The organism is Pseudomonas sp. B40(2017) (assembly GCF_002112855.1).
GTDB classification, from domain to species: Bacteria; Pseudomonadota; Gammaproteobacteria; order Pseudomonadales; family Pseudomonadaceae; genus Aquipseudomonas; species Aquipseudomonas pharyngis.
Window position 1 is genome coordinate 680,167 of record NZ_NEIT01000004.1, and the last position, 47,596, is coordinate 727,762.

Genomic DNA, 47,596 nt, shown 5'->3' on the forward strand with positions numbered 1-47,596 from the left:
GCAATACACGTCCGGCTCCACCGCGCTGCCCAAAGGCGTGCAGGTCAGCCACGGCAATCTGGTGGCCAACGAACTGCTGATCCGCCACGGTTTCGGTATCGACGTAAACCCCGATGACGTGATCGTCAGCTGGCTGCCGCTGTACCACGACATGGGCCTGATCGGCGGTCTGCTGCAACCGATCTTCAGTGGCGTGCCGTGCATCCTGATGTCGCCGGCGTATTTCCTCGGCCGGCCGTTGCGCTGGCTTGAAGCGATCAGCCAGTACGGCGGCACCATCAGCGGCGGGCCTGACTTCGCCTACCGTTTGTGCAGCGAACGAGTCAGTGAATCGGCGCTGGAGCGTCTCGACCTGAGCCGTTGGCGCGTGGCCTATTCCGGCTCCGAGCCGATCCGTCTCGACACCCTCGAACGCTTCGCCGAGAAATTCACCGCGTGCGGTTTTTGCGAAGACAGCTTCATGGCCTCCTACGGTCTGGCCGAAGCGACCCTGTTCGTCGCCGGCACACCGCGTGGCAAAGGGATTCCTGCACTGCGCGTCGACGATCAAGCCCTCGCACAGAACCGCGCCGAAGCGGGCGAGGGCAGCCCGATCATGAGCTGCGGCATCAGTCAGCCGGAACATGCGGTGCTGATCGTCGAACCTAACACCCTCGAAGAACTGGCCGACAACGCCGTGGGTGAAGTCTGGGCCGCCGGCCCGAGCATCGCCCTCGGCTACTGGCGCAACCCCGAGGCCAGCGCCAAGACCTTCGTCCAGCATGCCGGCCAGACCTGGCTGCGCACCGGTGACCTGGGCTTTATTCGCGAAGGTGAACTGTTCATCACCGGTCGCTTGAAAGACATGCTGATCGTGCGCGGTCACAACCTCTATCCGCAGGACCTCGAGAAGACGGTCGAAAACGAAGTGGAGGTGGTGCGCAAGGGCCGCGTCGCGGCGTTTGCGGTCAATCAGAATGGCGAGGAGGGCATCGGCATCGCGGCGGAAATCAGCCGCAGCGTGCAGAAAATCCTGCCGCCCGAAGCGCTGATCAAAGCCATTCGCCAAGCGGTGGCCGAGGCGTATCAGGAAGCACCGAGCGTGGTGGTGCTGCTCAACCCGGGCGCGCTGCCGAAAACTTCCAGCGGCAAGCTGCAACGTTCGGCCTGCCGCAATCGCCTGGCCGACGGCAGCCTCGACAGCTATGCGGTGTTCCCGTCGGCCACTGCGGAAATCGCTCTGGACTCGACGGCATCCGCCTCCGAACTGGAAGCGCTGATCGGCAAAGTCTGGGCCGAGCAACTCAACGTCAAACAGGTCAACGCCGACGATCATTTCTTCCTGCTCGGCGGCAACTCGATCGCCGCCGCCCAGGTGATCGCCAAGGTCCGCGAAGAACTGAGCCTGGAGCTGAACCTGCGCCTGCTGTTCGAAGCACCGACCCTGTCCGCATTCGCCGCTGCCGTGGCGCAACAGCAACAGGACGGCGGCAGCGCCCAAGGCGAAATCACCGCACTGTCGCGCAACGAAGCCTTGCCGCAATCCCTGGCGCAAAACCGACTGTGGATCACCTGGCAGCTCGATCCGCAGAGTAGCGCCTACAACATCCCCGGTGCCCTGCGCCTGCGCGGCGAACTGGACGAAGACGCCCTGCGCGCCAGTTTCCAGCGACTGATCGAGCGCCACGAATCCCTGCGCACGCGCTTCTTCGAACGCGACGGCGCGGCCCTGCAACAGATCGAAGCGGCGGGCGAGTTCAACCTGCAACTGATCGACATCAGCGACCTGCCGGCCAGCGAACGTGAAGCCCGCGCACTACAGATCCGCGAGGACGAAGCCCGCACCCGGTTCGATCTGGAGAAAGGCCCGCTGCTGTGGGTGACGCTGGTTCGCCTCGACGATGAAGATCACCAGTTGCTGGTGACCCTGCACCACATCATCGCCGACGGCTGGTCGCTGAACGTGCTGATCGACGAGTTCTCGCGCCTGTACGCCGCCGCGTCCCAAGGCCAGCGCGCGGAACTTGCGCCGCTGCCAACCCAATACGCCGACTACGGCAGTTGGCAGCGCCAATGGCTGGCGCAAGGTGAGGGCGAGCGGCAACTGGCGTACTGGAAAGCGCAGTTGGGGGACGAGCATCCGACCCTGGAACTGGCGACCGACCATCCGCGTTCTGCCAAACAAATTCACAGCGCCGCACGCCACAGCGTTCGTCTGGGGATCAGCCTCAGCGACGCCATTCGCCAGACGGCCCAGGCCTATCAATCCACACCGTTCATGCTGCTGCTCTCGGCCTTCCAGAGCCTGCTGCATCGCTACAGCGGCCAGCGCGACATCCGCATCGGTGTGCCCAACGCCAACCGTCCGCGTCTGGAAACCCAGGGCCTGATCGGCTTCTTCATCAACACCCAGGTGCTGCGTGCCGACGTCGATTCACGACTGCCGTTCACCGAACTGCTGGCGCAAACCCGTCAGGCGGTACTCGGCGCTCAGGCGAATCAGGACCTGCCGTTCGAACAACTGCTCGAAGCCTTCCCGCAGGCCCGCGAACAAGGCCTGTTCCAGGTCATGTTCAACCACCAGCAACGCGACCTGAGTGCGCTCAAACGTCTACCGGGCCTGCTCGCCGAAGAACTGTCGTGGCACAGCCGCGAGGCCAAGTTCGATCTGCAACTGCACAGTGAAGAAGACCGCAACGGTCGCCTGACGCTGTCCTTCGACTACGCCGATGAGCTGTTCGACGCGGCAACCATCGAGCGCCTCGCCGAGCATTTCAGCAACCTGCTGCGTGCTGTCTGCGAAGGTCCGGACCAAGCCATCGGCGACCTGCCACTGCTGACCGCCACTGAATACACTCAGCAAAACGCGTGGAGCATTGCCCCGTGCACCCCGGCGCAACAATGGCTGCCGGAACTGCTGAATGAACAGGCCCGTCAGACCCCGGATCGCACCGCGCTGGCGTGGGACGGCGGCAGCCTGGACTTCGCCGAACTGCACGCGCAGGCCAACCGTCTCGCCCATTACCTGCGCGACAAGGGCGTCGGCCCGGACGTGTGCGTGGCCATCGCCGCCGAGCGTTCGCCGCAACTGCTGATCGGCCTGCTGGCGATCATCAAGGCCGGTGGCGCCTACGTGCCGCTGGACCCGGATTACCCGGCCGATCGTCTGGCCTACATGCTCAACGACAGCGGCGTCGAACTGCTGCTGACCCAGACGGCATTGCTCGACCGCTTGCCGGCCAGCGAAGGCGTCAGCGTGATCGCCATGGACACCCTGCACCTGGAGAACTGGCCGAGCCAGGCACCGGGCCTGCACCTGCACGGCGACAATCTCGCCTACGTGATTTACACCTCCGGTTCCACCGGCCAGCCGAAAGGTGTGGGCAACACGCATGCGGCGTTGGCCGAGCGTCTGCAATGGATGCAGAACACTTATCGCCTGAATGAAACCGATGTGCTGATGCAAAAGGCGCCGATCAGTTTCGACGTGTCGGTGTGGGAGTGCTTTTGGCCGCTGATTACCGGCGCGCGCCTGCTGATCGCCGGCCCCGGTGAACACCGCGATCCGCATCGCATCGCGCAGCTGGTTCAGCAATACGGCGTGACCACGCTGCACTTCGTGCCGCCGCTGCTTTCTCTGTTTATCGATGAACCACTGAGCGGCGAACGCACCAGCCTGCGCCGGGTTTTCTCCGGCGGTGAAGCGCTGCCGGCGGAACTGCGCAACCGCGTGTTGGCGCAACTGCCGGCGGTGCAGCTGCACAACCGTTACGGCCCGACCGAAACCGCGATCAACGTCACCCACTGGCATTGCAGCGTGGCGGATGGCGAGCGTTCGCCGATTGGTCGTCCGCTGGGCAACGTGGTCTGCCGGGTGCTCGATAGCGATCTCAATCCTGTGCCGGCCGGTGTGCCGGGTGAACTGTGCATCAGCGGCATCGGCCTGGCCCGGGGTTACCTCGGCCGTCCGGCGCTGACCGCCGAGCGTTTTGTGGTCGATCCGCTGGGCGAGCAGGGCGCGCGTCTGTACCGCACCGGTGACCGCGCACGCTGGACGAACGATGGCGTGATCGAATACCTCGGCCGCCTCGATCAGCAGGTCAAACTGCGTGGTTTCCGCGTCGAACCGGAAGAAATCGAAGCCCGTTTGCTCACTCAGGATGGCGTCGCTCAGGCCGCCGTGCTGGTGCGCGAAACCGTCGCCGGCCCGCAACTGATCGGCTACTTCACCGCCACCGACGCCAGTGAAGATCAGGACGGGCGAATCGCTCGCCTGAAAACCGCACTGTCCGCCGAGCTGCCGGAATACATGGTCCCGGCGCAACTGATGCGCCTGGACGCCATGCCCCTGAGCCCGAGCGGCAAACTCGACCGCCGCGCCTTGCCCGAACCGCAATGGCAGGTGCGCGAACACGTCGAGCCGGTCACCGAGCTGGAGCAGCAGATCGCCGCGATCTGGCGCGAAGTGCTGGGCCTGAAACAGGTCGGCCTGCGCGACGACTTCTTCGCCCTCGGCGGTCACTCGCTGCTGGCCACGCAAATCATTTCCCGCACCCGTCAGGCCTGTGACGTCGAGCTGCCGTTGCGTGCCTTGTTCGAACACAGCGAACTGGGTGATTTCGCCGAGCAGATCCTTCAGATCCAGGCCAGCGGCCGCACCAACAAGCAGCCGCCGATCGACAAGGTTGATCGCAGCAAACCGGTGCCGCTGTCCTATTCGCAGCAGCGCATGTGGTTCCTCTGGCAGATGGAGCCGGACAGCCCGGCGTACAACGTCGGCGGTATGGCGCGCCTGCGTGGCGTGCTGGATGTCGGGCGTTTCGAGGCCGCGCTGCACGCGCTGATCCTGCGTCACGAAACCCTGCGTACCACGTTCCCGAGCGTCGACGGCGTGGCACGTCAGCAGGTGCATGCCGAGACCGGCGTGCGTATGGACTGGAAGGATTTCTCGAAATTCGCCGCCGATGTGCGCGAGCAGAAGGTCCAGCAACTGGCCGACGATGAAGCGCACCTGCCGTTCGATCTCGAGACCGGCCCGCTGCTGCGCGCCTGCCTGGTCAAGACCGCCGAGCAGGAGCATTACTTCGTCCTGACCCTGCACCACATCGTCACCGAAGGCTGGGCGATGGACATCTTCGCCCGGGAACTCAGCGCGCTTTATGAAGCGTTCGTCGACGACCGCGAATCGCCGCTGGAGCCGCTGCCGGTGCAATACCTCGACTACAGCGTGTGGCAGCGCAACTGGCTGGAGTCCGGCGAGCGTCAGCGTCAGCTCGACTACTGGACCGCGCAGCTAGGTCGCGAACATCCACTGCTGGAACTGCCGGGCGACCGCCCGCGTCCGCCGGTGCAAAGTCATCAGGGCGAGCTGTTCCGTTTCGACCTGAGTGACGATCTCGCCGCCCGTGTCCGGGCGTTCAATGCGCAGAACGGTCTGACCCTGTTCATGACCATGACTGCTGCACTCGCGACCTTGCTTTACCGCTACAGCGGCCAGACCGATCTGCGTATCGGCGCGCCGGTGGCCAACCGGATCCGCCCGGAAAGCGAAGGCCTGATCGGTGCGTTCCTCAACACCCAGGTGCTGCGTTGCCAGCTCGACGGCCAGATGTCGGTCGGCGAATTGTTCGAGCAGGTGCGCCACACCGTGATCGAAGGTCAGTCCCATCAGGACCTGCCGTTCGACCATCTGGTGGAGGCGTTGCAGCCTCCGCGCAGCGCCGCCTACAACCCGCTGTTCCAGGTGATGTGCAACGTGCAGCGCTGGGAATTCCAGCAGAGCCGCATGCTCGCCGGCATGACCGTCGAGTACCTGGCCAACGATGCGCGGGCGACCAAGTTCGACCTCAACCTGGAGGTGACCGACCTCGACCATCGCCTCGGTTGCTGCCTGACCTACAGCACTGATCTGTTCGACGAGCCGACCATCGCTCGCATGGCTAGGCACTGGCGCAACCTGCTGGAAGCGTTGATCGCCAACCCGCAACGGCGTCTCAGCGAATTGCCGTTGCTCGATGCGCCTGAACAACAGCAATTGCTCGACAGCCTCGGTGTCGAGCCGGGCGAGCGTCGTCTCGATCAGTGCATTCATCACCTGTTCGCCGAGCAGGCGCTGGCGCGTAAAGATGCGCCGGCCCTGACCTTCGCCGGGCAGACCCTGAGCTACGCCGAACTCGACGCCCGCGCCAATCGTCTGGCCTGGGCCCTGCGTGAGCGCGGTGTCGGTCCGCAAGTGCGGGTCGGTCTGGCGCTGGAGCGCTCGCTGGAAATGGTCGTCGGCCTGCTGGCGATCCTCAAGGCCGGTGGCGCCTATGTGCCGCTGGACCCGGAATACCCGCTCGACCGCCTGCATTACATGATCGAAGACAGCGGCGTCGGCCTGCTGCTCAGCGACCGGGCGATGTTCAAGGCCCTCGGCGAACTGCCGCCGAACGTGGCGCGCTGGTGCCTGGAGGATGACAGCGCGGCGCTGGCCGATTACCCGGCCACTGAGCTGCCATTCATCAGCCTGCCGCAGCATCAGGCGTACCTGATTTACACCTCGGGTTCCACCGGCAAGCCGAAAGGCGTGGTGGTGTCCCACGGTGAAATCGCCATGCACTGCCAAGCTGTGATCGAGCGCTTCGGCATGCGCCCGGACGACTGCGAACTGCACTTCTATTCGATCAACTTCGACGCCGCCACCGAGCGTCTGCTGGTGCCGCTGCTCAGCGGTGCGCAGGTGGTGCTGCGTGCGCAAGGCCAGTGGGACGCGGAACAAATCTGCGGGCTGATCCGTGAACACCGGATCAATATTCTCGGTTTCACCCCGAGCTACGGCAGCCAGTTGGCGCAGTTCCTCGCGACGCAAAACGAGGTTTTGCCGGTCCGGATGATCATCACCGGCGGCGAAGCACTGACCGGCGAACACCTGCAACGGATTCGCGCGGCGTTCAAGCCGAGTCTGTTCTTCAACGCTTACGGCCCCACCGAAACCGTGGTCATGCCGCTGGCCAGCCTTGCGCCGGAAGTGCTGGAAGAGGGCGCCGGCAGCGTGCCGATCGGCAGTGTGATCGGTGATCGCGTAGCCTACATTCTCGACGCCGATCTGGCGCTGGTGCCGCAAGGCGCGACCGGTGAATTGTTCGTCGGCGGCGCCGGTCTGGCGGTGGGGTATCACGAGCGTGCGGGCATCACGGCCGAACGTTTCGTCGCCGACCCGTTTGCCGCCGCTGGCGGGCGCATGTACCGCACCGGCGACCTGGTGCGCCAGCGCGCCGACGGTCTGGTGGAATACCTGGGGCGGATCGACCATCAGGTGAAAATCCGTGGTTTCCGGATCGAACTGGGCGAGATCGAAACCCGCCTGCTCGATCACGACTCGATCCGCGAAGCCGTGGTGCTGGCGCTGGATGCGCCGAGCGGCAAGCAACTGGTCGGCTATCTCGTGACCGAGGTCGCTTCGAGAAGCGAAGCCGAGCAGACCGAACTGCGCGACGCCCTCAAGGCGCACCTGAAGACGCAACTGCCGGACTACATGGTGCCGACGCATCTGATTCTGCTGGCGAGCATGCCGCTGACCGCCAACGGCAAGCTCGACCGCCGCGCCTTGCCGGCGCCGGATCCGGAGCTCAATCGTCAGGATTACGTGGCGCCAAGCAACGAGCTTGAGCAAACCCTGGCGCAGATCTGGTGCGAAGTGCTCAACGTCGAGCAGGTCGGCCTCAACGACAACTTCTTCGAACTGGGCGGCGACTCGATCCTGTCGATTCAAGTGGTCAGCCGCGCGCGCCAGCAGGGCATTCACTTCAGCCCGCGCGACCTGTTCCAGCATCAGACCGTGCAGACTCTGGCCGCTGTTGCCAGCCGCAGTGAAACCGTGACCGCTGAGCAAGGTCTGGTAACGGGTGAATCGCGTCTGACGCCGATCCAGCACTGGTTCTTCGACACCGAGATTCCCGAGCGTCAGCACTGGAACCAGGCGTTGCTGCTGGAGCCGACTATGGCGCTGGAACCGCATCGTCTGGAGCAAGCACTGTTGGCGGTGATCGAGCAGCATGACGCCTTGCGTCTGCGCTTCATCGAGGTCAACGGCGCATGGCAGGCAACCCATCAAACGGTCACCGATGCCGCCGTGCTATGGCAGGTTCGCGTGCCGTCGATGGACAAGTGCACCGAGCTGTTCGCCGATGCTCAGCGCAGTCTCGACCTCACCCAGGGTCCGCTTTTGCGCGCAGTGCTGGTCGATGGGCCGGACGCTCAACAACGACTGTTCATCGCGATCCATCACCTGGTGGTTGACGGTGTGTCGTGGCGCGTTCTGCTCGACGATCTGCAAACCGTGTATCGCCAGCTCGATGCCGATCAGTCGGTGAAACTGCCGGCGAAAACCAGCGCCTTCAAGGACTGGGCGGCACGCTTGCAGGCTTACGCCGGCAGCGAATCCCTGCGTGAAGAATTGAGCTGGTGGCAGGCGCACCTGGCCGGCCCGAATGCCGACTTGCCGTGCGAACACCCTGAGGGCGGTCGCGAGAATCGCCATGCGCAAACCGTCAGCGTGCGTCTGGATGGCGAGCGCACCAGGCAACTGCTGCAACAGGCACCGAGCGCCTACCGCACGCAGGTCAACGACCTGTTGCTGACCGCGCTGGCCCGCGTGCTGTGCCGCTGGAGCGGGCAGCCGTCAGCGCTGATTCAACTGGAAGGCCACGGCCGCGAAACCCTGTTCGACGAGATCGACCTGACCCGCACCGTCGGCTGGTTTACCAGCGCCTATCCGCTGCGCCTGACCCCGCACAATATCGAAGAGGCTGCGGGGCAGGGCGCTTCGATCAAGGCGATCAAGGAGCAACTGCGCGCCGTGCCGCACAAGGGGCTGGGCTATGGCGTGCTGCGTTATCTGGCCGATGACGCCAGCCGTCAGAGCATGGCGACGTTGCCGAGTGCGCCGATCACCTTCAACTACCTCGGCCAGTTCGACCAGAGTTTCGGCAGCGACGCGCTGTTCCGTCCGCTGGATGAGTCGGTCGGCGCCGCCCACGATCCGCACGCACCGTTGCCGAACGAGTTGAGTGTCGACAGTCAGGTGTATGGCGGGGAACTGCTGCTGCGCTGGACCTTCAGCGCCGAACGCTACGACGCGCAGACCATCAACGACTTGGCCGATGCCTACGTCGGCGAGTTGCAGAGCCTGATCGAACATTGCCTGCAGGACGAGGCCGGTGGCCTGACGCCGTCGGACTTCCCGCTGGCAAAACTGACCCAGGCGCAGCTCGACGCACTGCCGGTGCCGGCGTCGCACATTGAAGACGTGTACCCGCTGACGCCGATGCAGGAAGGCATGCTGCTGCACACCTTGCTCGAACCGGGCACCGGTCTGTACTACATGCAGGATCGCTACCGCATCAACAGCGAACTCGATCCCGAGCGTTTCGCCCAGGCGTGGCAAGCGGTGGTCGCCCGTCACGAAGCGCTGCGTGCCTCGTTCTGCTGGAACGTCGGCGAAGACATGCTGCAAGTGATTCATACGCCGGGGCGCACGCCGATCGAGTACCTGGACTGGAGCGCCATCGCCGACGCCGAGCAGGAGCCGAAACTGCAAGCGCTGCTCAAGACCGAACGCGAGGCCGGGTTCGATCTGCTCAATCAGGCACCGTTTCACCTGCGCCTGATCAAGGTCGGCGCGGCGCGTTACTGGTTCATGATGAGCAACCACCACATCCTCATCGATGCCTGGTGCCGCTCGCTGCTGATGAACGATTTCTTCGAGATCTACACCGCCCTCGGCGAAGGTCGCGAAGCACAATTGGCGGTGCCGCCGCGTTATCGCGATTACATCGGCTGGCTGCAACGCCAGAGCCTGGCCGAAGCGCGTCAGTGGTGGCAGCAGAACCTGCAGGGGTTCGAGCGCACCACGCCGATCCCGAGTGACCGTCCGTTCCTGCGTGAGCACGCCGGCGAAAGCGGCGGCATGATCGTCGGCGATCGCTACACCCGACTGAATGTCGAGGACGGCGCCCGTCTGCGTGAGCTGGCCCAGGCCCATCAGCTGACCATCAACACCTTCGCCCAGGCGGCGTGGGCGCTGGTGCTGCGCCGCATGAGCGGAGATCGCGACGTGCTGTTCGGCGTGACCGTGGCCGGTCGCCCGGTGGAAATGCCGGAGATGCAACGCACCGTCGGCCTGTTCATCAACAGCATCGCGCTGCGGGTGCAGATCCCGGCGGACGATCAGCGTGTCAGCGTGCGCCAGTGGTTGAGCGGTCTGCTCGACAGCAACATGCAACTGCGCGAGTACGAATACCTGCCACTGGTGAACATTCAGGAGCAGAGCGAACTGCCGAAAGGCCAACCACTGTTCGACAGCCTGTTCGTGTTCGAAAACGCCCCGGTGGAAGTGTCGGTACTGGACCGTGCGCAGAGCCTCAATGCGACCTCGGACTCGGGCCGTACCCACACCAACTTCCCGCTGACCGCCGTTTGCTATCCGGGTGACGACCTCGGTCTGCATCTGTCCTACGACCAGCGTTACTTCGACGAGTCGACCATCGAGCGCATGCTCGGCGAGTTCAAGCGTCTGTTGCTGGCGCTGGTCGAGGGTTTCCATGGCGACATGGCCGACCTGCCGCTGCTGGGCCAAGAGGAACAGGACTTCCTGCTCCACGGCTGCAACCAGAGTGAGCACGACTATCCGCTGGAGCAGAGCTACGTCGAACTGTTCGAAGCGCAGGTCGCGCAACATCCGCAACGCATCGCCGCCAGTTGCCTCGATCAGCAACTGAGCTATGCCGAGCTGAACCAGAACGCCAACTGTCTCGGTCATGCACTGGTCGCGGCCGAAGTGCAGATGGATCAACCGGTGGCGTTGCTGGGTGAACGGAATCTGGATCTACTGGGCATGATCATCGGCAGCTTCAAGGCCGGTGCCGGTTACCTGCCGCTGGATCCGGGCCTGCCGAGCCAGCGTCTGCAGCGGATCATCGAGCTCAGCCGCACGCCGGTGCTGGTGTGCACCGAGGCTTGCCGTGAACAGGCGACGACCTTGCTGGATGAGTTCAGCTGCGCCAACCGCCCACGCTTGCTGGTGTGGGAGGAGGTTCAGGTCGGCGCGGTATCGTCGGCGAATCCGGGCATCTTCAGCGGCCCGGACAATCTGGCCTACGTGATCTACACCTCGGGCTCCACCGGATTGCCGAAAGGCGTGATGGTCGAGCAGCGCGGCATGCTCAACAACCAGTTGAGCAAGGTGCCGTACCTGAACCTGAGCGACGCCGATGTGATCGCCCAGACCGCTTCGCAAAGTTTCGACATTTCGGTCTGGCAATTCCTCGCCGCGCCGCTGTTCGGGGCGCGGGTGGACATCGTGCCGAACACCATCGCCCACGATCCGCAAGGTCTGCTGGTGCATGTGCAGCAGCAGGGCATCACCGTGCTGGAAAGCGTGCCGTCGTTGATTCAGGGCATGCTCGCTTCGGATCGCCTGAGCCTCGACGGGCTGCGCTGGATGTTGCCGACCGGTGAAGCAATGCCGCCGGAACTGGCGCATCAATGGCTGCTGCGTTATCCGGAGATCGGTCTGGTCAACGCCTATGGCCCGGCGGAATGCTCGGACGACGTGGCGTTCTTCCGCGTCGACCTCGCCTCGACTCGCGGCAGTTACCTGCCGATCGGTACGCCGACCGACAACAATTTGCTGTACCTGCTCGACGGCGCGCTGGATCTGGTGCCGCTAGGTGCGGTGGGCGAGTTGTGCGTGGCGGGCACCGGGGTCGGTCGTGGTTATGTCAGCGATCCGCTGCGCACCGCGCCGGTGTTTGTGCCGAATCCGTTCGGCGCGCCGGGTGAGCGTCTGTATCGCACCGGTGACCTGGCGCGCCGTCGCAGTGACGGGGTGCTGGAGTACGTCGGTCGGGTCGACCATCAAGTGAAGATCCGCGGTTACCGGATCGAACTGGGTGAAATCGAGGCGCGTCTGCACGAGCAACCGGAAGTCCGTGACGGCGCGGTCGGCGTGCAGGAAGGCGTCAATGGCAAGCATCTGGTCGGCTATCTGGTCGCCTCCGATTCTGCACTGAACCAAAGCGAACGGCTGGAGCGAATCAAGCAGCGCCTGCGCGCCGAACTGCCGGAATACATGGTGCCGCTGCACTGGTTGTGGCTCGACCGCTTGCCGCTCAACGCCAACGGCAAACTCGACCGCAAGGCCTTGCCGGCGCTGGAGATCGGCCAGCTGCAGAGCCAGGATTACCTGGCGCCGCGCAGCGAACTGGAACAGACCCTGGCCGATGTCTGGGCCGAGGTGCTGAAGGTCGAGAAGGTCGGGGTACGCGACAACTTCTTCGAACTCGGCGGCCATTCGCTGCTCGCCACGCAAATCGCCTCGCGGGTGCAGAAAGCCCTGCAACGGGACGTGCCGCTGCGAGCGATGTTCGAATGCAGCACGGTGGAGGAACTGGCCGGGTACATCGAAGGGCTGGCGGCCAGCGACATTACCGAGGAAAAGGTTGATCGCCTGAATGATCTGATGGCGGAGCTGGAGGGGCTGTAAAGCACAGCCCGCGGCAATGGCTACCGAAACATGAGTTTCGCTGTGGCCGTTGTCGCAAATCGGGCTTTGTAATCCTTTCATATCATTGACGGCCGAGGCGCGCCCGCTCAGTCTTCGTGCTCCAGTTTCTTTGCCACGGGGGTTATCCATGCCTTTTTTCACGGTTGACGGACAGGCGCTTCACTACATTGATCAAGGCACGGGCCCGGCGGTGTTGTTGGCCGGCAGCTACCTGTGGGACCAGGCCATGTGGGCCCCGCAAATCGCAGCGCTGTCGGCGAACTACCGGGTGATTGCCCTGGATCTGTGGGGCCATGGCGAATCCGGGCGCTTGCCTGAAGGCACTGCTTCGCTGGATGACATCGCCCGTCAGGCGCTGACCTTGCTCGATCATCTGGACATCGACCGGGTCACGCTGGTCGGGTTGTCGGTCGGCGGCATGTGGGGCGTGCGTCTGGCGTTGTCGGCGCCGCAGCGGCTCAACGGTCTGGTGCTGATGGACACTTACGTCGGCGTCGAGCCGGAGCCGACCCGCCAGTACTATTTCTCGCTGTTCAAGCAGATCGAGGAAAGCGGCGGGATCTCCGAGCAACTGCTGGATATCGTGGTGCCAATCTTCTTCCGCCCGGGCATCGATCGAGAGTCGGCGCTGTATCAGGATTTCCGCGCAAAACTCGCCGGCTATCCGGCCGAACGCCTGCGCGAGAGCATCGTGCCGATGGGGCGCATCACCTTTGGCCGTGATGACCTGTTGTCGCGTCTGGGCGAGCTGAATTCGGCGACCACGCTGGTGGTCTGCGGCGATCAGGACAAACCACGCCCGCCGTCGGAAGCACGGGAAATGGCCGAGTTGATTGGCTGCCCGTGTGTGCTGGTGCCGGAGGCCGGGCATATCTCCAATCTGGAGAATCCCGGGTTTGTGACTGAGGTGTTGTTTACCTTTTTGTCTGAACAGAACCCTTCCGTCGACTGAATCACCTTTCTGCGTCCCGCGCTACTGTCAACTCTGACAGTAGCGCGCTCTTCTTGAGCAGGCATTAAATGGTCTCGCCCAGCGTGGGCTGAATCGTGTGATCGCCGACAGGAGAGTCGTCATGTCCAGCCAATCAGCAAATGTTCCTGAGCTTCCGGTTCCATTGGTACCTGATGCTCCGCACTCAACATTACAACCTACCGACTTTTTGGGCGGTACAACTGTTCAAATCGATTTTCCAGGGCTCAGTACGGCACATAGTGTCCAGCTCTTCTGGGCGAGGCCCGGCCATATCGAGGAATTTACCACTCAGTCGAAGGACGCTTCGCTTCCCGCTGAGGTTTTCATCCCTGCGTCGGTCATCGGTGAGTCGGTCGGTAAAACCGTGCAAATCTGGTACAAAGCAAGCTTGAATGAAGAAGTGAAGCTTTCCCATACACGTCATCTGACGGTAGAACACATTCCTCCCGCCAAGTTGCCGGAACCGCAGTTACCCGATGTCGTCAAGATCGAAGGTACCGTATTTCTGGACTTGCGCAGGTTTTCGGGCAACGCGCGCGTTCTGCTTTCACCTTGGGTGTTCATCGCGCCTGGGCAGCGCATCTGGATCAGCGTTGTCGGACAGCGCAATTATCCAACCCACGAAACGCTTGATTTGGTCAAGGCGCTGGAAGTGACATCCGAGCAGGTGAGCAACGGTCTGGAATTGACTATTGATCGAAGCTTTTTGACTCGGCTTGACGATAAATCGGCGCTGACGCTAGAGGTGTTTGTCGCGTTCGACAAAAGTCCGAATATTGACACCGCGCATGAATTGCCGCGCTGGACAGAACTTCTGCTGAAATCCGACACCGATTTACCGGCACCGATTGTTGAACAGACACTGTACGACGTGCTGAATCCGGCGCTGGTCCCGGACGAAGCGATGATCGTCATCAAGTACAAGGACATGCGTCCTACCGACAGGATCATGCCGTTGTGGCTTGGCACTGCGGGCGAGGGGACACCTGAACTGAAAACGATTGATGGCGATTCATCAGGCGAGGTTAAAGTCGCCGTGAGTGCGTCGGCAGTGGCTGCCAATGAAGGTGAAACGGTTGACGTGAGCTACAGGGTCTTGCGGGACGAAATCGTGCGGCCGTCACCCATCACTCGAGTAACGGTGCAGAAGCAACGTTATGTTCATGTGGAAAATTTTGATGGTCATGAAGTAAAAATTGTCAGCGCCGCTGACGAATACACTTTCACCTTGCCCACCATGTCGATCACGCTGCTGGAGGGGGCAGGATCGGCAGGCATCATGCGTTTTGGCTCCACCATTGTGGGGTTCTTGGAAGGACTCTCTTTCGGCATGTGCATCAACTCGAGCGTTATAACGCCGCCTCAACACATCCAGTTTGAATTTCAGGCGGACTACGATCGAATTTCTTTCACTTGGACTTACCTGCATCTTAAAGGCGTCGTCGAATACTTCGATGCCAATGGTGCATCCTTGGGGAGGAAGGAATACCACGGCCATAGCGAGGGTGGAGCACTGCATCAATTGATTGACTTCGTGGCGCCACCGCAAACACGCATCAAGTCCATGAAAGTGATATGCGAGGACTATAGCTTCCTCGACTTTTTCACAATGTGTGGTTGATTTTTCGAGCCACAATCAAAGCCCACTCCTGAGAGCGGGCTTTTGTCATTAATTCGGGCCGAGAATCTTCGCCAGTTTGTCCGGCGTCGGCGCGCCTTGCTGTTGTTGCAGTTCGCCCTTGTCGTCCATGTAGAAGATCGCCGGGGTGGCCTGTAACTCCAGGTCTTCCATCAACTGCATGTTCGCCGCGAGTTTGGTCTGCACGGCGACCGGAATGTCCTTCAAGGCCTTGAGGGTGCTGGCCTTGCCGGCCTTCTCGTGATCTTCCAGGGCTTTGCTCGGGTCCTTGGCGGCGAGAAGGGCAGCGGCTTTGGCCGGGCTGTCTTCGCGGATGATGCCGACCATGATGTGTCGCAGCTGCACCTTGCCGGCCTTGACCCATGGACGGGCCTGTTCCCAGAACATGTTGCAATACGGGCAGTTCGGGTCGCTGAACAGGTACACAGTGCGTGGTGCATCCTTGTTGCCGTCCTGAATCCAGTTGCTGGCCTCGAACTTGGCCCAGACTTCCTTGGCCATCGGCGCGTAGACCAGTTTTTGCAGCGGTGCGCTGCTCAGGTCGTTGCCGTCGGCGTCGTACAGGTTGCCCAGCAGCACGTGCTTGCCGTCCGGCGTCAGGTACAGCGCCATGCCGCGGTTCTGGTATTGCGCGGCGTAACCGCGCAAGCCGTCCGGCGCGTCGAACTGACCGACGATCTTGGCGCCCTTGGCTTCAATTTTCTTGATCGCTTCAGGCAGTTCTTCAGCGGCCTGGACCGACGGCAAGTGCAGCAGGGCGGCGCCCAGGGTCAGCGTCAGCAGGTGGCGGAGGCGGGGCATGGCAGTTTCCTTGAAGAAGAGGTGGCCGGATTCGGGCTGGAGGCCGGGGTGTCGAAGCTTTCCAGGGCACGGGCCAGGCTGGCGTTGGACAATTCGCCCAAATGGCTGCCCAGCAGGCGACCGTCCGGGCTATAGAACAGGGTAGTCGGCAGGGCCATGGAGCCCACGGCCTGGCCGAGGCGTCCGCTGCGGTCGAACAGCACGTTGTTCAGGCTCAAACCCTGGGTTTCGAGAAACGTGGCGACGCTTTGCATGCTTTCGGCCTGGTTGACGAACAGGAACGTCAGGTCCGGGCGTTGTTGCTGAGCGTTTTCCAGCACCGGCATTTCCCGGCGGCACGGCGGACACCAGGTCGCCCACAGGTTGATCACCAGCGGCCCGCCCTGATAGTCGGTGAGTTTCACGGTTTCCCCGGCGGCGTTGCGCAGAGTGATGTCCGGCAGGCGCGTGCCTTGCTCGTAGATGTTCAGCGACAGGGTCGCCATCACCCAGAACACCACACCGCTGACCACACCGAAACCCAGCGATCGACGCAGACCCGGCCGGCGCCAGCCGCGATACAGCGCCGCGAGCAACAGCACGATCACCCCCGGCCAGGCGAGAAAACCGCCGTCGCGCAGGTCGATGATCTGCCACAGGTCGTTGCGATAGTGCCCCCAATACACGGCGACGAACGCAATGCGCGCCGCCAGCATGCCGAGCAGAAACAGGCTGAACAGCGCCGACTCGGGATTGTCACCGCCGCGCTTGGCCACCCGCCAGCCGACGAAGGTCGCCAGTGCCAGCGCGCTGATCAGCAACAAGTGATTGAGTGCGATGGCAAAGGTGCCGAGGGTGAAGGTCAGCATTAACGGGCGTCTCGGATGGTGGTCCAGCGTTGCAGGAAAGTATCGGCATCGACCTCGCCGGTGATGCGCTGGCTGCGGCGCTCTTCACCGTCGGCGCCGATCCACACGAAACTCGGTGGCCCAGGCACTTTATAACGACCGAGCAGTTCGCGGCTGGCGGCATTGTCGGCGGTGACGTCGATTTGCAGCAAGCGCACATCACTCAGGGCCTGCATCACCCGCGCCTGGCCGAACACCTGTTTCTCCATGACTTTGCACGACACGCACCAATCGGCGTAGTAATCGAGCAGCACCCACTGGCCTTGGGCTTTGGCGGCGTCTAACTCGCGTTGCAGGGCGGCGGGATCCTTGATCGTCGTGAAGGCTTCGTGGCCGCTGGGCGCCGCGGATCCGACGCGTCCGGCGCTGTATACCTGCAACGGCTGATATGGATCGTCACTGCCACCCGCCGCCCCGACCACCAGCAGACTGCCCCACAGGCCCAGCAACAGCGAACCGGCACCGAACAGCTGCGCCACGCGACCAAAGCCATCGGACTGTTTCCAGGCGCTGTAAGCGGCGATCAACAGCAGCGCGCCGCACAGGCCCAACCACAGCGACGGCTGCAGCACCGGGCGCAGCATCAGCAGCGCGGTGGCGAGGAACAGGAAGCCGAACACGCCTTTGAGCAGATTCATCCACGCGCCGGGCTTGGGCAGGAAGCGATTGCCGACCGTTACCAGCAACAGCAGCGGGACGCCGATGCCGATGCCCAGAGCAAACAGGATCAGGCCGCCGTGCAGCGCGTTGCCGCTTTGCGCGATGTAGAGCAGGGCGCCGGCCAGCGGCGCGGTCATGCACGGGCCGACCAGCAGACCGGACAGCGCGCCCAATACGCCGGCGCCGATCAGGCTGCCGCCGCGTTGGCTGCGCGAGGCGTGTTCCAGTCGATCCCGCAGGGCCACCGGCAATTGCAGTTCGAAGAAGCCGAACATCGGCAACGCCAGAACCACAAATACGGCCGCGAACGTTCCGAGCAGCCACGGGTTCTGCAACCACGCCTGCAGGTTGGCCCCCAGCAGCGCGGCAATAACGCCCATCGCCGCATACACCAGGGCCATGCAAACCACATAACTGCCGGCCAGCGCGAAACCGCGACGCGGCGTAGCACCGCTGCCCACCACCATGCCCGCCAGAATCGGCAGCATCGGCAGCGAGCACGGCGCAAACGCCAGCAGCAGACCCAGGCCGAAGAACACCAGCAGACTCCAGCCCAGCGAGTGCTGTTGCAGGCCGCTGGCCAGTGCCTGATCCGGCGCTTCATCTGTCGCCGCAGCGGCAGCTTTGCCGCCGAGGTCGATCACTCGCGTCTGCGGGGGATAGCAAAGACCGGCATCGGCACAGCCCTGATAACTGACCTTGATCTGGCCCGTGGCGGCCGCCGGAATCTTCAGTTCCAGACCCTGGCGATAAACCGGTTGTTCGCCGAAGTACTCGTCGCTGTGGGACTCGCCTTCGGGCAGGGCCGGGATGTTTTGTGTCGTCAGCCCGTCGAACTTCAGACGCTTCTGATACAGGTAATAGCCATCGGCGATTTGCCAGAACAACTGGGTCTCACCGGAATCCAGACGTTGCGAGGTCAGCACGAATGCCTTGTCGACCGGCAAGAACTCCGGTTTTGACGCAAATGGATCATTCCCCGCCTGGGCCAGACTCGAAATCAGCAGTGCAAAAAACAGAAAAAAATGACGCATGGAGGAGCCTTGTCCCTGTGCAATTGAGGGGCACAATGGGCGGCGGCGATTAACCGATGATTAACCGCGACGCCCTTGTCACGGTGGCGTTCGGGGCATAATGTCGGCTTAATCGGCCAGCGGCCTAATCAGCACTTTTCCACGGGACTCACCATGCACGTACTGGTTTGCGAAGACGATGAGTTGATCGCCAGCGGGATCGTCGCCGGGCTGACGGCGCAGGGCCTGACCGTCGAGCACGTCAACACCGCCTCCAAGGCGCGGGCGATTCTCAAGGTTGCCGAATTCGACGTGATGGTGCTCGATCTCGGCCTGCCGGACGAAGATGGCCTCAAGTTGCTGCAACAACTGCGTCAGCAAGGCCTGGAGATTCCGGTCCTGATCCTGACTGCGCGGGATTCGGTCACCGACCGTGTCGACGGTCTGCAGTCCGGTGCCGACGACTACCTGCTCAAGCCATTCGACCTGCGCGAGTTGTTCGCCCGCCTGCAAACCCTGCTGCGCCGGGTGGCCGGACGCAGCGTCAATCTGATCGAACACGGCGCGCTGACTTACGATCCGTGCAGTCGCGAAACCACCCTGGCGGGGCGTCCGGTGGATCTGTCGCGGCGCGAGCAGTCGTTGTTGCAAGCCTTGCTGCACAACCGTGGCCGGGTGCTGTCCACCGAGCAGTTGAAGGACAGCGTCTACGGTTTCAACGATGAACTGGAAAGCAACGCGCTCAACGTGCACATCCATCACCTGCGCAGCAAACTCGGCAAAGGCATCGTCGAAACCGTGCGCGGTCTTGGTTATCGCCTGGGCCCGGCCGATGGCGGAGAACCCGACAAGTGATGAGCCTGCGCCTGCGCCTGAGCCTGACCCTCGGCGCCGCGTTCGCGCTGATCTGGGCATTGGCGGCCGCCTGGATGCTCAGCGACCTGCGCAACCAGATGATGTTTTCCCTCGACCAGCGCCTGGTGGCGTCGGCGCGGATGGTCGCCGGGTTGCTGGAACAATTGCCGGCTGTCCCGAGCAAAGGCGAGGGCACTCATTTCAGCGCCGAGCAGTTGAACATTCCCGGCGGCATGGCCTGTCAGGTCAGCTCGCTGCGCGGGGAAATCCTCGCTCGCAGCCACAACAATCCGGAACAGGCGCTGGAAGCCCAGAAGATGGGCTTCCACGATCAAATGATCGACGGTGCCCCATGGCGCAGCTTCACCCTGGCCCGGGGCGATGTGCGTATTACCACCGCCGACCGGGTGATCGAGCGCGAAGCCCTGAACATGTCGATCCTGCTGGCGGCCTCGGTGCCGGTCGGCGTGGCGCTGCTTGGCTGCCTGTGCCTGTTGTGGCTGGGGATCGGCCAGGGGTTGGCGCCGCTCAACCGCTTGCGTGAAGCCTTGATGCGTCGCAACGCGGATTCGCTTGAGCCGTTGCAGTTGCAGTCATTCCCCAGCGAACTGAAACCGCTGCTCGAAACCCAGAACCAATTGTTTCAGCGCATCGGCAAGACCATCGAGCGCGAGCGTCGCCTGACCGGCGATGCCGCCCACGAACTGCGCAGCCCGCTGACGGCGATCAAGACCCACCTGCAAGTGGCGCGCATGACCGATGGCAGTGCCCGCGATCAGTCTCTGGCCCGAGCCGAGGAGGGTGCCGACCGCCTGCATCGGACCCTTGAGCAGTTACTGTTGCTGGCGCGGGTCGAAGGCAGTCTGTCGTTCGACGACGGTGTGCAGTGCAGCGCCGAGCAGGTAGCGAAACTGGCGATTCAGGACTCGGCCAGCGACCAGCGTCAGCGCATCAGGCTGCATCTGCCTGAACACTTGTCCGCTGCGCCGCTGCAAATGCCGGCGGTGCTGTCGATCGCGGCCCTGCGCAACCTGTTGGACAACGCTCTGCGTCACACGCCGACGGACGGCGCGGTGGACCTGAGCCTGGAAACCAGCGCCAATCGCGTGCGTTTTGTGGTGCGCGACCATGGGCCGGGAATCGCCCCTGACGATCTGCAACACCTGACCCAGCGCTTCTGGCGCAACGGCCAGAGCACCGGCTGCGGACTGGGGCTGGCGATTGTCCAGGCGATCGTTCAGCGCTGCGCCTGCACCCTGCATTTCGACAGCCGTCCGGATGGTTTGCGGGTCGAGCTGACCATGCCGCTGCAACCGGTCTGACAGTTTGCCGGGCACATCAAATGTAACCTCTCTCCATTAGTCATCCGCCGGCCGTGACGGTATTGTCGCCCCAGCCTTTGACTCAATGGATTGAGGGAAACAGCGCCATGGAAGCACCCGTCTATATCTGTCCCGCCACCCCCGCCGACGCCGGCATCATCAGCAGGATCCTTGAGCGTTCGATCCGCGTCGGTTGCGCGCTCGATCATCGCAACGACCCACAACTGGTCGACCGCTGGGTCCGCCGACAATCGGCGGAGCACGTCAGCGCCTGGCTCGCCGATCCCCATCACTATCTGAACATCGCGCTGCTGCAGGACAAACCCGTCGGCGTCGGCATGGCCGCAGCCCACGGCGAGGTCATGTTCTGTCACGTGCAGCCGGAGTGGTTTCGCCGAGGTGCGGGCCGTGCGCTGATGGGCGATCTCGAGGGTTGGCTGAGGATTCGTGGCAGGCCATGCATCACGCTTGCAAGCACGCGAACCGGCGCGGCGTTCTACCGGCGCCTGGGGTATCGCGAAACGGCGTCTCCCTTCATGCAACACGGCGTTTTGACCCTGCCGATGCACAAGCCGCTGGCATTGTCGGCCTGACATTCGATCAAGGGTGTAAATCCTCGACACGCTGGTGCGTTTCCAGAACAGGAAAACCTGCATGTGCGCCCCGCGACCGGAACGCGCACCTGCCCGGTGTGCAGTTTTGGTCACTATCCATAGCGTATTGAGGGGTCGAGAGATGTCAGTCGCCACCAGCCTTATCGAAGAGTCGTCGGCCCGGATCGCCTCCGCGCCGGCGGAAACGCTGTATCAGTTCAATGAATCGCCGTTGCTGGCCCGTCAGAGCCGGCAGGAATCCAATGCCCGCAGCTACCCGCGTCGTATTCCCCTGGCGCTCAAGCGCGCCAAGGGCCTGTACGTCGAGGACGTTGAAGGCCGCAGCTTCATCGATTGCCTGGCCGGTGCCGGCACCCTCGCGCTGGGGCATAACCATCCGGTAGTGATCGAGGCCATTCAGCAGGTACTGTCCGACGAATTGCCGCTGCACACCCTGGACCTGACCACGCCGGTGAAAGATCAATTCGTTCAGGACCTGTTCGGCCTGCTGCCTCCGGCATTGGCCAAGGAAGCGAAAATCCAGTTCTGCGGCCCGACCGGCACCGACGCGGTGGAAGCCGCGCTGAAACTGGTGCGCACCGCCACCGGGCGCAGCACCGTGCTGTCGTTCTCCGGCGGTTACCACGGCATGAGCCAAGGCGCCTTGAGCCTGATGGGCAGCCTGGGGCCGAAAAAACCACTGGGCGCGTTGCTCAGCAACGGCGTGCAATTCATGCCTTTCCCGTACGACTACCGTTGCCCGTTCGGCCTCGGTGGCGCGGCGGGTGTGAAGGCCAATCTGAGCTACCTGGAAAACCTGCTCAATGATCCCGAGGCCGGCGTGCAATTGCCGGCCGCCGTCATCGTCGAAGCGGTGCAGGGCGAGGGCGGTGTGATCCCGGCGGACATCGAGTGGCTGCGCGGTCTGCGCCGCATCACCGAAAAGGCCGGCGTGGCGCTGATCATCGATGAGATCCAGAGCGGTTTCGCCCGCACCGGCAAGATGTTTGCCTTCGAACACGCCGGCATCACCCCGGACGTGGTGGTGCTGTCCAAAGCCATCGGCGGCAGCCTGCCGCTGGCCGTGGTGGTTTATCGCGACTGGCTCGACACCTGGCAGCCGGGCGCCCACGCCGGTACGTTCCGTGGCAACCAGATGGCGATGGCCGCCGGCTCCGCGGTGATGCGTTACCTGGTCGAGCACAAGGTCTGCGAACACGCTGCCGCCATGGGCGAACGCCTGAGCGAACACTTGCGCGTTCTGCAGCGCGATTTCCCGCAACTGGGCGACATTCGTGGTCGTGGCCTGATGCTCGGTGTCGAGCTGGTCGATCCGAACGGCGCACCGGATGCGCTGGGGCATCCACCGGCCTTCGCACGTCTGGCGCCGCTGATTCAGCGCGAATGTCTCAAGCGCGGGCTGATTCTGGAGCTGGGCGGGCGTCACGGTGCGGTGGTGCGGTTCCTGCCGCCGCTGGTGATCACCGCCGCGGAAATCGACCGCGTCGCCGAGATCTTCGGCCGTGCGTTGAGCGCTGCGACCGCCGGCCTGTAAATTTTTCGCCGCGTCGAACGTTCTTTCTACATACCCGGCTGCACCGTCGTGCAGCCCACCCTTACAGCGATGGAGACACAGCATGACGTCAGTATTCGACCGCGAGGACATCCTCTTTCAAGTCGTGGTCAACCACGAAGAGCAGTACTCGATCTGGCCGGACTACAAGGCCGTGCCGGAAGGTTGGCGCACTGTGGGCAAGAGCGGTCTGAAAAAGGAATGCCTGGCCTACATCGAAGAAGTCTGGACCGACATGCGCCCGCTGAGCCTGCGCCAGAAGATGGAAGCGCAAGCGGCTGCCCAGTAAGTTATCAGCCAAAAGAAACCCGCTGGACTGGAATCAGTCAGCGGGTTTTTTCATGTCCGGCATTCGATCGTTCCCACGCTCTGCGTGGGAATGCAGCCCGGGACGCTCCGCGTCCCTTCCGAAGCGGACGCGGAGCGTCCAATGAGGCATTCCCACGCAGAGCGTGGGAACGATCACTGAACCTCAGGCGCCGCTCAAGCCCTTGAGCAGCACATCCACATTGCCTTCCAGCTCAGCCACCGGATCTGCCGCATCGGTGCTGAGCACCAGCAGATGACTGCCCGATTCGGCAATCGCCGCTTTTACCGCGTCCGACGGCTGCCGATGGTGCAGCACCACTGCTACGTCGTTGTCTTTCAAAGTCGCGGTCAGCTTTTTCAGATCCTCCGGCGTCCATTCGGCATCCGGTCGCGCATCCTGTCCGATCAACTCCAGATTCAGGCTGCCGATCAGATAACCGAAGTGATCGCTCAGGCTGATCACGCTCAGGTTGTCGGCACGGGCCAGACGCGCTTCGCTGTCGGCACTGAGTTTCAGCAGACGCTGTTTCAGCGCCGCCAGATTGGCCTCGATCTTCGGTTTGTCCTTCGGTGCCAGGCGCACCAGATCCGCCGCCATCACATCGGCCATGCGCCCCATGTTGTTGCTCGCCAGCCACGGCTGGCTGTTCAGGCCGTCGACCTTGAGCCCCGGTTGCACGGCAATGCCGGGCAGGGCGCCGTCCACCGGGCGGGCAGCATCGACTTCGACGATGCGGATGTTGCTGCGGCGGGCGATCGGGTACAGCGGATCATCGGCCCACAGCGAGCGCACGCCGATCACTGCATCGGCGCCCGTGGCCAGTTTGCTCAGCGCGGGGGCGCCGCGACCGGTGAAGTAGGCGGTCTGGCGGCTGCCTGGCAGGTTGGCCGGTGCTGCGCGTTCGAGGCTGATGTCGGTGCCCTTGAGCAGGACTTCGCCCAGACCATAAGTGATCGGCAGCGAGGCGAGCACCCGCAGCGGTTTTTCGGCAGCCAGCAGAGGGCTCGAAACCGCGCCGCTGAGGGCGATGGCCAGAGCCAGTTGTCGTAATGAAAAAGCCATTTATCCAAGGTTCCCTTTCAGACTGGGGACGACGCCCCGGGCAATCGCGGTGAGTGCGAAGGCGATACCGGCGACCAGGATGATCGCGGCACCGGACGGAATCGGCAGGTCGAACACGATCGGCGCGAGAATCCCGCACAGCGTACTGACCGTGGCAATCAGCACTGAACACCAGAAGAAGCCCTTGAGCGACTGGCTGAGCAGACGCGCAGCCGCCGCCGGAATCACCAGCAGTGCACCGACCAGAATCGCGCCGATGACTTTCACCGCGGCAACCGTAATCAGTGTCACCAGAATCACGAACAGATAATCCAGGGTCTTCACCGCGACGCCACGCACCGCCGCCAGTTGCGGGTTGAAGCTGGCGAGCATGATCCGGTTGTACAGCGGCAGGGCCAGCGCCATGACCAGCGAGCCGACAATCGCCAGCACCAGCAGGTCGTTGCCATTGACCGTCAGCACCGAGCCGAACAGCACGTTTTCCAGAATGTGCACGTTGATCTTGCCCGCCAGAATCAGCAGCAGGCTGGCGCCCAAAGCGAGGGACACCGACAGGAACACGCCGATCAATGTGTCCGGGGCCAGCCCGGTACGGTTGCGCAGGTAATTGAGCAGAATGCCAAACAGCAGGCAGTAACCGAACAGGCTGCCGTACGGCCCGGTGTAGGGTTCGCCGAGCAGGATGCCGATGGCCACGCCGGTCAACGCCGCGTGGCCCACCGCTTCGGAGAAAAACGCGAAGCGCTTGACCACCACCAGCGTGCCGAGGCCACCCAGTACCGGGCCGATCAGCAGACCGGCAAGCAGCGCGTTGACCACAAACCCGTAGGCCAGGGCTTCCGGGAGATAACCGGAAGAGGCCCAGCCTTGCACCGTCAAACGAAAGGCTTCGTAACTCATCAGGCAGCGCTCCGTGGATGGGTCGAAAACAGGGTAAGCAGACGTTCCGGGGTCAGGGCCTGTTGCGGCGTGGCGTCGAACAGCACCCGGCGGTTAAGGCCAGTGACGCGATTGGCCAGACGCCCGACCGCTTCCAGGTCGTGCTCGATCCACAGCACGGTGATGCCCGCCGCGCGCCAGTCGCCCAGCAAACGCTCGAACACCTGGATCCCGGCTTCGTCGAGGGCCGACATCGGCTCATCCAGCACCAGCAATTGCGGCGCTGGAATCAGGCCCTGGGCAAGCAATACCCGCTGGCGTTCGCCACCGGACAGCGCACCCATCCGGCGCTTGCGTTTGTCCTGCATGCCGACCCGCTCCAGCGCATCACCGATGGCGCCGGCGTAGCGTTTGCTCAAGCCGAGGAAGGCCGGGCGACGCTGACACATGGCGGCCATGAAGTCGTCGACGGTCATGGGCAGGCCGCGATCAAACTCCAGCGCCTGCGGCACGTAGCCGATGGTGCCGGGCTCGCCGGGCCATTGCAGACTGAGCCGGCCCTGATGGGGCATCTGCCCGAGCAGGGTCTTGATCAGCGAACTCTTGCCGCCGCCGTTGGGCCCCACCAGCGCATGCACGCTGCCGGGCTGCACCTGGAAGGTGACCTTGTCCAGAATCGTCGTGCGGCCGAGGGTCAGGCTGACGTCAGCGAAATCCAGGGTCGGGCCGCTGCTGGCTATCGACAGGTTTTCCTGAGCTGTCATGCGCCGGACTCCTGAATCGCTCGAACCACGGTGTTGAGGTTGCCGGTCATTTCCTTTTCGTATTTGTCGGCGGTGTATTCGCCGTAGGAAATGTGCGACAGCGGGTAAAGTTTCACGCCGGATTCACGCTGGATGGTTTCGACGTAGGTGGAGGGGAAGTCCATCTCGGAGAAGATCACTTTCACGTCCAGTTCACGCAATTGGTCGATGGTTTTCTTCAACTGGCTCGGGCTCGGCTCGATACCGTGGGCCGGCTCGACCACCGCCGTCACTTCCAGGCCGAATTCACGCAGCAGGTAGTCATAAGCGGCGTGCACCGTGGCTACTCGCAGTTCGGCGTTCGGCGCCTGGGTCAGACTGGCCAGGGCGTCGGCGCGCATCTGCCGCAGGCGTTTGCCGTAGGCGCGGGCGTTCTGGGTGTAGGTCTTGGCATTGTCCGGGTCGAGCTTGCCCAGCTCACGGGCGATGTTGTTGACCTGGGCAATCGAGGCGCTGATCGACAGGAAGGTGTGCGGGTTCACCACTTTGCCGGCACCGCGCGCGGCAACCCCGGTGGCGGCCAGCAACGGCACGTTTTCGTTGGCTTCGATGGTCTTGATGTTCGGCGTTTCGCTGGCGGCGATCATGCGGTCGGCGAAGTCGTCATGGCCAACGCCGTTGAGTACGATCACATCCAGCCCGCTGATGCGCTTGATGTCTTCGGCGCGCGGCTCGTAGGCATGCGGGTTGAAGCCGGCGGGAATCAGCGGCACGACCTCGGCCTTGTCGCCGACGATGTTCGCCACATAGCTGTAATACGGATGCAGGGTGATGCCGATGCGCAGGCGCTTGGCCTGATCGGCGCTGGCCAGCGGACTCAGCAGGCAGGCGCACAGACCGATCAGCAGCAGGCGCAGGAAAGGACGGCGTTGAGATGAACTAGGCATGGGCAAGCGGTCTTCTCTCGAATGAAGGCGAGGGTTCAATGACGATGTTCGCGGGTCACCCCGGCATCGAATTGCGCGACGATCTGTTTCCATCCGGCAGCGGTCAGCGCTGCGTCTGACAGGTCTTTCGGCGCTTGCAGGTCGGTGGCGCGGTTGAGCCAGATGTCCGGCGCGGCGTCGTTCAGGCGCATCAGAAACGAACCGGCCACGGCCGGTGCCTGACTGTGGCCGAAGTAGGCGCGGTCGGCCAGCAACTGCCAGTCATGGCCGCCACGACTGACCGAGCTGGCGTCCTGGGCGAACGGTGCAAAACCTTCATCGGCCAGGTTCTGCGGGCTTGGCAGCGTTTGCTGTTCTTCACGCAGCAGGCGGATCTCGTCGAGGGTCACGCGCAGATCGGCATAGATGCCCTGCTCGCTGGCGCCAAGGTCGCGACGGGCATCCAGTTGATGGCTGGAGACCGGCTCCGGTTCGTGGGAAACGCCGCGCAATGTCACTACCGAGCCGGCAATCGCGAGGATCAGCAGGCACATCAGCAGCACATTGAGGGTTTCGTGCCCGGCACCAGCCGGGCGGACAACCTGGGTAGTCGGCGTGGTCATGGGGCTTCGATATCCGCTTGGTCAATTTCGACCACGTGGCCGGGGCCGGCGTCGAACAGCACGTAGAACTCGGCGCCGGGTTTCTTGAAGGTCAGGGTCGAGTCGGCGCCGAGCTTGCCCGGCACCAGGATGGTTTCGTCGTAGCCGATCACATCGAGGGTCACCCCCGGCGCGCCGCTGCCGTCCGAGAAACCGCCGGTGCATTTGATCTGCTCGGCATCGATGGCCTTGCACTCGCACATCGGGTTATGGGCCAGGACGCCGGCGCTGAAACCGGCAGTCAGCACCAGCAAGGCATTGCTCAGGAGCAAGCGGAAGGGGCGTTGGGCGTGGCTCATGGTTTGGCTCCTTGTTTGTTCAGCCAGGCGAGGGTGGCAGGCGAGGCCTGGCTCAGCGGAATCGAGGCTTGGTGCATGCTGCCGTCCCAGCCTTCCATGGTGATCCACAGTTCGGCGTCGGCAGCGGTCTTTTCCGGAACCGGCAACTGGGTGCCCATGCGGTACGGCGTGCCGAAGAAAATCACCCCGGCCGCGCGCAGGCTGCGAGGTTTGCCGATGCGCAGATACGTCGCCTTGACGTGGTCGACGCAGGCGTCGCAGAGGGCGGCGCTGAAATCTTTCATGTAGCCGGCGGGGCCGGTCAGGATCGGTGCCTGATTACGCAGTTCGGCCAGTCGCAGGCTCCAGGGACCGACCTGGATTTCGCCGATCTCCCGTTCACCCAGTCCGCTGTCACCGCGAAACAGCGAGGCATCGGCGAAGTATTTGGGCATGAAGCCCAAGGGGATCAGCAGCAACAGCACGTTGATGTGGAAGCGCCATTTGTGCCAGATCACGCTCAGCCGTGAAGGCTGAGCCACGGTAGTGGATTTGCTCACAGGTTGGCCTCCGAGGTTTCACGGCGCAGGGCCGGTTGTGCCTGCACGCGCTGTTTCTTGTGCTCGCGCTTGAGGGCGTTGGCGGTGGCCAGCGCGGTGCGCTTGGTCCAGATCAGCAGGCCACTGAGGACCATCATGCTCAGCAGCAGGCCGAAGAAGAACCAGATCAGCTTGATCCACAGACCGCCGAAGTCACCGGTGTGCAGCGGGCGCATGGATTCGGTGACGAACTCCAGCGACGTGCGATCGGACAACAGCCGCGAAGCCGCCACTTCACCGCTGTATGGGTTGAGCGTGGCGGTCTGGTACATCAGCGGGTACCAGCCGCGACCGCCGATATCCAGGTGCGCGTAGGCATTGCCCGGCAGGCTGATGAAGCTGGCTTCGAAGCCGGGGATTTTCGTCTGGGCGATTTCGATGGCGCGGTCGAGGCTGATACGCGGCGGTGGCGAACCATCGTTGGACTGTGGCACGGCTTCGCGGGACATGGCCGGGACGATCGGCTCGCTGGAAATGGAAATCTGGTTGTCAAACAGCAGCGCCTGAATCAGGAACCAGGTGCCGGTGATCGAAATCACCGCGATGAACCAGATCGACCAGATGCCGCTGAGGCGGTGAAAGTCGCCCCAGAAAATCCGCGCACCGTGACGAATGCGCAGGGTCGGGCGGAAAAAACCTTTCCAGAAGCGCTTGTACACCACCAGCCCGGTCACCAGCGAAGCCAGCATCGGCAGGCCGAGGAACGACACCAGATACCAGCCCCAGCTGAAGCCGTTGGTGAACGGCACCAGCCACCAGCCATGCAGTGCGCGGGTGAACGCCTTGAAGTTGAAGCTCGGTGCCGTGCCCTGAATCACGCCGGTGTACGGGTTGACGTAGACGGTCAGCGAGCGGCCGTCGGGATAGCTGACGTCGACGTCGAGAGCAAAGTGCGACTCGTCCGGACGGTTGATGCTTTGCACCACTGTGTGCGGTTCGGCTTTTTTGATTTCGGCGAGGATCTGGTCGTAGCTGAGCAATGGTGCGTCGTCCGAAGGGGCGCTGGCGCGCATCTGCGGGTTGGCCAGCCAGACGATTTCCTGGCTGACCACCGCCAGGGTGCCGGTGACGCAGACGATCAGTACGAAAAACCAGATCGGCAATGCCAGCCAGCTGTGTACCAGGAACCACAGTTTCGAGCGGGATTTCTTCGACATGATGACGGGTCTTGATTCAGTGAGAGGGAGCGGTACTACGGGCTTCGCAGCACGGGAGTCCCTGAAAGGCCGGTCGTGGCTTTTGCCTACGCGACCGGCCCGCATCTCTATAAGACGGATGACCGAAGCAATTCCCGATGAACGATATGAAAGTAAATGTTTCGCGATTACATCTTGATGCCGCGTGGGCGAATTTCTGCGGGGGAGGCGAAGCGGTCCGACGGCAGATTCCGCCGGATCGAGGAGGGGAATCAGCGGAGAAAGTCGAGCGCCTCGGCGAGCACCAGTTCGGGCACTTCTTCGGCGAGGTAATGCCCGGCCGGCAGGGCCTTGCCGCGTACATCGGTGGCAACCTGCTGCCATTCCCCGAGCGGATCGAAGCAGCGACCGACGGTGCCCTCGGCGCCCCACAGCACCAGCAACGGCAGGGTCAGTTGACGACCAGCCGTGATGTCGGCGCGGTCATGTTCCAGATCGATGCTGGCACTGGCGCGATAATCCTCGCAGATCCCGCGAGCACTTCCGGGATGTTCCAGGCAACGCCGGTACTCACTGAACGCCTCGTCGGTAAAGGGTGCAAGCCCGGCGCTGCGACTGCCCATGACGCTGCGCAGATAACCTTCGGGGTCGGCTTCGATCAAAGTTTCCGGCAACGGCGCCGGGCGGATCAGGAAGAACCAGTGCCAATAGGCGCGGGCAAAGGCTTCATTGGTCTGGCTGTACATCGCCAGCGTTGGCGCGATGTCGAGCAGGACCATGCGCTGCACGACGGCGGGATGATCGAGGGCCAGACGATGGGCAACCCGCGCGCCACGGTCGTGGGCAAGGATCGAGAAGTGCTCGAAACCCAACGCCTTCATCAATTCCACGCCGTCGCGGGCCATCTCGCGCTTGGAGTAATTGAGGTGAGCCTCATCGGCCGGCGGGCGACTGCTGTCGCCATAACCGCGCAGGTCGGCGGCGATCACCGTGAAGTGCTCCGCCAGTTGCTCGGCGATCTTGTGCCAGATGACGTGGGTCTGCGGGTGCCCGTGCAACAGCAGCAGGCCGGGGCCGCTGCCTTTGAGGCGGTAGCTGATCTCCACACCGTTGACGTGGCGCTGGTCTTTGACGAATCCGGCAAACATCGGGTGATCCTTTATTCAGGCGAGTGGCCTGCATCCTGAAATCGCCGGGCGTTCATGACAAGACGTGATGCGTGATTCGACGGTTCATGAATCGTGTTCGCCCATCCCCGCGCGCCGCGCGGGAATGGACACTCGGCGTAGTTAGCTCTGCTGGAACATTTCCTTCGCCCGCTGCTCGATCTGCGCCTGGGTCAGGTCCTCCTTGCGCGAGGCCAGGAACCACAGATGCCCGTACGGATCTTTCAACGTGCCGCTGCGGTCGCCGTAGAACTGATCCTTGACCTCGGACACCGAGGTGGCGCCGGCCTCCAGTGCGCGTTGGAAGGATTTGTCCACATCGGTCACGTACAGATGCAGGCCGACCGACACTGCGTTGTCCGGATTGCTCAACGGCCCTTGATCGCACGGCGAGCCGAGCATGATCGCGCTGTCGCCGATGCGCAGTTCGGCGTGGCCGATGCCGCCGTCGGGCATGCTCAGGCGCATGACTTCGGTGGCACCGAACGCCTTTTTATAGAAATCGATGGCTTCGGCAGCTTTGTGAATGCCGAGGTACGGGGTAATGCTGTGATACCCCTCGGGAATGGGTTTGACGCTCATGGCGGTACTCCCTGTTATTTGTTGCCTGGTTTTTATTAGAGATTGAGGTGTGCCTTCGCCGGGATTGCCGGTCGCTCAACTATAGATCCGTGCCGCCGTCGTGACCGAGTAGCCGACGAGCAGGCCTCCCACTGTTCAGCCATCGACAGCGAAGCAACAGAGTGCGCGGGTTTTCATCGCCAGACGCCCTGAAGTTCCGCTGCAGCCCCCGTAAAACAAGGCCTTTGCGTCAGGCACAGAAGCTGCAATGACCCGGTACAACACCGATACCGAGAGTCATCCATGTCTGAATCTGCCGTTTATCCGATCAACCCGCCGGCCGCCCACCGGATTGCCGACGACGCCGAAGCCTTGCGCGTGGCTGTGCAGGTCGCCGCCGTCTTGCAGGAACACGCCGCCGAGCGTGACCGCAACCGCGAAGTGCCCGCCGAGGTCGTCGACCTGTTTTCCAACAGTGGCCTGTGGGGCATCACCGTGCCGAAGGAATACGGCGGCGCGCAGGTGTCCTACGCCATACTGGCCCAGGTGATCGCGATCATTTCCGCCGCCGATCCGTCCCTCGGGCAGATCCCGCAAAACCATTACTGCCTGCTCGAAGACATCCGCCTGCAAGGCACCCCGGCCCAGCAAGCGCATTTCTTTGAGCTGGCGCTGCAAGGTCATCGCTTCGCCAATGCGCTGTCGGAAACCGGCGGCAAGAACGTGCAGGACATTCAGGCGACCCTCCGCCGTTATGGCGACGGCTTCGTGATCAACGGCCGCAAGGGCTACTGCACCGGTTCGCTTTACGCCCATTGGCTGGCGGTGCTGGCGCTGGATGAAGAGCAGAAGGGCCAGTTGGCCTTCGTCGAGCGCGGTACGAAAGGGCTGGTGATCGTCGACGACTGGGACAGCATCGGTCAGCGCACTACTTCCAGCGGCACGGTGCTGGCGGAAAATCTGCAAGTGGCGCCCTTCAATCTGTTTCCGACGTACCGTTCCTATGAGAGCCCGACCCTGGCCGGGCCGTTCGCCCAGTTGACCACCGCTGCCATCGACGCCGGCATTGCCCGGGCAGCGTTGCGCGATACCGTGGAATTCGTCCGCCAGTTTGCGCGGCCATGGATCGATGCAGGTGTGGACAAGGCCAGTGAAGATCCGTTGACCATCATTCAGATCGGCGCACTGGAAATCCGTCTGGAAGCCGCCGAAGCCTTGCTTGAACGCGCCGGCTGGGCGCTCGACGCCGCACGTCCGGCGCCTGATGAAGACAACGTCGCGCTGGCCTCGCTGGCCGTGGCCAAGGCTAAAGTGCTGACCACCGAAATCGCCATCGAGGCCAGCAACAAGCTGTTCGAACTCGGCGGTACCCGCTCGACCCTGAAGAAGCACAACTTCGACCGCCACTGGCGCAACGCCCGGGTCCACACCCTGCATGACCCGGTGCGCTGGAAATACCACGTGGTCGGCAACTGGCTGCTCAACGGCGTCAAACCACCGCGCCACGACTGGTCCTGACCATGGCCGAGTGGTTCAAACACATTTACTGGGCCGACATCGCCCAGGCCTGTCTCGACACCCTCAGCATGCTCGGCGCGGCGCTGCTGTTTACGGTGCTGCTGGGATTGCCGCTGGGGTTGCTGCTGTTTCTCACCGGCAAGCGCCAGTTGCATGAAACAGTCGGCGTGTATCGGGTGCTGTCGGTGATCGTGAACATGCTGCGTTCGCTGCCATTCATCATTTTGCTGATCGTGCTGATTCCGCTGACCACGTTGCTGGTGGGCACCTCGCTGGGCGTGCCCGGAACCATTCCGCCGCTGGTCGTCGGTTGCACACCGTTCTTCGCGCGGCTGGTGGAAACCGCTCTGCGCGAAGTCGATCGCGGCGTGGTCGAGGCGACCCAGGCCATGGGTGCCAACACCTGGCAGATCATCCGCCACACCCTGTTGCCGGAGGCCCGCGGCGGGTTGCTGGCAGCTGTGACGGTCACCGCCATCGTGCTGGTGGATTACACGGCGATGGCCGGCGTGATCGGTGGTGGCGGGCTCGGCGATTTGGCGATCCGCTACGGCTATCAACGCTTTCAGACCGACGTGATGGTGGTCACCGTGGTGTTGCTGCTGATTCTGGTGCAGGCCCTGCAAATGACCGGCGACCGCTTGGTGGCGCACTACAGCCGACGCTGAAAAAACAAGTTCAACCCATAAAGGCCCCACGTTCACCCCACGACGGCCACTCAAATCTGCCTTGGAGCACAGCATGAAAAAGACCCTGGCCGTTCTGGCTGCCGTTCTGTCGTTCGGCGCCCATGCCAACGAAAAACTGATCGTCGGTGCCACCCCGGTGCCGCACGCGGAAATCCTCGAGTTCGTCAAACCGACCCTGGCCAAGGAAGGCGTGGATCTGGACATCAAGGTCTTCACCGACTTCATCCAGCCCAACCAGCAACTGGCGCTGAAAAACCTCGACGCCAACTACTACCAGTACCGGCCGTTTCTCGATGATTTCAACAAGACTCGCCACACCGATCTGGTGCCGGTGGTCGGCGTGCACATCGAACCGTTCGGGGCTTACTCGACCAAGATCAAGAACATTTCGGAGCTGAAGGACGGCGCCAGTGTGTCGATCCCCAATGACCCGGTGAACACCGGTCGCGCGCTGGTGCTGTTGCACGAGGCCGGGCTGATCAAACTCAAGGATCCGAGTAACACCCTGGCCACCCAGCGCGATATCGTCGAAAACCCCAAACACCTGAAAATCCGTGAACTGGAGGGCGCATTGCTCGCTCGTTCAGTGAGTCAGGTGGATCTGGCATTCGTGTTCGCCAACTACGCGCTGGAAGCCGGGATCGACACCAACAGCGCGCTGATCGTCGAGAAGGGCAAGAGCCTGTACATCGAGTTTCTGGTCGCGCGTCCCGACAACATCAATGACCCGGGCCTGCAGAAACTGGCCAAGGCGTTGAATTCCGATGAAGTGCGTCAGTTCATTCTGACCCGCTACAAAGGGCAGATTGCGCCGGGCTTCTGATGGATCGAATTGGGGGTTCCCATGGCATGGGAACCCTCACTTGGGTACGTCGAGAAAGTGCGCCCCCGGCCCTTGCTCGCCCAGCACATCACCCTGATTGCGCAGCGGGCAGGCTTCCATCGACAGGCATCCGCAACCGATGCAACCGGTCAGCCGGTCACGCAGCAACATCAACTGATTGATCCGCTCGTCCAGCTCCCGCCGCCACTGCTCCGACAGCACTTTCCAGTCCGCCGCTGTTGGCGCGCGGTTGTCCGGTAGCTGCTTCAACGCCTCGCCGATTTCTGCCAGAGGAATGCCCAGGCGTTGCGCCACTTTGATCAGCGCCACCCGCCGCAGTACTTCCCGTGGATAACGCCGCTGGTTGCCGGCATTGCGCTGGCTCTTGATCAAGCCTTTGGATTCATAAAAGTGCAGGGCGGTGACCGCCACGCCGCTGCGGGCCGCGAGTTCGCCGACGGTCAGTTGCTTGTGCAGATTTTCCGCAGTGATCATTTGCAAATTGCCCCTTGACCTCTAGTTAACTAGAGGTTTTACCCTGCAGGCCTTCGAATCGCAAGATTCGCCTGACCGAGTGGGGATCTCATGCAAGCACCAGCGAAAAACCGCAGCTTTACCCAATTGATCGAATTTGAAATCGAACCCGGCCAGCAACCGGCGCTGGTCTCGGCGCTGGCGGTGCAGACCGAACGTCTGGCCCAGCGTTACGCCGGCTTCGTCAGCGCCAGTGTCCAGGCCAGCGACGACGGGCGGCGAGTGTTGAGCTTCCTGCAATGGCAGTCCCGCGAGGCGGGGGAGGCGGCGTTTCAGAGTTTCGAAACCGGCGAGCAGGATTTCTGGCAACTGATCCGCACCCATCAGGCGCGCACCGTGACCTTCGGTTCATTCCAGGTGCTGAGCAGCATAGCCCGCAGCTATGACGACGGCTTGCACTGTCAACTGGTTGGTTAGATCGACAGCTGGATCAAGCGCTCGCCTTGCAGGTTTTCCGTGGGCCGCCGCTTGTTCACCGCCAGTTCGCCGATTTTGATCAGTCGCGTGCGGGTGACATTACGGCTCAGGCCTAACAGGGACGCGGTGTGCACCTGGTTGTAATGGCAGAAGCGATAGGCCGCGCGCAGCAATGCGTCCTCGACCTTCTCATGCAGGGCGCCGGCCTGTTGCTCGAACAGTTTCTGGAAGGCGCGTTCCAGCAGCGCTTCCGGTGAGTCGTCGGCGGTCGCGTGCTGATCGTCGGGACGATCGATGCGCAGGTTGGATAGACGTAGATCGTCGCGCTCAATCACGCCGTTACGGCAGATCAGCAGCGTGTGGTGGATGACGTTTTCCAGTTCGCGGATATTGCCCGGCCAACTGTAGCCGCGCAGTTTTTGTTCGGCGCCGGGACTGATGGTGACGCGCCCGTAACCCAGACGCTGACTGTAGGCCTCGATGAAATGCCGGGTCAGCGGCAGGATATCGCCGGGCCGCTCGCGCAACGGGCTCAGCTCCAGATTGACCACGTTCAGCCGGTAATACAGATCCTCGCGGAAATGTCCGGCGTTGATGGCTTTCTCCAGTTGCACGTTGGTCGCTGCCAACACTCGCACATCGATGGGAATGCTCTTGCGCGAACCCAGGCGCACCACTTCACGCTCCTGCAACACCCGCAGCAATTTGACCTGGATCGCCATCGGCAGATCGCCGATTTCATCGAGGAACAGGGTGCCGCCATCCGCCTCTTCAAACCACCCGGCCTTGGCGCTGAGGGCGCCGGTGAAGGCGCCTTTTTCGTGGCCGAACAGTTCGGCTTCCACCAGCGATTCGGAAAACGCCCCGCAGTTGACCGCAATGAACGGCCGGTTGCGCCGGTTGCTCAGGTTGTGGATGTGCCGCGCTACCAACTCCTTGCCGGTACCGGTTTCGCCGATGATCAGCACGCTGGCTTCGCTCGGTGCGACCTGTTGCAGATGCGCGAGCAGGGCCTGGGATTTCGGGTCTTCGAAGACCTGAGCGGTGGCGCGGATTGAGGTGGCCAGGGCGGGTGAGGGCGGCAGGGTCAGCAGTTGCATGGGGTCTCGCTCCACGAAAGAAAATCAGGAATAGAACGTCGGCACCGGCAGGGACTGGTTCAGCGCCCAGTCGCCCAGCTCGTGGAGCTTGTAATCCAGCGGGTCGTGCAGGGTTTGCGTGCGCAGGTTGCGCCAGTGTCGGTCGAGGCGCAGCGATGCGTGGGTCGAGCGGGCGCCGGTGACTTCGAACAATCGGCTGCAAATCTCCAGGCCTTGTCGGCTGGCGGCGACCTTGGCCGTGGCAATTGCCGTGGCCAGGTGACCGCGTTCTTCGGCACTGAGGTTCGGGCCTTTGGCCCAGGCCTCGTCGAGCAGCGCAGCGGCGCGTTCTACCAGCAGACGAATGCCTTCGAGGGCGACCCAGAACTCGCCGTAATGGGCCAGCACGTAAGGATCTTCGCGCACCTCGCGCACCGAGGATTTGTGCCAGACACGGGTTTCGCTGAGGGTGTATTGCCGCGCCTCTTCAAAGGCCCCTTCGGCAATGCCGAGAAACATGTGGGTGAACGTCAGTTGCGCGATCAACGGGCGCAGACAGGCGAACGGTGTACTCAGCGGGCCCGGATCCAGCAGCAGTTCCGACTCTTCGACCCGCACCCGTTCGAACGTCGCGCTGCCGCTGTCGGTCTGGCGCTGGCCGATGTTGTTCCAGTCGTTGTGCAGGGTGATGCCGCTGCGCCCGCTCGGGATCGCCGCGATCAGCAGTTTGCCGCCGTTGCTTTCGTCCACCGCCGAGGCGATCAGCATCTGCGAATCGCTGGCGCCGGAGCAGAAGCTCTTCTTGCCGGAAAACTCGCGCCAGCCACCGAGGTCCTTGACCACGGTGCGGGTGTCCAGCGGATTGAGCGCGTTGCCCCAGAACCAGTTCTGCCGCGCGGTCTGTTCGAACCACGGCTGCCATTGTTCCGGGCGAGAAAACAGGCGTACGGTGGCGAGCATCAAATGATGAAAACCGAAGACGTGGGCGATCGAGCTGTCGACCTTGGCGAACTCGCGCACGACTTCGAGGGTTTCGCTCCAGCGCGCGCCGAGGCCGCCGTAACGGGTGGGAATGCTCAGGGCCAGCAGACCGCTGTCGCGCAGGGCATCACGTTCGGCTTTCGGTGTGCCGCCACGCTCGTCGCGCTCGACGGCGGTCAGGGCAAATTCGGCGGCAAGTTGGCGGGCGGTCTGCAACGGGGAGAGCAGGGTGCTTTGCGGTTTGGCAGTCACTCGGTCTTCCTCAGGCGTTGGCTTTGGCGGGCAGTACATCGTTGGCGATCATTTCGCCGAACGGCCCGGTGAGGTTGGTGACACCGCGTCCGGCCAGGCTTGCATAAGGCTCGGGCAACAGCGGGAAGACCAGCTCGGCAAAGCGGTAGGCCTCCTCGAGATGCGGATAGCCGGAGAAGATGAAACTCTCGATGCCCAGATCCGCGTACTCCTTGATCCGCGCTGCCACTTGCTGCGGATCGCCGACCAATGCGGTACCGGCACCGCCGCGCACCAGTCCGACGCCGGCCCACAGGTTGGGGGCGATTTCCAGGTTGTCGCGGCGTCCGTCGTGCAGAGCGGCCATGCGCCGCTGGCCTTCGGAGTCGAAGCGGGAAAAGGATTTCTGCGCGGCTTCAATGGTTTCGTCGCTGATGTGCTCGATCAGTTTGTCGGCGGCTTTCCAGGCCTCTTCGGCGGTCTCGCGCACGATCACGTGCAGGCGAATGCCGAACTTCACCTTGCGCCCGTGGCGGGCGGCGCGTTCACCCACGTCGGCGAGTTTCTCGGCGACGGCGGCCGGTGGTTCGCCCCAGGTCAGGTACACGTCGACCTGCTCGGCGGCCAGATCGTGGGCCGCGTCGGAGGACCCGCCGAAGTACAGCGGCGGATAGGGTTTCTGCACCGGCGGATACAGCGCCTTGGCGTTCTGTACCTTCAGGTGTTTGCCTTCGAAATCTACCGCTTCGCCTTGCAGCACCCGGCGCCAGATCTTGAGGAATTCATCGGTGACTTCGTAGCGTTCGCTGTGGCTGAGGAAGCTGCCGTCGCCACGGTTTTCGTCCGGGTCGCCACCAGTCACAACGTTGATCAGCAAGCGGCCGTTGGACAGTCGATCCAGGGTCGCGGCCATGCGCGCCGAAACGGTCGGCGAGATGATCCCCGGACGGATCGCCACCAGATAACGCAGGCGTTCGGTGAGCGGCACCAGCGCCGAGGCGATCACCCACGAATCCTCGCAGGAACGACCGGTGGGAATCAGTACGCCGTAGTAGCCGAGGCTGTCGGCGGCTTGCGCCACCTGCTTCAGGTAATTGAGGGTGACCGGGCGCGCGCCTTGGGTGGTGCCCAGATAGTGACCGTCGCCGTGGGTCGGCAGGAACCAGAAAACATCCATGAACAGCTCCTCAAGCGATCTTCAGCAACGGTTTGATGTGAGTGCCGAACAGCGGCGCGGCGCGTTCGGCGGCCAGACGGATCCGCGCCTTGAGCGGTTCGCTGGTGATCTGGTAGTCGGCGAAGTCAGCTTCGGTGGCGTACACGCCGATCGGCAGGGTCACGGCCTGGAAGAAACTGAACAGTGGGCGCAACTGGTGATCGAGGACCAGCGCATGACGTTCGCTGCCACCGGTGGCGGCGAGCAGCACTGGTGTGTCGATCAGCGCATTCAGGTCGATCAGGTCGAACAGATGCTTGAGCAATCCAGGATAGGAACCGCGATAGACCGGCGCGGCGACGATCAGCAGGTCAGCCTGTTCGATGGCTTGCAGCTCGGCTTCGATCTCGGCCGGCAACTCCTGACGCGACAGCGCGGCGCCAAGTGGGCGGGCGATGTCGCCGAGTTCGATCAGATGACTCTCGACCGGCAAGTGCCCGGACAATTCGGCCAGCAAGGCCTGGGTCAGCACCAGGGTGCGGGACGGACGCCAGGTTCCGCCGGACAGGGCGACGACTTTCAGTGGACGCGACATGGTCAGTTCCTTTTTCAACAGTTGCTCGGCGAGCAGTGAGTAGTCACTGGAGCAGAGCAAGCGCTGTACCAATTCCTGTAAGGCCCGTATTCCGGGGCTTTGAGCGTTGTCGGCGGCTGTGTTTGTGTGACTTTCAGGCGGGTTTGTTGAACCGCTGTTGCCTGGGAAACAGTTGCTGGAGCAACAGTGCCGAACGCGATGAAGGATTTTATAAAGGCTGACTGTTATTCCGTAAAAGACTGTTAATTGATATTGATAGATCCTCTGGAAATATGAAGGTAAATCTTGCTCGAATTCTGATAGCCACTATTGAGAGCGTTGATTTCTGCCAAAGCGTGCCCGGGCGTAGCCTTTCTCCATCGACCCACACTGCTCGGCAGGACGCTCCCATGAATCGTTTACTGACTGTTTCCCTGATGCTCGCTGTCTCCGTTCTCGCTGGTTGCGCGAGCCACGTTTCTCCGGAACTGCGCCCTTACACGGCGGAAGAAACCCGCGAACTGGCGCTGGAAAACTTGAACCGCAGCGGCTTGTCGTTCGAGGAATACCACGCGAAGAAAGCCCAACTGCTTGGCCAGCCACAGAAGACTTTCGGGTTTGATAACAAGGGTGAGATGAGCGCCGAGCGGGCCGTACAGCTGCACGGTCGTCCAAGCTGATTGAGAACTGTACTGCTCGAAGTTTTGCCCAACTGTCCGTGGGTTTGCGCGGCGCCGTGGGATAGGGTCAACACCTGAATGACCCTGACGGACTGCCTGCCATGACCCTCTCGCTCGACCTGTTGCTGGGCTTCGCCCTGTTTGCCCTTGTCACCTCGGTCACACCGGGGCCGAACAACACCATGTTGCTGGCATCGGGCGTGAACTTCGGTTTCAACCGCACCATCCCTCATATGCTTGGCATTACCTGCGGCTTCTTCGTGCTGGTGGTGGCGGTGGGTTTTGGCCTGGGCGCGGTATTCCAGACCTATCCGCTGCTTTATACGATCCTGCGTTATGTCGGCGCGGCGTACTTGCTGTACCTGGCATGGAAAATCGCTCACTCCGGCCCGGTCGGCGACAGCGAGCAGGGCGAGGCGAAACCGATCAGCTATCTCGGCGCGGCAGCCTTCCAGTGGGTCAACCCCAAGGCGTGGATCATGGCCATTGGTGCCATCAGCACCTACACGCCGATGCAGGGCTATTTCACCAACGTGATCGTGATTGCGGCGGTGTTCGCCATCATCAACCTGCCGAGCGTCGGCGTCTGGGCGGCGTGCGGGACCTTGCTGCGCAACGTGCTCAAGGATCGCCGCTGGTTGCGGCTGTTCAACTGGGGCATGGCGGCGCTGCTGGTGATTTCGCTGTATCCGTTACTCCTTGAAAGCTTTAGCTGACGCAGCGCTACAACCGCCGGCCCGATGCCTGTTAAAGTCGCGTTCAGGAGCGTTCCTACGCACTTTTAAATGAAGTTGTTCTTCTTTAACGGCCTCCGATCAGGTATTGATGACGCTCTCGAACCCGGACGCAGCTCACAAGGCTGCGTCGTGCCGTTTGCAGACACGAGCCTCCTGATCCCGGAACACGCTCTGCGAGTCTTTTTATGAACACACGTCCGCTGTATTTCGATTACGCCGCCACCACCCCGGTGGACGAGCGGGTCATCCAGGTGATGATCGAGTGTCTGGGTTTCAACGGTAATTTCGGCAACCCGGCTTCCAGTTCCCACGCCTTCGGCCAGCAGGCCCGGCAAACGGTCGAGAACGCTCGCCGGCAAGTCGCCGAACTGGTCGGCGCCCAGGCGCAGCAGATCGTCTGGACCTCCGGCGCCACCGAATCCAACAACCTTGCACTGAAAGGCGTGGCCCAGGCCCGTGGTATGTCCGGCGGGCACATCATCACCAGTCAGATCGAACACAAGGCCATCCTCGATACCGCCCGGCAATTGCAGGATGCCGGTGTCGCCGTGACCTATCTGGTGCCCGACGCCGAAGGCCTGATCACCGCGCAAGCGGTCAGCGAAGCGATGCGTGAAGACACCTTTCTGGTGTCGCTGATGCTGGTCAACAACGAACTCGGTACCGTCAACGACATCCCGGCCATCGGCGAAGTGGTGCGTGGGCGCGGGGCGTTGTTCCACGTCGATGCGGCCCAGGGCGCCGGCAAGGTCGTGATCGATCTGGCGCAATGGCCGGTGGATCTGATGTCGTTCTCGGCGCACAAGCTCTACGGCCCCAAAGGCATCGGTGCGCTGTATGTCGGCCCGCGTGCGCAGCAGCGCTTGCAGGCGCAGATTCACGGTGGCGGGCACGAGGGCGGCTTGCGTTCCGGTACGCTGGCCACTCACCAGATCGCTGCCATGGGCTCGGCATTTGCCTTGGCCGCCGAAGCTTTCGATGACGAGAAGAAAACCATCGTCGCGCTGCGCGAGCGACTGCTCGAACAACTCTTGAACTTGCCCGGCGTGCGCCTTAACGGCAGCAACACCCAACGTATCCCGCACACCTTGAGCCTGACCTTCAGCGAAGGCGAGTTCAACCCGGTGGCGCTGAGCCATTCGATCGCGTTTTCCGCGACTTCGGCCTGCAATTCCGCCAGCAACGCGCCGTCCCACGTCTTGCTGGCATTGGGGCATGACGCGCACCTGGCCGGCCGTACCATTCGCCTGAGCCTCGGCCGTTTCACCACCGCCGAGGACATCGACAAGGCTGTAGAACTGATCAAGACCGCCTGCGCCAGTGCTCCGGCATTCTGGGCGACAGGACTTTAACCAGCCGACCTGACGGCTACGAACAATAACGATGCAGTGATTGGCAGGAGACATGATGAGTACCCAGACTTTGACCGAAGGAACGGTTCCCCAGCGCCTCGCGCACACCCGTGAATTGATGCGTCGCGAAGGTATCCATGCGTTGCTGGTGCCGTCCGCCGACCCGCACCTGTCGGAATACTTGCCGGGTTACTGGCAGGGCCGGCAATGGCTGTCGGGTTTCCATGGCTCGGTCGGCACGTTGATTGTCACCACCGATTTCGCCGGGGTCTGGGCCGATAGCCGTTACTGGGAACAGGCGACCAAGGAACTCAAGGGCAGCGGTATCGAACTGGTGAAACTGCAACCGGGTCAGCCGAGCCCGCTGGACTGGCTGGCTGAGCAGACGCCGGAAGGTGGCGTGGTTGCGGTCGACGGCGCGGTGATGGCCGTCGCGTCGGCGCGTACGCTGGGCAGCAAGCTAGAAGCACGGGGCGCCAGTCTGCGTACCGACATCGACTTGTTGAAGGAAGTCTGGAGTGATCGCCCGGCGCTGCCGAACGCGCCGATCTACCAGCACCTGCCACCGCAGGCGACTGTCAGCCGTGGCGAGAAACTCGGCAAACTGCGCGAGACTTTGCAGGAACGCGGTGCCGACTGGCACTTCATTGCCACCCTCGACGATATCGCCTGGCTGTTCAACCTGCGCGGCGGCGATGTGTCGTTCAACCCGGTATTCGTTTCCTTCGCGCTGATCAGCCAGCAACAAGCCACGCTTTTTGTGGCACTGAGCAAGGTCGATGCTGAGCTGCGCGCAGTGCTGGAAAAAGACGGCGTGGCCCTGCGCGATTACAGCGAAGTCGCTGACGCCTTGCGGGCGATCCCGAGTGGCGCGAGCCTGCTGGTGGATCCGGCGCGGGTCACCAGCGGTCTGCTGGATAACCTCGACACTGGCGTGAAACTGGTCGAAGGCCTGAACCCGACCACACTGGCCAAGTCGCAGAAGAGCCTGGCGGACGCCGCACACATCCGTCAGGCGATGGAGCAGGACGGCGCGGCGCTGTGCGAGTTTTTCACCTGGCTGGATTCGGCCTGGGGTCGTGAGCGCATTACCGAACTGACCATCGACGAAAAACTTACCGCCGCCCGGGAGCGTCGCCCGGATTATGTGTCGCTGAGTTTCAACACCATCGCTGCGTTCAACGCCAATGGTGCGATGCCGCACTACCACGCCACTCCGGAAGAACACGCGGTGATCGAGGGTGACGGCTTGCTGCTGATTGATTCCGGTGGCCAATACCTGGGCGGTACCACCGACATTACGCGGATGGTGGCGGTCGGTACGCCGAGTGAAGAGCAGAAACGTGACTGCACTCGGGTGTTGAAGGGCGTGATCGCCTTGTCCCGCGCGCATTTCCCGAAAGGCATTCTGTCGCCGTTACTGGATGCGATTGCCCGTGCGCCGATCTGGGCCGAAAACGTGGACTACGGTCACGGCACCGGTCACGGCGTGGGCTACTTCCTCAACGTGCATGAAGGTCCGCAGGTGATCGCCTATCAGGCGGCGCCGGCGCCACAAACCGCTATGCAGCCTGGAATGATCACCTCCATCGAGCCGGGCACTTATCGTCCGGGCCGCTGGGGTGTGCGGATCGAGAACCTGGCGATGAACGTTGAAGCGGGAAGCAGTGAGTTCGGCGAATTCCTCAAGTTCGAAACCCTGACCCTGTGCCCGATCGACACTCGCTGCCTGGAGCCCTCGTTGCTGACGCAGGAAGAGAAGCAGTGGTTCAACGCCTATCACGCCGAAGTGCGCGAGCGCCTGAGCCCGTTGCTTGATGGCGCGGCGCTGGATTGGTTGAACACCCGTACTGCCGCTATTTAACAGGTTGAAGCTCGGGCGCTGCGGCCAGCGCCTGGGTCATGAAGTCGACAAACGCGTTGACCCAGGCGGACTGGTGTGGTTGTGGAGATTTAGCGCAGGGCTTCCACAACGAAGTCGAGCCGGTCCTGACCGAAGAACAACTGGTTGTCGATGAACATGCTCGGCGCACCGAAGACGCCACGCTTCACGGCGGTTTCGGTGTTGTCCTTGAGCGCAGCCTTGACCGCTTCATCGTTGGTCAACGCCAGTACTTCTTCAGGATTGAAGCCATGTTCGGTCAGCACGGCGGCAACTGTTGCCGGCTCATCGAGGGGGCGGCCTTCAACCCACAGCGCTTTGAACAGGCAATCGATGAATGCCAGGAAGCGATCAGGATGACGCAGTTGAATGCCGGTGACCGCGCGCATCAACATCAGGGTATTGATCGGGAAATGCGGGTTGAATTTCAGGAGCACGCCGTAGCGTTTGGCGTAGCGGTCCAGGTCCTGAAACATGTAACGACCCTTGGCCGGGATCATTGCCGGCGACGCGTTGCCGGTGGCTTTGAAGACGCCGCCCAGCAATAACGGAATGTAGATCAACTGGCTGCCGGTTTCAGCGCAGATTTTCGGCAGTTGGGTATACGCCAGGTAGGTGGCGGGGCTGCCGAGATCAAAATAGAACTCCACGGTTTTGCTCATGTTCGCTGCACTCTGTTTTTGTTCTTGGTGGGATTACCAGCGTTCGTTCCACGGGCGCAGATCCAGCTCGAACGTCCAGGCGTCCCGTGGCTGGCTATGCAGATACCAGTAGTTCTCGGCAATGTGTTCGGGGTCGAGGATACCGTCCTGATCTTTGGTGGCATATTTGTCAGGGAAGTTGTCGCGGATGAAATCGGTATCGATGGCACCGTCGACCACAACGTGGGCGACATGAATGTTCATCGGGCCGAGCTCTCTGGCCATGCTTTGTGCCAGAGCCCGGATACCGTGCTTGGCTCCCGCGAATGCGGCAAAACCCGAGGCGCCCCGCAGGCCAGCGGTGGCACCCGTAAACAGGATCGTGCCGCGACGGCGGGTCACCATCCGTTTGGCGACTTCCCGGGCATTGAGAAACCCGGAGAAACAGGCCATCTCCCAGATCTTGAAATACTTGCGAGCGGTTTCTTCAAGAATGCTGCAGGGCACGTTGGCGCCGATGTTGAAAACGAATGCTTCAATCGGTCCGAGGCGGGTTTCGATATCTTCAATCAGCGCAATTACGTCTTCTTCCTTGCGCGCATCGCAGGCAAAACCGTGGGCTTCACCGCCGTCCATATGAATGGCTTCCACCAAGGGCTGTAATTTGTCGGCGCTGCGCCGCGTGACGCAAGCGATGAAACCTTCTTTGGCAAACCGCCTAGCAATGGCGCCGCCCGTGGCGTCACCTGCGCCGACAACCAACACGACCTTCTTGTTATTCATGGGTGGATCCCTTTAGTAAACGATCGTTAAGTTAACGAACGTTATGCTAGGATTTGCTCAGCGTCAAGGCACTCAATGTGAGGACAGAACATGCGGTATTCCGCCGGTCATAAGCTGGAAACCAAAGAAAAGCTCCTGCAAAGCAGCTCGTTGTCTGCGAAAAAAAATGGGTTTTCATCAATGGGCGTCGATGGTCTGATGAAGGCGATCGGCCTGAGTGGGGCGGCGTTTTACAGCCACTTCTCGTCCAAGGATGCTCTGTTCGCGGCTATCGTCGAGCGCGAGTTATGCCAGAGTCTGGAGCGGTTGGGCGGGCAGGGTGCACAGGATCGCGAACGGCTGGAGCGGTGCCTGAAGCTGTATCTGAAAATGGCTCATGTCGAGCAGCCTGAACTGGGCTGTGCATTACCGGCTCTGGGCGCCGAGATTGCGCGGTCGGACGTCGTTGTGCGGGAACAGGCTGAGCTGTGGATTTGCAAGCTTCAGGAGAGTTGGGCGCAAATTCTGGAAAGTGACAGCCTGGCCTGGGCAATTCTGTCGCAATGCGTCGGGGCACTGGTGGTGGCGCGTATGCTGGCGTCGCCCAGGATTCAGCAGCGGGTGCTGGATTCCTGTCGTGAAGAGATCGGGATCCAGCTCGCCGCTTCGCGAACGCAGTAGGGGCGATGATTTATTTGCAGATGACGATCATGCTGCGGCTGGTATAGCCGGCGGGGTTGAGGCCAAAGGGATAATCACCTGGCTCTTCTACGGTGTCGCCAGATTTTGCAATGACCTTGTAGCCCTTCGGCGCGCAAGAGTTCGCGGCGCTGGCGTAGCACTTGTCCCAAGAGGAGGACAACCCCGAACAGTTGATGTGCAGCCCTTTCTTGCCGTGTTTTACGTGGGTCTTCGACGTCGCCGCGCAGCCCGCAACGGCGAGTATGGCGATCAGTATCAAAATTCGTTTCATTACCGTCCTTATGGCCGCCTCGAGTCTGACGCTCGGGTCTGCCTGTATGCGCTCTCGCTTGAAGCGTTCCGATATCCCTATCCGAAAAAATCCATGTCTGGCATTGGGTTGCGAGGCTAAACATGGCCTAAATGAACGCCAATTGCCAGACCTTCGTAAAATCCTCTTTCAATCTGCCGCGATGGCGGGTTTAGAGGTGCTACCCATCGTCATGGTTGCTCCTACGGAGGCCAGAATAATGCACAGGATCGCCATCCATTGTGACAAAGAGAGGTATTCCTGAAGGAAAAGCAGACCCGAGAGTGCGCCGAAGGCCGGTTCGATGCTCATAAGCGTGCCAAAGGTGCGGGCGGGCATGCGGGTGAGGGCGACCATTTCCAGTGTGTAGGGGAGAGCTGTGGAAAGGATCGCGACCCCGATAGCGATGGGGATCAATGCGGGTGTCAGCAGTGCGCCGCCGGCGTGGACGATGCCTATGGGGGCGACGAACAGGGCTGCGATCATCACACCAAGTGCCGCAGTGGTCACGCCGTTATCTGCGCCGGCCTTCTGGCCAAACAGGATATACAACGCCCAGCACGCGCCGGCTCCCAGCGCATAACCTGCACCGACCAGATCGATACCCGTTGCCGTGGCGCCGGTCGGTATCAACAGCAACAAGCCGATGGCAGCCAGGGCAATCCAGAGAAAGTCGATCGCGCGACGCGAGGCATAGATAGCGACTGCCAGCGGACCCGTGAACTCCAGCGCGACTGCGATGCCGAGCGGAACGGTGCGCAACGACATATAGAAAAGGAAGTTCATGCCGCCTAGTGCCATCCCGTAGATAATCACTGTGCGCAGTGATTTGGCTGTCAGCTTCGCTCTCCAGGGTTTGAGCAATAACAGCATGATCACGCTGGCGAAGATCAGGCGTAGGGTAGTAGTACCTTGGGCTCCAACGATAGGGAACATGCTTTTGGCCAGCGAAGCGCCGGACTGGATTGATGCCATGGCTATTAATAGCAGGCCAACCGGGAACAGAGTTGAGGCAAGGCTGCGAGGTTGATCGTTCATTGCGTGGCATCATCCGAAGAGTAGCTGTTGTATTGGGCAATATATTGCGCACTCGCCAAGCCCCCGTCTATAAAGAAGCGGTCTTTTTCATTCTCTTGATAGAAAACTCAAATTAATGGTTGACGGCAGATTCTGAGTCTCTATAATTCGCCCCACTTCCGGCGCAGTCGAAACGGAAAACTCCTTGAGATTCAATGAGTTAAGTAGGTTTCGATAGTGGGTCGCTTCAGTTCATCGAAGCCTGGAAGGAGTTGGAAATGCCGGTTTCTGGTGCTTTCAACGGTTCGATCTTCTCGGTCGAAAGCGGAGAAAAAGAGGTGTTGACAGCAGCGTGTAACGCTGTAGAA

The 47,596-nt window shown here is 62.2% G+C and carries 39 protein-coding genes (1 of these 39 cut by a window edge); 17 read left to right on the forward strand and 22 right to left on the reverse strand.

Annotation, left to right across the window (positions count from 1 at the left end):
- From CAF76_RS13920 to CAF76_RS13930, 3 genes are all read left to right on the forward strand, one after another.
- Positions 1-12,505: the 3' portion of a non-ribosomal peptide synthetase gene (locus CAF76_RS13920; RefSeq protein ID WP_085647590.1), read on the forward strand. Its footprint begins 497 nt before the window's first position; only the last 12,505 of its 13,002 coding nucleotides appear in the window; its start codon lies off the left edge, out of view; the stop codon is at positions 12,503-12,505.
- 148 nt (positions 12,506-12,653) lie between these two features.
- Positions 12,654-13,478, forward strand: a complete 825-nt coding sequence (locus CAF76_RS13925; RefSeq protein ID WP_085647591.1) for an alpha/beta fold hydrolase — start codon at positions 12,654-12,656, stop codon at positions 13,476-13,478.
- Positions 13,479-13,599: 121 nt separating this feature from the next.
- Positions 13,600-15,120, forward strand: a complete 1,521-nt coding sequence (locus CAF76_RS13930) for a hypothetical protein (RefSeq protein ID WP_085647592.1) — start codon at positions 13,600-13,602, stop codon at positions 15,118-15,120.
- Positions 15,121-15,168: 48 nt separating this feature from the next.
- On the opposite strand, the gene dsbG is transcribed toward CAF76_RS13930, so the two are convergent.
- The 3 genes from dsbG to dsbD are packed head-to-tail and all read right to left on the reverse strand — an operon-like array spanning position 15,169 to position 18,520.
- Entirely contained in the window at positions 15,169-15,939 is a 771-nt protein-coding gene (gene dsbG / locus CAF76_RS13935) for a thiol:disulfide interchange protein DsbG (RefSeq protein ID WP_064598235.1), read from the reverse strand.
- Positions 15,915-16,787 (reverse strand): TlpA disulfide reductase family protein, encoded by an 873-nt coding sequence (locus CAF76_RS13940; protein WP_085647593.1) that lies wholly within the window; start codon positions 16,785-16,787, stop codon positions 15,915-15,917. Before CAF76_RS13940 ends, dsbG begins: the two co-directional genes overlap by 25 nt.
- The gene (gene dsbD, locus CAF76_RS13945; protein WP_085647594.1) at positions 16,787-18,520 is read right to left on the reverse strand and encodes a protein-disulfide reductase DsbD; all 1,734 of its coding nucleotides are present in this window, start codon (positions 18,518-18,520) and stop codon (positions 16,787-16,789) included. Before dsbD ends, CAF76_RS13940 begins: the two co-directional genes overlap by 1 nt.
- Positions 18,521-18,673: 153 nt before the next feature.
- Between dsbD and CAF76_RS13950 the strand changes: the two genes are divergently transcribed.
- From CAF76_RS13950 to CAF76_RS13970, 5 genes are all read left to right on the forward strand, one after another.
- The gene (locus CAF76_RS13950) at positions 18,674-19,354 is read left to right on the forward strand and encodes a response regulator (RefSeq protein WP_085647595.1); all 681 of its coding nucleotides are present in this window, start codon (positions 18,674-18,676) and stop codon (positions 19,352-19,354) included.
- Positions 19,354-20,676 carry an ATP-binding protein gene (locus tag CAF76_RS13955; RefSeq protein WP_041475379.1) on the forward strand — a complete coding sequence of 441 codons (1,323 nt, stop codon included), beginning with the start codon at positions 19,354-19,356 and terminating at the stop codon, positions 20,674-20,676. Before CAF76_RS13950 ends, CAF76_RS13955 begins: the two co-directional genes overlap by 1 nt.
- 107 nt (positions 20,677-20,783) lie before the next feature.
- Positions 20,784-21,269 carry a GNAT family N-acetyltransferase gene (locus CAF76_RS13960; RefSeq protein WP_041475378.1) on the forward strand — a complete coding sequence of 162 codons (486 nt, stop codon included), beginning with the start codon at positions 20,784-20,786 and terminating at the stop codon, positions 21,267-21,269.
- A gap of 142 nt (positions 21,270-21,411) precedes the next feature.
- Positions 21,412-22,824: an aspartate aminotransferase family protein gene (locus tag CAF76_RS13965; protein ID WP_085647596.1), complete on the forward strand. Its 1,413-nt coding sequence runs from the start codon at positions 21,412-21,414 to the stop codon at positions 22,822-22,824.
- An 82-nt stretch (positions 22,825-22,906) separates the two neighbouring features.
- Positions 22,907-23,131, forward strand: a complete 225-nt coding sequence (locus CAF76_RS13970; protein WP_007917715.1) for an MbtH family protein — start codon at positions 22,907-22,909, stop codon at positions 23,129-23,131.
- Positions 23,132-23,314: 183 nt separating this feature from the next.
- Here the strand turns inward: CAF76_RS13970 and CAF76_RS13975 are convergent, their stop codons facing one another.
- From CAF76_RS13975 to CAF76_RS14020, 10 genes are all read right to left on the reverse strand, one after another.
- Positions 23,315-24,214, reverse strand: a complete 900-nt coding sequence (locus tag CAF76_RS13975; protein WP_085647597.1) for a metal ABC transporter solute-binding protein, Zn/Mn family — start codon at positions 24,212-24,214, stop codon at positions 23,315-23,317.
- On the reverse strand, positions 24,215-25,114 hold the full coding sequence (locus CAF76_RS13980) for a metal ABC transporter permease (protein WP_085647598.1): 900 nt from the start codon (positions 25,112-25,114) through the stop codon (positions 24,215-24,217). It lies immediately after the preceding gene.
- Entirely contained in the window at positions 25,114-25,857 is a 744-nt protein-coding gene (locus tag CAF76_RS13985; RefSeq protein ID WP_064598222.1) for a metal ABC transporter ATP-binding protein, read from the reverse strand. Before CAF76_RS13985 ends, CAF76_RS13980 begins: the two co-directional genes overlap by 1 nt.
- The gene (locus CAF76_RS13990; RefSeq protein ID WP_085647599.1) at positions 25,854-26,783 is read right to left on the reverse strand and encodes a metal ABC transporter substrate-binding protein; all 930 of its coding nucleotides are present in this window, start codon (positions 26,781-26,783) and stop codon (positions 25,854-25,856) included. The genes CAF76_RS13985 and CAF76_RS13990 overlap by 4 nt, the downstream gene beginning before the upstream one ends.
- A gap of 35 nt (positions 26,784-26,818) precedes the next feature.
- A complete protein-coding gene (locus CAF76_RS13995) occupies positions 26,819-27,385 on the reverse strand; it encodes a DUF6162 family protein (RefSeq protein WP_085647600.1) in 567 nt (188 codons plus the stop codon).
- Positions 27,382-27,723, reverse strand: a complete 342-nt coding sequence (locus CAF76_RS14000) for a hypothetical protein (RefSeq protein WP_064598217.1) — start codon at positions 27,721-27,723, stop codon at positions 27,382-27,384. Before CAF76_RS14000 ends, CAF76_RS13995 begins: the two co-directional genes overlap by 4 nt.
- Entirely contained in the window at positions 27,720-28,262 is a 543-nt protein-coding gene (locus CAF76_RS14005; protein ID WP_064598215.1) for a hypothetical protein, read from the reverse strand. Before CAF76_RS14005 ends, CAF76_RS14000 begins: the two co-directional genes overlap by 4 nt.
- Complete coding sequence (locus CAF76_RS14010; RefSeq protein WP_085647601.1) at positions 28,259-29,458, reverse strand: PepSY domain-containing protein; 1,200 nt, start codon at positions 29,456-29,458, stop codon at positions 28,259-28,261. The genes CAF76_RS14005 and CAF76_RS14010 overlap by 4 nt, the downstream gene beginning before the upstream one ends.
- A 251-nt stretch (positions 29,459-29,709) precedes the next feature.
- Entirely contained in the window at positions 29,710-30,585 is an 876-nt protein-coding gene (locus tag CAF76_RS14015) for an alpha/beta fold hydrolase (RefSeq protein WP_085647602.1), read from the reverse strand.
- Between the two features lie 141 nt (positions 30,586-30,726).
- The gene (locus tag CAF76_RS14020; protein WP_064598209.1) at positions 30,727-31,185 is read right to left on the reverse strand and encodes a VOC family protein; all 459 of its coding nucleotides are present in this window, start codon (positions 31,183-31,185) and stop codon (positions 30,727-30,729) included.
- Positions 31,186-31,467: 282 nt separating this feature from the next.
- Between CAF76_RS14020 and CAF76_RS14025 the strand changes: the two genes are divergently transcribed.
- The 3 genes from CAF76_RS14025 to CAF76_RS14035 all read left to right on the forward strand — a co-directional run bounded on the left by CAF76_RS14025 (position 31,468) and on the right by CAF76_RS14035 (position 34,194).
- Positions 31,468-32,682 carry an SfnB family sulfur acquisition oxidoreductase gene (locus tag CAF76_RS14025; protein ID WP_085647603.1) on the forward strand — a complete coding sequence of 405 codons (1,215 nt, stop codon included), beginning with the start codon at positions 31,468-31,470 and terminating at the stop codon, positions 32,680-32,682.
- Positions 32,683-32,684: 2 nt separating this feature from the next.
- The gene (locus CAF76_RS14030) at positions 32,685-33,350 is read left to right on the forward strand and encodes a methionine ABC transporter permease (protein ID WP_064598205.1); all 666 of its coding nucleotides are present in this window, start codon (positions 32,685-32,687) and stop codon (positions 33,348-33,350) included.
- Positions 33,351-33,423: 73 nt separating this feature from the next.
- Positions 33,424-34,194 carry a MetQ/NlpA family ABC transporter substrate-binding protein gene (locus tag CAF76_RS14035; RefSeq protein ID WP_039770347.1) on the forward strand — a complete coding sequence of 257 codons (771 nt, stop codon included), beginning with the start codon at positions 33,424-33,426 and terminating at the stop codon, positions 34,192-34,194.
- 36 nt (positions 34,195-34,230) lie between these two features.
- Here the strand turns inward: CAF76_RS14035 and soxR are convergent, their stop codons facing one another.
- Positions 34,231-34,689 (reverse strand): redox-sensitive transcriptional activator SoxR, encoded by a 459-nt coding sequence (gene soxR / locus CAF76_RS14040; protein ID WP_085647604.1) that lies wholly within the window; start codon positions 34,687-34,689, stop codon positions 34,231-34,233.
- 90 nt (positions 34,690-34,779) lie between these two features.
- Here soxR and CAF76_RS14045 point away from each other — a divergent pair, with 90 nt between their 5' ends.
- Entirely contained in the window at positions 34,780-35,145 is a 366-nt protein-coding gene (locus CAF76_RS14045; protein ID WP_064598201.1) for an antibiotic biosynthesis monooxygenase, read from the forward strand.
- On the opposite strand, the gene CAF76_RS14050 is transcribed toward CAF76_RS14045, so the two are convergent.
- The 4 genes from CAF76_RS14050 to msuE are packed head-to-tail and all read right to left on the reverse strand — an operon-like array spanning position 35,142 to position 39,187.
- A complete protein-coding gene (locus tag CAF76_RS14050; RefSeq protein ID WP_085647605.1) occupies positions 35,142-36,245 on the reverse strand; it encodes a sigma-54-dependent Fis family transcriptional regulator in 1,104 nt (367 codons plus the stop codon). The genes CAF76_RS14045 and CAF76_RS14050 overlap by 4 nt on opposite strands.
- Positions 36,246-36,269: 24 nt before the next feature.
- Complete coding sequence (locus CAF76_RS14055) at positions 36,270-37,457, reverse strand: acyl-CoA dehydrogenase family protein (protein ID WP_007955826.1); 1,188 nt, start codon at positions 37,455-37,457, stop codon at positions 36,270-36,272.
- A 10-nt stretch (positions 37,458-37,467) separates the two neighbouring features.
- Positions 37,468-38,613 carry an FMNH2-dependent alkanesulfonate monooxygenase gene (gene ssuD, locus CAF76_RS14060; protein WP_085647606.1) on the reverse strand — a complete coding sequence of 382 codons (1,146 nt, stop codon included), beginning with the start codon at positions 38,611-38,613 and terminating at the stop codon, positions 37,468-37,470.
- Positions 38,614-38,623: 10 nt separating this feature from the next.
- A complete protein-coding gene (gene msuE, locus CAF76_RS14065) occupies positions 38,624-39,187 on the reverse strand; it encodes an FMN reductase (RefSeq protein ID WP_007955830.1) in 564 nt (187 codons plus the stop codon).
- Positions 39,188-39,576: 389 nt separating this feature from the next.
- Between msuE and CAF76_RS14070 the strand changes: the two genes are divergently transcribed.
- The 4 genes from CAF76_RS14070 to CAF76_RS14085 all read left to right on the forward strand — a co-directional run bounded on the left by CAF76_RS14070 (position 39,577) and on the right by CAF76_RS14085 (position 43,799).
- Positions 39,577-39,846: a hypothetical protein gene (locus CAF76_RS14070; RefSeq protein ID WP_064598197.1), complete on the forward strand. Its 270-nt coding sequence runs from the start codon at positions 39,577-39,579 to the stop codon at positions 39,844-39,846.
- A gap of 101 nt (positions 39,847-39,947) precedes the next feature.
- Positions 39,948-40,562: a LysE family translocator gene (locus tag CAF76_RS14075; RefSeq protein WP_085647607.1), complete on the forward strand. Its 615-nt coding sequence runs from the start codon at positions 39,948-39,950 to the stop codon at positions 40,560-40,562.
- Between the two features lie 206 nt (positions 40,563-40,768).
- A complete protein-coding gene (locus tag CAF76_RS14080; protein ID WP_085647608.1) occupies positions 40,769-41,935 on the forward strand; it encodes an aminotransferase class V-fold PLP-dependent enzyme in 1,167 nt (388 codons plus the stop codon).
- A 55-nt stretch (positions 41,936-41,990) separates the two neighbouring features.
- Positions 41,991-43,799 (forward strand): aminopeptidase P family protein, encoded by a 1,809-nt coding sequence (locus CAF76_RS14085; protein WP_085647609.1) that lies wholly within the window; start codon positions 41,991-41,993, stop codon positions 43,797-43,799.
- Positions 43,800-43,888: 89 nt separating this feature from the next.
- Here CAF76_RS14085 and CAF76_RS14090 read toward each other — a convergent pair whose 3' ends face one another.
- Both CAF76_RS14090 and CAF76_RS14095 read right to left on the reverse strand, forming a co-directional pair.
- Entirely contained in the window at positions 43,889-44,479 is a 591-nt protein-coding gene (locus CAF76_RS14090; RefSeq protein WP_085647610.1) for a 2-hydroxychromene-2-carboxylate isomerase, read from the reverse strand.
- 33 nt (positions 44,480-44,512) lie between these two features.
- Positions 44,513-45,241, reverse strand: coding sequence for an SDR family oxidoreductase (locus CAF76_RS14095; protein ID WP_085647611.1), 729 nt, complete (start codon positions 45,239-45,241; stop codon positions 44,513-44,515).
- A gap of 90 nt (positions 45,242-45,331) precedes the next feature.
- Between CAF76_RS14095 and CAF76_RS14100 the strand changes: the two genes are divergently transcribed.
- The gene (locus tag CAF76_RS14100; RefSeq protein WP_064598187.1) at positions 45,332-45,901 is read left to right on the forward strand and encodes a TetR/AcrR family transcriptional regulator; all 570 of its coding nucleotides are present in this window, start codon (positions 45,332-45,334) and stop codon (positions 45,899-45,901) included.
- Between the two features lie 10 nt (positions 45,902-45,911).
- Here the strand turns inward: CAF76_RS14100 and CAF76_RS14105 are convergent, their stop codons facing one another.
- Both CAF76_RS14105 and rhtA read right to left on the reverse strand, forming a co-directional pair.
- A complete protein-coding gene (locus CAF76_RS14105; RefSeq protein ID WP_064598185.1) occupies positions 45,912-46,193 on the reverse strand; it encodes a hypothetical protein in 282 nt (93 codons plus the stop codon).
- A 168-nt stretch (positions 46,194-46,361) separates the two neighbouring features.
- On the reverse strand, positions 46,362-47,249 hold the full coding sequence (gene rhtA, locus CAF76_RS14110; protein WP_085647612.1) for a threonine/homoserine exporter RhtA: 888 nt from the start codon (positions 47,247-47,249) through the stop codon (positions 46,362-46,364).
- Positions 47,250-47,596: the final 347 nt, after the last annotated feature.

Coding starts and splice junctions, on each gene's coding strand:
- rhtA (WP_085647612.1), bottom strand. CDS start 47,249: ATGAACGATCAACCTCGCAGCCTTGCCTCAACTCTGTTCCCGGTTGGC.
- CAF76_RS14095 (WP_085647611.1), bottom strand. CDS start 45,241: ATGAATAACAAGAAGGTCGTGTTGGTTGTCGGCGCAGGTGACGCCACG.
- CAF76_RS14010 (WP_085647601.1), bottom strand. CDS start 29,458: ATGTCGAAGAAATCCCGCTCGAAACTGTGGTTCCTGGTACACAGCTGG.
- dsbG (WP_064598235.1), bottom strand. CDS start 15,939: ATGCCCCGCCTCCGCCACCTGCTGACGCTGACCCTGGGCGCCGCCCTG.
- CAF76_RS13970 (WP_007917715.1), top strand. CDS start 22,907: ATGACGTCAGTATTCGACCGCGAGGACATCCTCTTTCAAGTCGTGGTC.
- CAF76_RS13940 (WP_085647593.1), bottom strand. CDS start 16,787: ATGCTGACCTTCACCCTCGGCACCTTTGCCATCGCACTCAATCACTTG.
- CAF76_RS13985 (WP_064598222.1), bottom strand. CDS start 25,857: ATGACAGCTCAGGAAAACCTGTCGATAGCCAGCAGCGGCCCGACCCTG.
- CAF76_RS14080 (WP_085647608.1), top strand. CDS start 40,769: ATGAACACACGTCCGCTGTATTTCGATTACGCCGCCACCACCCCGGTG.
- dsbD (WP_085647594.1), bottom strand. CDS start 18,520: ATGCGTCATTTTTTTCTGTTTTTTGCACTGCTGATTTCGAGTCTGGCC.
- CAF76_RS14090 (WP_085647610.1), bottom strand. CDS start 44,479: ATGAGCAAAACCGTGGAGTTCTATTTTGATCTCGGCAGCCCCGCCACC.
- CAF76_RS13960 (WP_041475378.1), top strand. CDS start 20,784: ATGGAAGCACCCGTCTATATCTGTCCCGCCACCCCCGCCGACGCCGGC.
- msuE (WP_007955830.1), bottom strand. CDS start 39,187: ATGTCGCGTCCACTGAAAGTCGTCGCCCTGTCCGGCGGAACCTGGCGT.
- soxR (WP_085647604.1), bottom strand. CDS start 34,689: ATGATCACTGCGGAAAATCTGCACAAGCAACTGACCGTCGGCGAACTC.
- CAF76_RS13975 (WP_085647597.1), bottom strand. CDS start 24,214: ATGGCTTTTTCATTACGACAACTGGCTCTGGCCATCGCCCTCAGCGGC.
- CAF76_RS14030 (WP_064598205.1), top strand. CDS start 32,685: ATGGCCGAGTGGTTCAAACACATTTACTGGGCCGACATCGCCCAGGCC.
- CAF76_RS13990 (WP_085647599.1), bottom strand. CDS start 26,783: ATGCCTAGTTCATCTCAACGCCGTCCTTTCCTGCGCCTGCTGCTGATC.
- CAF76_RS14035 (WP_039770347.1), top strand. CDS start 33,424: ATGAAAAAGACCCTGGCCGTTCTGGCTGCCGTTCTGTCGTTCGGCGCC.
- CAF76_RS14105 (WP_064598185.1), bottom strand. CDS start 46,193: ATGAAACGAATTTTGATACTGATCGCCATACTCGCCGTTGCGGGCTGC.
- CAF76_RS13950 (WP_085647595.1), top strand. CDS start 18,674: ATGCACGTACTGGTTTGCGAAGACGATGAGTTGATCGCCAGCGGGATC.
- CAF76_RS14075 (WP_085647607.1), top strand. CDS start 39,948: ATGACCCTCTCGCTCGACCTGTTGCTGGGCTTCGCCCTGTTTGCCCTT.
- ssuD (WP_085647606.1), bottom strand. CDS start 38,613: ATGGATGTTTTCTGGTTCCTGCCGACCCACGGCGACGGTCACTATCTG.
- CAF76_RS14045 (WP_064598201.1), top strand. CDS start 34,780: ATGCAAGCACCAGCGAAAAACCGCAGCTTTACCCAATTGATCGAATTT.
- CAF76_RS13980 (WP_085647598.1), bottom strand. CDS start 25,114: ATGAGTTACGAAGCCTTTCGTTTGACGGTGCAAGGCTGGGCCTCTTCC.
- CAF76_RS14000 (WP_064598217.1), bottom strand. CDS start 27,723: ATGAGCCACGCCCAACGCCCCTTCCGCTTGCTCCTGAGCAATGCCTTG.
- CAF76_RS13930 (WP_085647592.1), top strand. CDS start 13,600: ATGTCCAGCCAATCAGCAAATGTTCCTGAGCTTCCGGTTCCATTGGTA.
- CAF76_RS14085 (WP_085647609.1), top strand. CDS start 41,991: ATGAGTACCCAGACTTTGACCGAAGGAACGGTTCCCCAGCGCCTCGCG.
- CAF76_RS13955 (WP_041475379.1), top strand. CDS start 19,354: ATGAGCCTGCGCCTGCGCCTGAGCCTGACCCTCGGCGCCGCGTTCGCG.
- CAF76_RS14100 (WP_064598187.1), top strand. CDS start 45,332: ATGCGGTATTCCGCCGGTCATAAGCTGGAAACCAAAGAAAAGCTCCTG.
- CAF76_RS13965 (WP_085647596.1), top strand. CDS start 21,412: ATGTCAGTCGCCACCAGCCTTATCGAAGAGTCGTCGGCCCGGATCGCC.
- CAF76_RS14050 (WP_085647605.1), bottom strand. CDS start 36,245: ATGCAACTGCTGACCCTGCCGCCCTCACCCGCCCTGGCCACCTCAATC.
- CAF76_RS13995 (WP_085647600.1), bottom strand. CDS start 27,385: ATGACCACGCCGACTACCCAGGTTGTCCGCCCGGCTGGTGCCGGGCAC.
- CAF76_RS14020 (WP_064598209.1), bottom strand. CDS start 31,185: ATGAGCGTCAAACCCATTCCCGAGGGGTATCACAGCATTACCCCGTAC.
- CAF76_RS14025 (WP_085647603.1), top strand. CDS start 31,468: ATGTCTGAATCTGCCGTTTATCCGATCAACCCGCCGGCCGCCCACCGG.
- CAF76_RS14070 (WP_064598197.1), top strand. CDS start 39,577: ATGAATCGTTTACTGACTGTTTCCCTGATGCTCGCTGTCTCCGTTCTC.
- CAF76_RS14015 (WP_085647602.1), bottom strand. CDS start 30,585: ATGTTTGCCGGATTCGTCAAAGACCAGCGCCACGTCAACGGTGTGGAG.
- CAF76_RS13925 (WP_085647591.1), top strand. CDS start 12,654: ATGCCTTTTTTCACGGTTGACGGACAGGCGCTTCACTACATTGATCAA.